This is a genomic window from Bacillus sp. CDB3 (assembly GCF_002081505.1).
GTDB classification, from domain to species: domain Bacteria; phylum Bacillota; class Bacilli; order Bacillales; family Bacillaceae_G; genus Bacillus_A; species Bacillus_A cereus_AT.
This window is the reverse complement of record NZ_ALBR01000073.1, coordinates 1-57,671: the sequence shown is the minus strand read 5'-3', so window position 1 is coordinate 57,671 and position 57,671 is coordinate 1. Positions and strand designations below refer to the sequence as shown.

Here is a 57,671-nt window from a genome sequence, read left to right as displayed (position 1 = left end):
TAATAAACTTGTATTGTATGCAAACATTTTGCAAAAAATTGGTGTTATTAATGAAAAGGAAAAAAGTGAAATCCTTCATACGATAGGTAAAAAAGCCCTTTGAGTAAAGGGTTTTTAATTTTTTATCTATGGAAATTATAAACTTAATGTAATATTCCCATTGACAATGATAATGAGATTCATTATCATTTATTATGTTAATAATTGATAAGGATTATCAATTAAAATATATATAAGACAAGGGGATATTATTTTGAAAAAAAGTTATATTAAGGCTCTAGTAGTAGCAACAACATTAGCTATTCCATTTGCTGCGTATTCTACTCCAGCGTTAGCAGCAATAAAAATTGAAACAAACCAGTCGGTAGTAGCAACCAGTGATCGCACGTATGATACTGAGATTAAAATATATAAGGATCAAAAAGATGAGCCATCTATGGTTTCTCAGTACATAAAAAATCCTAAAGTAGCAATTGAAGACGGGAAAAAAATTGTTACTGTAACAATACAAGATAGCGATTATTTTCAATATCTTAGAATAGAAGATAGAAATCAACCTGGTGTATTTCATGATGTGAAAGTTCTGTCAGAAGACAAAAGAAAAAATGGAACGAAAGTAGTCCAATTTGAAATTGGCGAATTTGAGCAGAAGCACAATATGCAAATGCATATACTTATTCCGGCTATTGGATATGATCACAAATATCAAGTTCAATTTGAAATTAAAGATCCAACTTTAGGTGATAAAGAGACAGAGAAACCAGATGATAACTCTAATTCAGGCAATAAGGGAACGGATAATCCAGTTGATAGTCAAAACATGATAACAGATAAGAAACTAAGAGAACTTGTTAATAAGAAAGTATTTAATAGAAAAGATTTAAATACACCAATTACGAAAGCAGAACTATTACAAGTAAAGGACTTGTTTTTAAATACGAATGAGATTCTCGATTATAGTGGATTGAAATACATGCCGAATTTAAAATCTTTAACAATTGCAAATGCGAAGATAAAAGATCCGTCGTTCTTTACGAGCCTAAAGCAATTGAAACATTTGGCTTTACGCGCTAATGAAATTGTAGATGTAACACCACTTGTGAAGATGGATAATTTAGATTCTCTTGATTTAAGTAATAATAAAATTACAAACGTTGCACCATTAACGGAAATGAAGAATGTAACAAGTTTATATTTAGCAGGAAATCAAATTGAAGATATAACAGAATTAGCGAAAATGGAACAACTAGATTACTTGAATTTAGCAAATAATAAAATTGCGAATGTTGCTCCGATAAGTAAGCTAAAAAATGTAACATACTTATCTTTAGCAGGAAATCAAATTCAAGATATTAAACCGCTTTATATGTTACCGTTAAAAGATTTAGTATTAACGCGTAATAAAGTTAAAGATTTATCAGGTATTGATCAATTGAATCAATTACAAGAGTTATGGATAGGAAAAAATGAAATAACAGATGCTACTCCTCTAAGTAAGATGACACAGTTGAAAGTTTTAAACTTACCTAACAATGAGTTAAAAGATATTACTCCATTATCAAGTCTAGTAAACTTACAAAAACTTGATTTAGAGGCAAATTATATTTCAGACTTAACACCAGTTAGCAATTTGAAAAAGTTAGTATTTCTAAGTTTTGTGGCAAATGAAATCCGCGATGTGAGACCAGTTGTGGAATTAAGTAAGACAGCATATATTAATGTTCAAAATCAAAAAGTATTTCTAGAGGAAGCAGAAGTAAATAAAGAAGTAAAAGTACCTATATACGAAAAAGACGGAGAGGTATCCACAAAAATCCGTCTGAAGAGTGATGGTGGTACGTATAGTAATGGTATAGTGAAATGGAGTACACCAGGTGAGAAAATATATGAATTTGGAGTGAAAGATCCATTTGCGGATACAGGAATCTTCTTTACAGGATCTGTAATTCAAAATGTAGTAGAAAGTAAAGGGGATAACACTTCTAAAGAAGACAATACCTCTAAAGAAGATGAAAAAGTAGAAGTAGTAGAATTTAAAGATGTACCAAAAGGACATTGGTCAGAAGAGGCAATTAGTTATTTAGCGAAAGAAAATATTTTTAAAGGATATGGAAATGGACAATTTGGATTTGGGGATAATATTACCCGTGGACAAGTTGCATCTTTAGTACAAAGGTACTTGAAATTAGAAAATAAAGTAGAGCAGAAAGAGAGATTTACAGATACGAAAGGGCATATGTTCGAGCAAGATATTGCTACAGTTGCACAAGCTGGAATTATGCAAGGAGATGGTACAGGGAAGTTTCGTCCAGAAGGAGTATTAACTAGGTACGAGATGTCAGTAGTATTACAAAAAGTATTTCAGTTAAAAGCAAATGAACGTAATTTGGAGAACTTTAAAGACGTACCAACTGGTCATTGGGCAGAAGGATATGTGAAAGCTTTAGAGGATAATAACATATCAAAAGGTGATGGGAATGGGAACTTTTTAGGGGATAATTTCGTAACACGTGAACAATATGCACAATTTTTGTATAACGCAATAAAAAAATAATAAATGAGAAAAATACGTTATTCTTTAATAAGAAGAATAACGTATTTTTTATATGTACAAAATCAAGTAAGAAATAGACAGGAGTGCTTATAGGGGATATGTCTATTTTTCCGATAGGTGCTGAAACCATATTGACAAAAAGGCATTCTCGTGTGATAATTCAATTAAATTTTTAGAATAATCAAAAAACATTCCTTTTACATAGAAAGGATTTGAACATTATATTAATATTACGCCGGGGGTGACGAAATGTTATTTTTCTGAAGAAATGGAACGAATTAAAAGATGTGAAGGCAGAACTGGCACTTCGCGATTGGTTTTATGGTACAAAAATTAGTTTATCGATGTGTACGTCAAAAGAGCCATTAACATTTTTGGTAAATGTAGAGGGAAGAGATAAAGGAGTATTTTCTGAAGAAGACTTTATTGTAGTAAATTGCATGTGTGAGCCAGTATTTGAAAACGAAGAAAAACCAGCTTCAGAGTCGTTTATGCATGCGGATATTTATAAAAAAAGCAGTGCAGAGTGCATTTTACAAGTACAGACTGTAGATAGTCATTTAATGTCAGAGCTATATGGGAAAGAAGGAGAAGTAACATTCGAAAAACGCAGCGTGGAACGTGTTTTTGGCAAAGAAGGCATTACAGAAATGACAATTCCAATTGTAGAAGATGAAAAAAAATTCGCTGATTTATTGGAAAGTAATGTTCCGAATTTTACTGAAGGTGGAGGAGTAGTCCTTGTTCATAATTACGGAATGATCGTGTGGGGAAAATCACCAGAAGAAGCGAAAAAATGGTTGGAAGGTATAGAATATTTAATGAACTATCACGTAAAGCTTTTAATGATAAAAGGGGCAAAAAGTTCTGTTATATAAAGGTGTATTCACAGTGGTTACCATTCTATAAAAATGAAAGCGTTTTAAAAGTAAATTTCACTCATAAAATATAGGTCTCCTTATTATATATAGATTACATGTTGACATGTAAGGAGGAACATATTTTGCGAGTTAAATACCATTTTCTGCCGAAACAGCAGGTGACATTTTGCAAGACGAATGATTCTGGTGAAAAGGCTTTGCAAATTATGAATGAAACGGGATTTCGGGCGATCCCAGTATTAGCAGAAGATGAGAAGGAATTCACGGGGATTATTTATAAAGTAGATCTTTTAGAGAAGAAGTGTAATAGCGGATTAGAGCATGTAAGTACAGGAGATGTGCTGGAAGATCAAAATTCGTTTATTTTTGAAAAGGATTCTTTTTTTAGAGCTTTTTACGTGATTCGTCGTCTCCCGTTTTTAGCGGTTTTAAATGAATATAATGAATTTGTCGGTATTTTAACACATTCTAATGTATTTGATGTTATTGAAGATTCGTTCGGTATGCGGACGGGTGGTTATATATTAACAATTGCAACACAAGATTGTAAGGGAACAATTAAAGAGCTGGGGACATTGTTAAAGGCATACAATATAGGTGGACTGTTTACGCTTGATAATGGTGATCAATATATTCGCCGTATTATCGTAAATATATCAGATGAGTTAAATGAAAAAAGATTAAAGCAATTAATTGAAAAGATAGAGAAAAAGGGATTTAGGGTGAGTCATGTAGATCATATTTAAGTTAAAAAGGAAAGGTACCTATCTGCTATATGTAGATAGGTACCTTTTTTAGTACGAGAAATGAATCTTATTTTGAAACAGGAGGTGGAGATAATACTAAATCAGATAAAAAAATGAAGTCTGCATGTTCGCGAACTTTAGGAATAGAAGTTTCAATAACACGTGATGTAATTTCACCTGGAGGACCAACGTGCCCGATAGCTACCATGATTGGTTTTTCTTGAATTTTTTTGATGAGTAATTGGGCTTGTCTTGAAATATGACTTGCCGTATATACATCATCAAAAAATAATTGATTTTCAATGATAGGTACCCCTAATTCTTTACCGATTTTTGGGACAACACTATTAGGATTCGTTTTACTATCTAAATAAAATAAACCGTGTTTTTTACAGGCAGAAAGTATAAGACGTACAATCCTTTCATCGGCGGTTACTTTTGATCCCATATGATTGTTCATTCCTATTGCATGAGGTATTTCTTGAATTGCTTGTTCGAGTCGGTTGTTTATTTCTTCATCGCTTAAATCTGTTGTAATCGCTTTTGGTCCGAGCCACTCTTTTTTTCCTCTAATTGGTTCCATGGGCATATGTATAATAACTTCATGCCCTTTTTTATGGGCAGCTATTGCATCTTGTTTAGTAGAAGGAAGAAATGGCATAACAGCAATAGTAAGTGGAATAGGAAGTGATAACATTCTATCAGTTCCTTTCATATTATTGCCGAAATCATCGATGACAATAGCAACTTTATTCGTATGAGCGTTTGCTTGAATAGGAAATAGGAAGAAGGGTATGAACAGGGTGAAGACGAGAAATGTAATAGTATATTTGTGCATTTGAATATTTCCTTTCTATTTTATCCCGCTATTTGCGGGCAGTAAGACACCCACCTCAAAATTCGGCTGGAGCAAAGAAGTTAGGTGGGAGATCCACTGTCCGTAAATGCCCGATTGGTGAGGGCTAATAATCAGTGGGGGGAGCAATCCCCCCACTGATTAAAGTTTCACTTTATCAATCATCATTATGTTTTGCGTTTTCACATAAATTAAACAAAAAATGTCGAAGAAAAGTACATTAAAAATAGAGAACCCACTGTTTACTGAGCATTTACAAAAAAGAAGATGAAAAAAATGTCTATTATTGCGAATGTATTTACAAAGATAGAATAATTTGTAATAATTCTCAAAGTGAGGGTAAAGATTTGTAAATTACAGGGGGAAAATGTTAAATTTTCTGATTCTTCAAATAGGATTAAATGTTTAAAGCACTAAAGTAGAAGAGACGTTTAGAGCATGGAAGAATAATAAGGGGGATATGAATGTTTACTGTAAAAAGGAAGTACACATTAGAAAAGCTTTCGCATGATATTCATATGAAACGTGAAGAAATGATTCATTTAGGATTAACAAGTGGGTTAAACAGTATGGAGACAATTCAAGTTAGTCAAGAATTGGACAAGCTTATATTACAGTATCAGCGTTATAAAGAAAAACAAACACCGAGATGGTGGTCAATTATAAAGGCACCTATTTTTCAAATAGGGTATGAAGGGAAATCGAGTAATTTTTGGCGAATGCTTGTGGCTGGTTTTATGAAATAAGTATAATTATCCTTTTGGGATAAGGATAATTATACTTTGTGTAAAGGAATTTCGATATGAACTGTCGTTCCTTCGCTTTCTTTACTATCAATAAAAATGTGCCCATTGTACATCTCTACAATTCGTTTACATATGACAAGTCCAAGACCTGTTCCAGTATCTTTATTAGTAAAGAACGGATGAAAGAGGTGTTTTTGAATATGTTTTGGAATTCCTTTTCCGGTATCAATAATTTGCAATTGTGCATGTTTTTCGTTGTTTGTTACTACAATGGTTAATGTATCCCCAGAGTTCATAGCTTCAATTGCATTTTTGGTAATATTTAAAACCACTTGTTTCATATGGTCTTTTGAGCAACATATATGAACAGGGTGGTCTGGCAAATGTAAATGGAATATAATACTATGCAAATTCGCCTCAGATTGAATAATTACTGCTACCTCATTAAGAATCGTTCTTACATCATATGTTTGCTCAATGATGGCAGTTGGCTTTCCAAGAATAAGAAATTCGCTTACAATCTCATTAATACGTTCAATTTCTTGTTCAATTACTGAAAAGTAGAACTGATCCTGTTCATCTCTATATTTCTCTTTTAATAGAGCAACGAGTCCTTTAATTCCAGTAAGGGGATTACGGATTTCGTGAGCTGTACTAGCCGCAAAAGTTCCAACCAATTCAATCTTCTGTAGTTCATTTTGTTGTCTTTCTAGTTTTGTTTGCCGTTTTAATAACATATATTGAGCGAGTAAAAATAAAATAGACATTAAAAATAAAGTAGCTATACATTCTATTGAAACTAACTGGTATAAGGTTTGTTGATGAATAGGTAACGGAGAAACAGAGACCTTCCAGTTTAATCTTTGGAGTGGGGTAGTAAGCATATTAGAATGCTCATCACTTGTTTCATTATTATCATCGGTTAGAAAAACTACATCATGTTTATCAGTTACTTCGAAATGATATTGTGGTTTAATAGCATTTAAAGAGGATGAAATGTAGTCAAAGCGTAAACTAGCTAACAATAACCCAGAGAGTTCCTTTTGTTTATTAAATATTGGCGAGGCAATCATAATAGCTTGATGTCCAAGGACGCGATCTGTAATGACAGATGATACAGTTGTTTTCTTAGTTTGTAATGCGTCTTGAATATACTTACGGTCTGAGACATCTACAGGCCTTGATTCACCTTCTGATGCGATTGTAATGATTCCTTCTGGTGTAGCGTAATATAGACCAGAAAATCGTGCATCGTTTCCATCTGTATCATGTACAATTTGTTTAATTCCATTTATGTTACCAGTCTCGGTACCTACGACTTTTGCGAGCATTTCTAAGGCAGAAATCGCTTCACCAAGGTGATGGTCTAAATAGTCTCTATATAAAAAGAGAACAGTATGAGCAGATAATTTGTTTCCCTGTTTCATTTGATAAGTGTGATACGAAAAAAATGCGGCACCAATCCCTATCGTTGGCAGTATAACAAGCAGTATGTAAAAAACTATGCTTTGTAATTTGAATTTCAAATTTGGTACTCCTTCTTTTTTATTATCATTATATATAAACTATGTTAAAATTGTCATGTTTTTATTCAAGAATCATTTGCATTATATTAGGGAGAGGAAAAGGGATGAGTGAATATTCATTCGGAAATTGTAATGAAGTACTACATTGCTTTTCTTTTTGTTGTGGAGAATTTAAGTGAAGGGTTGAAATGGTATGACATCAAATAATGAGCGAGCAGATATTTCTCAATCTTTAAAAGTATTTATTGCATTATCCCGTGTACATCGTTCTGTTATGGATACTACAAATAAATCCATACAAAGTAACGGATTAAATCCAACTGAGTTTGCTGTATTAGAACTACTATATCATAAAGGAGGCCAACCACTTCAGCAAATTGGTGAGCGTATTTTAATAGCTAGTGGCAGCATTACATACGTTGTAGATAAGCTAGAGAAAAAAGGACTAGTAAAGAGAATCCCGTGCCCGAATGATAGACGTGTTATTTATGCACAATTAACGGAGTCTGGAGAGAGCTTTATTGCTTCTATTTTTCCTGGGCATGAGCAAGTTATACATCAGTCTTTCGAAATGTTAACGAAAGATGAAAAGGATGAATTACTGGATCTATTAAAAAAGATTGGAAAGTATGAAAAATAACAATATGTTCCAAATGAGCTTTGGATAAAGAAATCCAAGGCTTTTTTGTTTACATGTAATCATGACAGTATCTGCTGTATTTTGCTGAAAAATAAGAGGATATTTGTAAGTAAGCATTGAATTATAGTAATGATGCATATAATGGAGAGGGGGCGCGTTCATGTCATTTAAAGACTATGAATATAAACGGCCAAATATTGAAGAATTAAAAGAGAAGTTTACTGTTGCTTTAGAAAAGTTCGATAATGCAAAAACGGTTGAAGAACAAAAACAAGTAATTAATTCAATCAATGAAATTCGCAATGATTTTGGTACAATGGGGAATCTTTGTTACATTCGTCATTCTGTTGATACGACAGATTCTTTTTATAAAGAAGAGCAAGATTTCTTTGATGAATACTCCCCGGTTGTACAAGGCTACGGAACAAAATATTATAAGGCGTTAATGAATTCTCCATTCCGTGAAGAATTAGAAGCGTATTATGGAAAGCAATTATTTGCTTTAGCTGAATGTGATTTAAAAACATATTCAGATGAAGTAGTGAAAGATTTGCAATTAGAGAATAAATTGTCTTCACAATATACACAGTTGTTAGCATCTGCAAAAATTGACTTTGCAGGAGAAGAAAGAACATTATCACAACTTATTCCGTTTATGCAAGGAAAAGAAAGAAGCGAACGTAAAGCAGCAAGTGAAGCATATTACGGATTTTTAGCTGGGAATGAGGAAGAGTTAGACCGTATTTATGATGAGCTTGTTAAAGTGAGAACAACAATTGCAAAAACACTTGGTTTTAAAAACTTTGTTGAATTAGGATATGCGAGAATGTATCGTACAGATTATAATGCTGAAATGGTTGCGAACTATCGCCAGCAAGTATTAGATTATATCGTTCCGGTTGCAACAGAGTTAAGAAATAGACAAAAAGCACGCATTGGTGTAGAAAAGCTCGCTTATTATGATGAAAACTTTGAGTTTGCTACAGGTAACCCAACTCCAAAAGGTGATGCGGATTGGATTATTAATCACGGGAAAACGATGTATAAAGAATTATCAGCTGAAACAGATGAATTTTTTAATTTCATGCTAGATAATGATTTATTAGATTTAGTTGCGAAAAAAGGAAAAGCTGGTGGTGGATATTGTACATATATTGAGAATTATAAAGCGCCATTCATTTTCTCAAACTTTAATGGAACGTCTGGTGACATTGATGTACTAACACATGAAGCTGGTCATGCTTTCCAAGTATATGAAAGTCGTAAGTATGAAATTCCAGAATACAATTGGCCAACATATGAAGCGTGTGAAATCCATTCAATGAGTATGGAATTCTTTACATGGCCATGGATGAAGTTATTCTTTGAAGAAGATGCGGAAAAATATTATTTCTCACACTTAAGTTCAGCACTTCTATTTTTACCGTACGGTGTATCTGTAGACGAATATCAACATTATGTATATGAGAATCCAGAAGCATCGCCAGCAGAACGTAAGTCAGCATGGCGTAACATAGAGAAGAAATATTTACCACATCGTGATTATGAAGATAATGATTATTTAGAGCGCGGTGGTTTCTGGCAACGTCAAGGTCACATTTATAGCTCACCGTTCTATTATATTGACTACACGTTAGCTCAAATTTGTGCGCTGCAATTTTGGAAACGTGCAAGAGATAATAGACAAGAGGCTTGGGAAGATTATGTGAATCTTTGTCAGCAAGGTGGAAGTAAATCATTCTTAGAATTAGTAGAAGTTGCAAATTTAACATCGCCATTTGCTGAAGGTTGTGTAAAAAGTGTAATTACAGAAATTGAAGCGTGGTTACGTGCTGTTGACGACACAAAATTGTAAAAAACATGCGCTTTTTTTCACATGTTTAACATCGACATAATAGAAAAATGATGAGATAATAAAAGAAAATTCAGAATTATTAAGAGGTGTTTCTAATAAGGAGCACCTCTTTTCACCAACAAAAGGGGGGAAAGCATTATGCTTCAATCTAATATGGATATTAGTTTAGAAACTTTAGTCCACTCATTACAGTCTACACGAAGCACGCTGTTATCAGAAATTGAAATGTTAAATGATACTGAGGTGAATGTAAAGCCACGTCGTGATAAATGGAGTATTATTCAAATTTTGCATCATTTACATTTAGTTGAACAGTCTGTCACATCTGCCCTTGTATATGCTTTGCAAAAAAAAGAAAGAAAGCTTGCTCCATTTAAAGACCTCCAACTTACGCTTGATCGCACATATAAACGGGAAGCTCCTCAACAAATGAAACCAACAGAAACATTAATGAAAAAACTGCAAGGAATTCAATTACTAGAACATTCACGACAAGAATTATTACATGCACTTCATAGTGTGATAGATGAAAAAGAATTATTTGAAAATGGATTGAAACATCCTATTTTTAATGATTTGAATTTATACCAATGGGTTCAATTTCTGGATTTGCACGAACAAAGGCATCTTACACAGCTAAAAGAAGCAAAACATGCAATTTTACAGCGATAAAGTGAAACTTTAATCATTGGGTGGCATTCCGCATTGATTATTATTCTTTACCAATCGGGATACGCTCAAATAGTGGGAAAAAGGAAAAGAAGCGGTGAACCGCTTCTTTTCCTTTTTTACTCATGCATAGTTTTCTTTCTCATTTTGGAATACTACATGGAGAAGAGAAAAGGAGTTGAAAAGTATGTCAAAGAAAAAGAGAGAAGAAGAGCGCGCTTGGAAAGCTCGGAAAGAGAATCAAAAACCACATGGAAAAGTGAAAGCTTTTGCAGAATTAGTTGAAGGAACAGAAAAAACGTGATGAATTTCATCACGTTTTTTGTATGATTGGGAAAGTTAATAAAAATGTTGTACCTGTTCCTTTTTCACTAATAATATCAATCTTTCCATTCATTGCTTGAATGACACTGAAGACGACCATCATCCCGAGTCCGGTCCCTTTTTCTTTCGTCGAGTAGAAGGGTGACCCGAGGCGTTTTACTTGTTCTGGATCCATACCAACGCCTGTATCTTTTATATACAATTGTATATGTTTATGGTCTGGAACTAATGTAAGAATAAGGTCACCACCGTTAGGCATAGCCTCAATGCAGTTTTTTAAAATATTTAATAAGCATTGGTTCAGCTTTTGCCTTTCACCAGCTATAAAGAAAGATGTACTTTGTTTTATGTAATGCATACGAACATTTGTTAAATTGGCGAGAGGTGTAATTAAAGATAACGCATGAAGTAACTCATCCTCTACTTGTAATTGTTGTTCTTTTTCAATACTCGGTTTTGCAAAAGTTAAGTAGTCTGTAAGAACATGATTTGCTTGTTCGATCCCATTAATGGCTATGTCGATATATAATTTTCGTTCCTTCTCAGAACATGTATCTGACTGTAAAAGTTGCAAAAATCCTTTCGTTGAAGTTAAAGGATTACGAATTTCATGAGAGATGGAAGCCGCCATTTCGCCGATTAAATGAAATTTCTCAGCGTTCATAAGTTCATTTTGGAGACGAACTTGCGTTTGTAATATGTGTAGTAAATATAAAATAAGGATCGTGCCAATCATCGTACATAGTTCGTACACAATGATATGTGGTATATAATCTGCATCATTTGTAACACTTGCAAGGAAAAATGGTATCCAACCAAATCCATAAGTAAGACTGTAAAAAATAGCAAGTGTTATTTTTATATGATTAGAACTTCGATTAAAAAGTTTGTATGTTAATAGTAGAACAATAAATAGGAGAATAGAAGCGATAAAGGATGGAAACGCACCTATTCCTCCTAATAAAAAGCGATAAATGTTTAATACAGCTAAAATAGAACCACCAGCAATAGGCCCTCCCGTTAACGTACCGACAATTAATACGATATGTCGCATGTCGAACTGAAAACCGTTATTTGTTTTTGCTGCAAAAGTGATACATAGTATGGTAGCGAGGCAACACAATACAATAAATATAGCTGAATTCAATTTAGGAGATCGTTTCCCTTTCTGATTCCAAAACAAATGATATACGAGCATTGTAACGAGAATAGATAATATATTTAAAAAGAGATAAATAATAAAGAGTTCCAGTGGGATGCCTCCTCTCTTCTAACATTAAATTAATCATACTATAAAATGAAAGAAATGAAATGCGAAATAGCGGAAAAATCAGAAATTTTTTATGGTAGTATACAATATGTTACAATAAGCTTTGTCAATGAAAGAAGAAATTCCATGCACTGCATGGGAGAGGTTCGCGAACTCCCTCTATAAAAAACTATGGAAACAACAATATCCTTAGGTATTGTTTTGTTTTTTTATTGTGACAGTTCAAGAACGTTCTTTCTTCTTATTCGTAGTAGAGAAGGAGAATGAGTGAAATGAAAAAAGAAAAAGCAGTTGTTGTTTTTAGTGGTGGACAAGATAGTACAACATGTTTATTTTGGGCGATGCAACAGTTCGCAGAAGTGGAAGCTGTAACGTTTAACTACAATCAACGTCATAAGTTAGAAATTGATTGTGCAGCAGAAATTGCGAAAGAGCTAGGTATTAAACATACGATACTAGATATGAGTCTATTAAATCAACTTGCTCCAAATGCGTTAACGAGAACGGATATGGAGATTACACATGAAGACGGTGAATTGCCATCGACATTTGTAGATGGACGAAATTTACTATTCTTATCATTTGCTGCTGTATTAGCAAAACAAGTTGGAGCACGTCATATTGTAACGGGTGTATGTGAAACTGATTTTAGTGGTTATCCAGATTGCCGTGACGTGTTTGTGAAATCGTTAAACGTTACTTTAAATTTATCCATGGATTATCCGTTTGTTATTCATACACCGCTTATGTGGATTGATAAAGCAGAGACGTGGAAATTATCTGATGAACTTGGAGCATTCGAGTTTGTTCGAGAAAAAACATTAACATGTTATAACGGAATCATTGGTGATGGTTGCGGTGAATGTCCAGCATGTCAACTTCGTAAAGCAGGATTAGATACGTACTTACAAGAACGCGAAGGAGCGAACAACTAATGGATAACTTTTTTGGGTTTCGCATCGTAGAAAATTTACAAAAAATGGACAAGGATATTCAGCGTGAACAACTTCAATATCATAATAAAAGAGTAATGGTCAGCAAGGAATTTACATTTGATGCAGCACACCATTTACACTGTTATGAAGGGAAATGTAAAAATTTACATGGCCACACATATAAAGTTGTATTTGGAATTAGTGGATATGTAAATGAAATAGGCCTTGCAATTGACTTTGGAGATATAAAAGAAATTTGGAAAAATGAAATAGAAATTTATTTAGATCATCGTTATTTAAATGAAACATTACCAGCAATGAATACGACTGCTGAAAATATGGTAGTTTGGATTTATGAAAAGATGGCAGAAGCATTGACAAAAGATAATCGTGCGAGTGAATACAAAGGAGCGCGTGTTGAATTTGTTCGTTTGTTTGAGACACCGACTAGTTATGCGGAAGTGAGACGGGAGTGGATGCTCGATGAGTAAAATCCCCGTCTTAGAAATATTTGGTCCGACCATTCAAGGTGAAGGGATGGTTGTAGGACAAAAGACAATGTTTATCCGTACAGCGGGCTGTGATTATAGCTGTGCTTGGTGTGATTCGGCTTTTACGTGGGATGGATCGGCGAAAGATCAAATTAGACAAATGCCAGCGGAAGACATTTGGAATGAGCTTGTTGAAATTGGAGGAGAAAATTTCTCTCATGTCACGATTTCGGGTGGGAATCCTGTTTTATTGAAAAATATTGAGTCGCTTCTTTCTATATTAAAAGAGAATGGGATGCGAACGGCGATCGAAACACAAGGGAGTAAATGGCAGGATTGGTTACTTCAAATTGATGAGGTAACGATTTCGCCAAAACCGCCAAGTTCAACAATGAAAACAGATTTTCAAAAGTTAGATGCTGTAATTCAGAAACTAGCAGGAAAAGATATTAGTTTAAAAGTAGTAGTATTCGATGATCAAGATTTTGAATATGCAGTTAAGATGCATGGACGTTATCCAGATGTACCATTTTTCTTACAAGTAGGGAACGATGATACGAAAACGGTGGATGATGCAATGCTTATTAAAAAATTATTAGATAAGTATGAATGGCTTATTGAAAAAGCTGTTAACTGTAAAGAGATGAATGACGTGAAAGTATTGCCGCAGCTTCATGCGTTAATATGGGGAAATAAACGAGGCGTATAACGAGAAGGGATGTTTAAAATGGCAGGAAGATTAGATGAAGATTTAAAAGATGTAACATTATTAGGAAATCAAAATACAAAATATTTATTTGAATATAGCCCAGAAATTTTAGAGGTATTTGATAATAACCATCCAAACCGTGATTACTTTGTAAAATTCAACTGTCCTGAATTTACAAGTTTATGTCCGAAAACAGGACAACCTGATTTTGCAACCATTTATATTAGCTACATTCCAGAACAAAGAATGGTAGAGAGTAAATCTTTAAAGTTATATTTATTTAGCTTCCGCAATCATGGGGACTTCCACGAAGATTGCATGAACGTAATTATGAATGATTTAATTAAATTAATGGATCCACGTTACATTGAAGTATGGGGCAAATTTACACCACGTGGTGGGATTTCAATCGATCCTTACTGTAATTACGGTCGCCCAGGAACTAAGTATGAGAAAATGGCAGACTACCGTATGATGAACCACGATCTATATCCAGAAACAGTTGATAATCGTTAATATATATAGAAAGAAAGGATCTGTATGATATACAGATCCTTTCTTTCTATTATATTATGCATGTTGATTAATGACAGTATAGTTTTTATGGCTTACAACTGTAAGAGGTTCCATATCTAGTTCTCTAAAATTCTCCATAATTGTTAAATCAACAATAACGGAATTTTGATTTACTTTTTGAACACGGCCTTGCATTCCACCTTTAAATTCAATGATATCTCCAGTTTCTGCGATCTGCATAAGCAACTCTCCTTGTTACAGTTTTCCCCAAAAAAGAATAATTTGGGCTTTTTTTATTTCCTCTTATTTTGAACTATATTTACTAATTTGTAAATGTTTCCAGAGTAAAAATTCAAAAAATATTCACTTTTTGTAAGAAAATATGTGAAAAAATATTGTTAGGAGAGGAATGATGAAAATGCATACATCTTTATATGGGAGTATAATAAAAAAGATGTAATGACCTACTAAAGTAGGAGAAATTAGGGGCGGTAAAATGATGTTTGAAATTGTGGGGAGCTTTATAGCGATTTTATTATTTTTATTTTCTTATATACAGTTGAAGAAAATGCGTCAACATGAAACAACTACATATTTTGATGGACTGGATGGTGTGCATGCATCGATAACGCATGATAGTAGTGGGGATATGTAATGATATATGACTTTCTTTTTATGCATGGTATGATGGCAATAAGAAATAGTACATAATATAGTTCGTAAGTGATGAATGGGGAGTGGAAAGAATGCGAATTTCTTTTATTCGTCATGGTCGTTTGGACAGTACTATAGAGCCAATGACAATTATTTCATTTCGTGAATGGATGAAGCAATATGATTTAGGAACTACGGTAAAAGAAGCTCATATACCGATTGAAACAATTGAGGCGATTACAACAGCGAAATTGGTCGTAACGAGTGATCAGAGGTGCGCTGTGCAATCAGCAACCGAATTAACGGATTCTTTATCTTTTGTGCAAAATCCTCTTTTTAGGGAAGCTGAAATTCCGACAGGTTTTTATGCTCCAAAATGGTTGAAATGTAAACCTAATGTATGGATGTTTATTGGACGTACACTATGGATAGCTGCTTATAGTAAGGATGTTGAGTCTTATAAGGAAGTACGAGAAAGAGCAAGGCAAGCTGCTAATATGTTACACCGCTATGCGCTCGTACACGGACATATTGCTCTTGTAGGTCATAGTTATTTTAATGTGATGATTGGGACTGAACTGAGGGTAATGGGGTGGTCAGGTTCGCCTATTTTCCATAGGAAGCCATGGGGATGTACAACGTATACATTTCGTGAGGCGATGGATGGAAATGTATTAAATACGAATTTAACATAAAAGAGGCTGTCCCTTTGGCAGCCTCTTTCTTTACATAACAAGCAAAAAGAATTGTCCTTTTAAGATATAGAAACTAATGACCGTAATGGTTTTATTAGATGGGCATACGGTTCACCAACAAGCATAACGATGTTATCTTTTTTGTAACCAAGTTTTTCATATAGTGAAAAAGCGCGTCTGTTATCTAAATTAACAAGTAAGGCGATTTTTTCATGACCTTTTTCAGTTGCATGAAGTTCAGCTGCATCGATTAATTTAGAGCCAATGCCACGTCCACTGTACATATTTGAAACTGACAACGTGTCAATATAATACTCATCAAGTTCAGCTTCTTTTTCTAACGTAATGGATTCGTCGTCATGTAGTTCTCTTAAGTGGTGTACGATTGGTGCATCAAGTTGTTCAGCGTCACTACCGTGATAAACGACAATAACCCCAACTACCTTTCCATCTTGTTCAGCCACTAAACAGTTTTCATAGCTCAATCGATTATTTTCTTTTGCGAACCATGTTTCAAGTCCTAGTATCACTTTTGCTTCAACTGTGCTACCTGTGATTTTTTCAGCAATTTCGTGCAGAGCGTTATACAGTAAAGGTGCTACTCCTATCGCATCTGTCTTTTTTGCTTTCCGAATCATAGTATCCCTCCTAGTTCTATGCATATATTGTAGCATAAAATAAAATAACAAACAGTGGATTGGAACTTTGTTATACAGAGCGTCAAAAAGTTTGATATAGAGAAGTAGCTATGTTAGTATATGATATTTAGTGCGAATATAATAAAGTGATATAGCTATAAAAATAATGAAAGTGAATTAAATAATAGTAACGGGATAATTTTACCGTTGTCGACCTATAGAAGATGCGATAAAATAAACTATTGCAGAGAGGTGAAATACATGGATAAACAATTAGCAAATGCAATTTTGGATCAGCTGAAAAATGGTGAAATAAAGGAGTATGTTGCGACGAAAGATGTATTTTATACGTTCAGGGAAGTTGTTGTAAGTCGAGAAGATTTTAAACATATTATCGGGAACGCACAGCGCGGTGGACAGGTAATTTATACATATTCAGAAACACCACGTTCATAAATAGAAGATAAAGGAGAGGAGAATTATGGGAGATTTTAAACAAGGCATATTACCACATTGGGATTATATGTGGAAAGATAGAGCTGGGAATAGGTTTATGGGAATGGTTATGTATCCAGAGAAACGAAAATGTTCAGCAAAAATGCTTCAGAAAATAAAAAGAGCATATGAGCAAGCTGTAGAAATTAAAGTAACTGTACAAGTTCAACATACATATCAGTACGTAGAAGGAATGATTGTATACTTTGATGAAGAAGCTCCTGTATGTACAATGCTCGATAAAGATGAGAATCCACATCATATATTTATAAAAGATATTTTGCGTATTGAGCACCCGGAATAATTTTTTTCATAAATAAATTGAAGTTCCATAATAATAATCTTTTTCTATAATAGTTATCTTTTAGTATGTAACGAGGAACGAAAGAGTATGTATAATATTTAATAAAGTAAAATTGATAAATGTAATCGTTTTTTAGAACAGATTATCGTTTAATGTCTGTTCTTTTTTGCGTGATGCTGGAGAAATATAATCCTCCAGCATTTACTGTTTTATGACAAAAAATATTGTTAACTTTTTTAAAATGAGGTTAAATGCGTTGACAACTTTTTTGAAAAGCACTTTATTGACATGAGTTTTAGAATGTTGTTTCATAGTCTTTGTATTGAAAAAAAACGGTGATCATGTCGAAAAGTAAAAGTTAAAAAAATAAAGATTTTATACATATATCTTGTGTCTTATTTTGAAACGTAATACAATATATAGAGAAAACAAGAAACGACATACAGAGAATATATATTGGAGAGGGAGGGTCGGAAATGTTAGTTGCATATGATTCTATGACAGGAAACGTGAAGCGTTTCATCCACAAATTAAATATGCCGGCCGTTCAAATTGATGAAGCTCTAGTATTAGATGAAGACTTTATTCTTATTACGTATACAACAGGTTTTGGCAATGTACCGGAACGTGTTTTAGACTTTTTAGAACGCAATAATGAAAAATTAAAAGGCGTATCTGCAAGCGGCAATCGTAATTGGGGAGACATGTTCGGTGCAAGTGCTGACAAAATTTCTACTAAATATGAAGTGCCTATTGTATCAAAATTTGAGTTATCTGGAACAAATAATGATGTAGAATATTTTAAAGAAAGGGTGCGGGAGATTGCGACACATTGAACTGAATAATGAAATCACGCAAATGCAGGACGGTTTTTATCAGCTTCATAAAGATAAAGAGGCGTTAGAAGTCTTTATGGAAGAAGCTAGAGAGAATACCGTTCATTTTAATAGCGTGGCAGAGCGAATGGAGTATATGAAAGAACATGATTACTATTACAACGTTCTGGACGAGTATAGCTTGGAGGAAGTAGAGGGAGTATATAACATCGCTTATGGTGAAAACTTCGAGTTCCAATCTTATATGGCAGCATCTAAGTTCTATAAAGATTATGCGTTAAAAACGAATGATCAAAAACAATACTTAGAAAGCTATGAAGATCGTGTAGCAATTGTGTCATTATACTTAGGACGCGGTGATGTTGCGAAGGCAAAACACTTCGCAAGCATGATTGTAAAACAAAACTACCAACCAGCGACACCAACCTTTTTAAATGCGGGAAGAAGCAGAAGAGGAGAAATGGTGTCTTGTTTCTTGTTAGAGATGGACGATAGCTTAAATTCAATTGGCTTTAACATTAATACTGCAATGCAATTATCGAAAATCGGTGGTGGAGTAGCTTTAAACTTATCTAAGCTACGCGCACGTGGTGAGCAAATTAAAGGTATTGATAACGCCGCAAGTGGTGTAGTACCTGTTATGAAATTGCTTGAAGATTCGTTTTCATATGCGAATCAACTTGGCCAACGAAAAGGTGCCGGCGCTGTATACTTAAACATTTTCCATTGGGATATTATTGAATTCCTTGATACAAAAAAAATAAATGCCGATGAGAAGAGCCGTATTCAGTCTCTATCAATCGGAATTATCGTTCCAAGTAAGTTCTTTGAACTTGCTGAGAAAAACGAACCTTTCCATGTTTTCGCGCCTTATACAGTATTTAAAGAGTACGGAAAACATTTAGATGATATAGATATTGATGAAATGTACGATGAATTAATGAGCAATCCGAAAGTGAAGAAGAAGCCACTAGATATTAGTGCACGTGATATGCTGATTAAAATCGCTATGATCCAGCTTGAGTCTGGTTATCCATACTTAATGTTTAAATCAAATGCAAATAACCAGCATCCATTGAAGGATATTGGAACTGTGAAGATGTCGAACTTGTGTTAAATATGTAGCACCTTCTAGTAGAAATGCTAGTCGAACACTCCGTTAAACGGGGAAAGCCTCAAGTTTGAGGTAACCTACCGTGCTAAATCTTATCTTAGAATGAAAATATAAAAATTCAGAATGTATCTTATTATTTTGTATAGCAGAGTTATCGGACAACATAAAGTAATAAGAGACTTTCTGAAAGATTAAGATAAGTAAAAGCCTAACGACTATCCCATTTGGGAGTAGAGCGCAAGCGATTGGCGTTCGAAAAGCGGAGCACCTAACCAGGTAATGCTGTAGGTGATGATATAGTCTGTCCTGTATGGTGACATACAGCAGTTGCATGAGCAACGGACTGAGTAGTAGCGAACTCGGTTGAACATTCGAGACAGAAATCTTCCAGCTTCAAGAAACTTCTGAAATAAATGATTACGGTACAGATGACATTATCCGTCGTGATATTAACTGTAACTTAGGATCGTTAAATATCGTAAATGTAATGGAAAATAAAGAAATTCGTGAAGCAGTTCATGCGGGGATGGAAGCTTTAACAGCTGTTTCTGATATGACGATCATTCCGAATGCGCCAACTGTGAAAAAAGCAAATGATGAGCTTCATTCAGTTGGACTTGGAGCAATGAATTTACACGGATATTTATCAAAAAATAAAATCGCATATGAAAGTGCAGAAGCGAAAGAGTTCGCTCGTACATTCTTTATGATGTTAAATTACTACTCGATTGAGAAAAGTATGGAAATAGCTAAAGAAAAAGGCGAAACATTTAAAGACTTCGATAAGTCTGATTATGCGAACGGCACATACTTTGAAAAGTATGAAACGACAGATTACAGCCCAGTAACTGAAAAAGTTCAGCAATTATTTGAAGGAATTCATATTCCAACAAAAGAAGATTGGACAAGTTTAAAAGAGCAAGTGAAGAAGAATGGATTATATAATTCATATCGTCTTGCAATCGCTCCGACACAATCGATTAGTTACGTTCAAAATGCAACTTCAAGCGTAATGCCGATCGTAAGTCAAATTGAATCAAGAACGTATGCGAATGCGACAACATATTATCCAATGCCGTATTTATCAAAAGATACATTCTGGTACTATAAATCTTCTTACGATATGAATCAGTTTAAATTAATTGATTTAATCGCAGAAATTCAAGAACATATTGACCAAGGAATTAGTACCATTCTTTATGTTAATAGTGATATTTCAACACGTGAGTTAGCACGTTACTACATTTATGCACATAAAAAAGGCTTGAAGAGTCTTTATTATACGAGAACACGTAAATTAAGCGTAGAAGAGTGCGTGGCTTGTACCGTTTAATATAAAAAGTGAGACATTATGAGCAGGGTTTTTCTGAACCCTGCTCATGCTTAGTTATCAATTTTTTTATGTTTATTTAGAGAAGGGGCGATTTAATGCGTGCGGTAAACTGGAACAAAAAAGAAGATGATTTTAGTTTAATGTTTTGGAAGCAAAACATCGCTCAGTTTTGGACAGAAGAAGAAATCGCAGTGTCTTCTGACAAAAATACTTGGGCACAATTATCAAAAGAAGAGCAAATTGCTTATAAGCGTGTATTAGGTGGTTTAACACTTTTAGATACGAAACAAGGTGGCGAAGGGATGCCTCTTGTGCTTGTTCATCTTGAAAATTTACAAGCGAAAAGTGTATTAGCTTTCATGGGCGCTATGGAAGAAGTACATGCGAAGAGTTACAGTCATATTTTCACAACGTTAGCTACTGAAGAAGAAATTGATGATATTTTTGAATGGGTAGATAACCATCCATTACTTGAGAAAAAAGCTGGTATTGTTACTAATTACTATCGTCGTTTATTAAAGCCTGAAGTAACGAAAAAAGAGTTATACATGGCAATGGTAGCAAGTGTGTTCTTAGAAAGTTACTTATTCTATAGTGGATTCTTCTATCCACTTTATTTAGCAGGTCAAGGGAAATTGACGGCAAGTGGTGAGATTATTAACCTAATAATTCGTGATGAGTCCATTCACGGCGTATTTGTCGGTATTTTAGCACAACAAATCTTCGCAGAGCTTTCTGCAGAGGATCAACAAGAAGTGCAAAAAGAAACGCAAGAGTTATTAATGGAACTATATGAAATTGAAATGGCATATACAGAAGAAATTTACACTTCTATCGGTCTTGTAGAGGATGTAAATCGTTTCGTTCGTTACAATGCGAATAAAGGACTTATGAACTTAGGGCTTGATCCGAAGTTTGAAGAAGAAGAAATTAACCCAATCGTTTTAAATGGTTTACGTACAGATACGAAAAACCATGATTTCTTCTCTGTAAAAGGAAATGGTTACGTAAAAGCAACGAATGTTGAAAAGTTATCAGACGATGACTTCGCATTCAATTTTTAATATAGTGTTATAGAAAAAGCTGTCTTTATAGAGAAGACAGCTTTTTTGCTATGAATGGTTTACATAATGTTATTATTTCATGAAAATGTTTTAATTTTGTAAAAGCCCAGTTTATGAGGAAGTGGGGATAAAGAAAATACACGGGTTAAAGTTTTATTTTCATATTTAGTAGTATGAGAGATTGAATAACTTATGTAAAAATGAATAAAAAATAAGAAGAAATGAGAAGAAATGAGAAGAAATGAGAAGAAATCAGGTCCAACTACACCTATACGTTCTTTTTAATATTGAATTTTCAAAGTCTAGAAATTTTGGCTTAAAAATTGCATGAATATTTAAAAAGCAACAAAAAGGGAGGTAATATTCGGTGTGATATATAGTCATTTGAAAACGCTTCCTTTTAACTGTCGATTTTTAAATGGAAATTAGATAGAGAAAGTAGGAGGAATGATAGGTGGGAAAAGTAGTTGGTTTAAAACGTTCATTAGGGCTTTGGTCAATTGTTATGCTAGGGGTCGGGTATATGACACCGATGGTAGGGTTTGATACATTTGGAATTGTTTCTGAAAAAACAGGCGGTCATGTTCCAGGAGCTTATCTTATTGCATTAGCAGGGATGTTGTTTACCGCTGCAAGCTACGGCAAAATGGTAAAGGTTTTTCCTACCGCAGGATCAGCTTATACGTATACACAGAAGACAATTAGTGCAAGGCTTGGATTTCTTGTTGGATGGTCCGCGTTATTGGATTATTTGTTTCTACCGATGGTGAACGCACTATTAACGAGAATTTATTTGTCAGCATTTTTTCCAAGTGTTCCTAGTTGGATATGGGTCATAGGTTTTATTCTACTGGTTACACTTATAAATATTATTAGCGTGAATGTTACTGCTAACTTCAATACTTTTTTAGTAATATTTCAAGTGCTAGTAATGGCGGTGTTTGTTTTTCTAGTTATAAAAGGTTTATTAGCGGGAGAGGGAACAGGAGAAGTTTTTTCCATTCAGCCGTTTTTTCAATCGGATATACAAATATCACCGTTAGTTGCAGGTGCGACAATTCTTTGTTTTTCATTTTTAGGTTTTGATGCAGTAACTACATTTTCGGAAGAGACACCAAACGCAAAGAAGACAATTCCACGAGCTATTTTTCTTACTGCTTTAATTGGTGGAGTTTTATTCATTACAACTACGTATTTTACACAATCTTTCTTTCCTGATACATCTGTATTTAAAGATAAAGAATCAGCGTCTCCAGAAATTGCGCTATATGTTGGAGGAAAACTATTTCAAGCTTTCTTTTTAGTAGGAACGCTTATGGGGACACTTGCGTCTGGTTTAGCTTCTCATACAAGTGTATCCAGATTATTGTACGTTATGGGGCGAGATAATGTAATTCCGAAGAAAATATTCGGATACATTCATCCCCGCTGGAGAACGCCAGTATATAACATTGTTATTGTAGGAATTATTTCGCTCTCCGCTATATTCATTGATTTAGAAACGGCAGCATCTCTTATTAATTTTGGAGCGCTTATTGCATTTACATTTGTTAATTTATCTGTAATTTCCTACTATGTAATTAAGAAAAAAAGATATAAAACGATAAAAGACTGTTTGAATTTCTTAGTGATGCCTATTTTAGGTGCTGGTACTGTGGCAGTACTATGGTTTAACCTCAATATTCATTCACTTATTCTAGGGATTTGCTGGGCTGCTATTGGAATTGGGTACCTTCTATATGTTACAAATATGTTCCGTTCAGCTCCTCCGCAAATGCATTTTGAAGAAGCACAGGAAATATAAAAAGAAAAAGACATCGGATAAGTTCCGATGTCTTTTTTTTATATTTGATAATCATGCAGCATTGCATAAGTCATTCAAAGATTCATAAGTAAAGGGGATGACACGATATGATTAACGTAGTATTTTCACTTGGCACGATTATTGCTTTGTACAATTAGTAAAATATAAAGAGAGGTGTTATCGTGCCGATTCAATCAGAAAAACATACAAATACAGTTGAAGTTGAAAATCCTTTAGAGGAATTTCAATCTATATTAAAAGAGGCGCTTCATTTTTTAAGTTATCCAGACGAAGTATTCGAATTTCTGAAAAAACCGATGCGTTTTTTAGAAGTAAGCATTCCTGTTCGCATGGATGATGGAACAACAAAAGTATTTCAAGGGTATCGCGCTCAGCATAACGACGCAGCAGGGCCAACAAAAGGTGGTATTAGATTTCATCCAGATGTTACGGCAGAAGAAGTAAAAGCACTTGCTGGCTGGATGAGCTTGAAATGTGGAGTGACAGGACTGCCATATGGAGGCGCAAAGGGTGGGATTATTTGTAATCCACAGGAGTTGAGTTTTAGAGAACTAGAGTTACTGAGTCGTGGGTATGTAAGAGCAGTAAGTCAAATTGTGGGACCGACGAAAGATATTCCAGCACCTGATATGTATACAAATGCGCAAATTATGGCTTGGATGCTAGATGAATATGATCATATTAGGGAGTTTGACTCTCCAGGCTTTATAACCGGGAAGCCATTAATGCTAGGAGGATCACAAGGGCGGGAAACAGCAACTTCTAAAGGTGTATTGTATACACTTCAGTTAGTAAGTGAGTTAAAACAAATTCCGCTACAAAATATGCGAGTTATTATTCAAGGGTTTGGGAATGTTGGAGGTTATTTGGCGAAATATTTATATGATATTGGTGTGAAAGTAGTCGGGGTATCAGATGCTATAGGAGGAATTTATAATTCAGGCGGTCTAGATGTTCCTTATTTACTAGAAAACAGAGATTCTTTCGGGGTAGTATCGAATCTCTTTAGTGAAACAATTTCTAATCAGGAGTTGTTAGAAAAAGAATGTGATGTACTCATTCCGGCGGCAATTGGAGGAGTCATTACAAAACATAATGCAGGAAAGCTTGGATGTAAGATTATCATTGAGGCTGCAAATGGACCAACAACAAAAGAGGCGATAACTATGTTAGAAGAAAAGGGAATTTTGGTTGTTCCAGATATTTTAGCAAACTCTGGTGGCGTGATTGTTTCATATTTTGAATGGTGTCAAAATAACCAAGGATATTACTGGACGGAGCAATATGTTGATCAATGTTTAAAGGAGAAAATTACATCTAGTTTTTCTAACGTACTTGATACTTCTAAACGCTTTGGAGTAAATATGAAAATTGCTGCTTATATGGAAGGGGTTCGCAAGATTGTAGAAGCATCGCGCCTAAGAGGTTGGTTGCATTTTTAACCTAAAGGGAGGGCTAAAATGAAACTTGATATTTTATTAGAAGAAGTGGAGAGACAACAAATCGGTTATTACTGTATTGTGTCGAATAGTCATCGTTACGATATAGCTGTTACGTATTCGCAACAGTTTCTTGGAAAAGCAATGGTTACCTCAATTCAAAATGGGAGAATGGTTTTATTAAGCCAAGAAGATATTGGAGAGGAACAATATTGGGCAACAAGGCTAGGAATTGAGGTAGAGGACATAGAAGAGTTTCAAAGCTTTTTCTATATGATTCTTCAGTCACAAAGGTTAGAAGAACAATATTAATAGAATAAAAGAAAGGGATGATTGATTATGTATTATGATATTATTACGAGTCCATGTTATGGAATAATTGAAAAAGTGTCTATCGATAAGGATTCTCGAATTTATGAATGGGAGCCATTATTCTCTATTAAAGATATGAATGGTAAACTGGAAGTAATTAAGATGGGATGTAGTGGAGAAGTTCAATCTTTAGAAGTAGAAGCGGGAGATAAAGTAATTCCAGGTATGGTATTAGCTTATATTCAAGAAGATCTTTTCGTTAGTGGTAGTGATTAATGATAGAACTATGAGGAAGATGGAGGCACTCATCTTCCTTTTTTTATTAAATAAAGAAAGAAATGTTTTATTTTCAGATTAATTAAAAAAATCTGCATTTAATGATACAATACAAATTAAATAGTTCAAAGGAGGAATAGCAGCATGTTTTCCATCGCTCATACAAAAATTAGACCCATAGTTTCTCTACCTATCGATCAATCTGAAAAGGAATGGAATATAGATGTTAAAAATATAAAAGAATCGTTTCTATTTTTAAAAAGAGGAGAGAAATTATTTGCATACGTTCATGTGAAGGATCTGCTATCAAATAGTAAGGAATTAACTTCTAAGCTATTACTTTCAAATGCTGTTTCACTAGATACAATATGTCATCTTAGTAAAGATATTTCTTTAACAGCTCTTTTTCAAATTATTGGGGCGCCAATTGCTATAGTGAAAAATGAAATGGATGAGCTAACAGGATATATAAGAAGAGAGGATGTTTTTGCAGAACTATTTAAACAAGAAAATCAGAGTGTTGATATATTGAAAATTATTTTAACGTCTATTCCAATGGGGATTTTTGTAGTAGATCGTGAAAAGAAAATTGTAAATTGCAATGAGTCTGGTTTGAAGATGATTAAATCGACTCCTGAAAGAGTTATGAATGTACCAGCAGAACTGATTTTTAATGGAGAACACATTAATAACGTATTCACAACGGGAAAAACGATCTTGAATCAATTACAAATCACAAATGAAATGGGTGTATTAGTTGACTATAGTCCGATTCCAAACTTTGATCAAAGTATTGAAGGAATGGTTATTATTGTGCAAGATTTGCCGATGGTCGAGGACATGGCGATGGAAATTGAATATATAAAGGATTTAAATAAAGATTTACATGCAATCTTGTCCAGTATTTATGATGAAATATTAGTTGTTAATCATAAAGGGGAATTAATTCGTTATAGTGAAACTGTTATCAATGATTTTTGGGGGAGTAATTTGAAGGACTTGTTAGGGAAAAATCTTTTAGAACTAGAAAAGAAAGGGTTATTTAGTCCATCGGTTACGCGATTAGTGTTGGAAAAACAAAAAAAGGTATCAGTTGTACAAGAAACAAAAAGCGGAAGAAAAATATTAGCAGTTGGAAACCCTGTATTTAATGAAAACGGAGAGCTTCATCGTATTATTATTGCCTCAAGGGATATTACCGAAGCAACGAGATTGAAGACGGAATTACATGAAATAAAGAAGATATCAGAGCAATATAAGAAGGAGTTAGATGACTTTAAAAATAAAGATCGTTTTCTTAAGAAGCTTATTTACTGTAGTCCCAAAATGGAACAAATTATTAACCAAGCTAAAAAAATAGCAGATTTTTCTTCTAATGTTCTTATTTCTGGAGAATCTGGTGTCGGAAAAGAAGTAATTGCCCAGGCAATTCATCAACTTGGAAACCGATCTTCAAAGCCATTTTTAAAATTAAATTGTGGTGCAATTCCAGAAACGTTGTTAGAAAGTGAACTATTTGGTTATACGAAAGGTGCTTTTACAGGAGCCGATAAAAATGGAAAAGAAGGATATTTTAAGCGAGCTGATCAAGGGGTTTTATTTTTAGATGAAATTGGAGAAATGCCTTTACATTTGCAAGTGAAATTGCTTAGAGTCCTGCAGGAACAAGAAGTAATTCCTATTGGAAGTACAACACCTACGAAAATAAATGTACAAATTATTGCTGCTACAAATAAGAGTCTTGAAAAGATGGTCGAATCTGGAACATTTCGTGAAGATTTATTTTATCGCCTCAATGTAATTCCGCTGCGAGTTCCTTCTTTACGAGAGCGAATGGAAGATGTTCCGGTACTTGCCTTTCATTTCTTACAACAGTTAAATGAAAAATATAATAAAAATTATCATTTAACTCCAGATGCACTTAACTTACTAGAGTTCTATTCATGGCCAGGAAATGTCCGTGAATTACAAAATATGATTGAACGTTTAGTTGTATCAGCAGATGATCCAGTAATTGAAGCGGAGTTTGTTAGTAAGTTTTTAACACCCGGTTATGACTTTAATAAATCAAAACCAGTTATTACAAGAGTATTACCATTACAAGAAGCGCTACATTCTGTAGAAGAACAATTGATTTTGCTTGCAATGAAGCAGTATAAAACAACGACTAAGGCTGCAAAAGTTCTTGGAATCAGCCAATCTTCAGTGAGTCGTAAATATCAAAAAATTGTTAGTGAAAAAGGGATAGCGGCTGATATCATCTCTTATTCCTAAAAAAGGAGAAGGTCACATAGACTTCTCCTTTTTGTGTGCGCTCAGCATGTACATATTCTCTAGGATTCAAGTCCCGAGTGGTGAAGGCGGTAGCGGAAATGATTAAAGTTTCACTTTATGCAAAATGGAATAGTGTATGCGGAAATGCATAAAATGTTTGTTATTTTTAAGAAAATAGTCAGTTTATCCCGCTATTTGTGGGCAGTAAAACCCCCACCTCAAAATTCAGGTGGAGCAAAGAAGTTAGGTGGGAGCCCTGCTGCCTGTAAACGCCCGATTGGTGAGGGCTGATAATCAGTGGGGAGGAACAAAACCCCCACTGATTAAAGTTTCACTTTATGTATGATTCTGTTGAATTTTAAATATTGGCATGAAATTTGCTTATAAATATATAAACGATCGATAAAGGGGGATTCAATATAGTGCTAGATTTAAAAATGTATGTAAACGGTGAATGGAGAGACTCTAGTAATCAAGAAAAAAGAACGATTATTAACCCTGCTAATGGCAAGGGTATAGCATATGCACCTGAGGGAACGATTGAGGATGCAAAATACGCAATAGAAGTGGCAAGAGCGGCTTTTGATAGCGGAATTTGGTCAGAAACATCTACTGCTGAAAGGGCATCATATTTATTTAAAATAGCAGATGAAATTGATAAAAATATGGAAGAATTAGTATACCTTGAAACAATGGATAATGGAAAAACATACCGTGAGGCAGAAGGAGATATTGGAGATGCAGCGGCTTGTTTTCGCTATTATGCCGGATTGATTACAAAGCCAGATGGTCAAACATATCATGTAGCCGATCCGATGCAAGCGATGGTTGTAAGAGAGCCAGTTGGTGTTTGTGGATTAATTGTTCCATGGAATTATCCGCTATTGATGAGTGTATGGAAAATTGCACCTGCTTTAGCAGCTGGAAATACAATTGTGTTTAAACCTTCTGAAGTGACACCAATAACTGCAACAAAGCTATTCGAAATCCTTGAAAAAGTAGGGCTACCAAAAGGTGTTGCCAATATGGTAATGGGGGCCGGTCCAATAGTAGGGAATGAAATTGCAGCGAGTCATAAAGTGGATATGGTTTCCTTTACAGGTGGAACAAAAACAGGTAAGCACATTATGAGAACAGCAGCAGATAATATGAAAAAGATTTCGTTAGAACTTGGAGGGAAATCTCCAAATATTATTTTTGCAGATGCAGATTTTGAGACTGCTATTGATTATGCTCTATTCGGTATTTATGCAGGTAGCGGACAAGTGTGTTCAGCAGGATCGAGAATCCTTGTAGAGGAAAGCGTTTATGATAGATTTGTTAATAGTTTTGTAGAGAGAGCGCAGCAAATTAACGTTGGGCCTGGTGATCATCCTGAATCAGAAATGGGGCCACTTGTAAGTCAAGAACATATGGAAAAAGTATTACGTTATATTGAAATTGGAAAAGACGAAGGTGCAAACGTTGCTTGCGGAGGTAGACGAATAATGGAGGATGGAAAAGGTGATGGTTTCTTTATTGAACCAACAGTCTTTGTCAATGTAAAACCTGATATGCGCATTGTCCAGGAAGAAATCTTCGGTCCTGTTGTAGTAATTCAAAAGTTTAAAACTGAACAGGAAGCAATTGAGTTAGCAAACGGTACGGATTATGGCTTAGCTGGAGGGGTATTTACGGTTGATGGTGCAAAAGCAATGCGCGTAATTCGCAAGCTTCGCGCAGGCATTACGTGGATTAATAGCTATCATCCAACATACAATGAGGCGCCTTGGGGCGGATATAAGCAAAGTGGTATAGGTCGTAGTCTAGGAACGTTTGGTTTAGAAGAATTTCAAGAAATTAAGCAGATTAATATAAATCTAGAAGTAGAACCTATTGGTTGGTTTGCAAATAAAAAAAATGTAGAGGTGAATTAGATGGAAACGAACGTGAAAAATAAATTGAATGAGAAAGAATCAAATGTAAATGAGTATATTACGAAAGTACTACAGTTAATTGAAAAAGAAAAAGTATCTGAAGAAGAGGCAAATTGGATTCAAAAAGAAACAGTAGACGGATTTAGAGAGCATGTGAATCCTGGTTTTCTTGCTTATAGAAAAACAGTAACAAAAGATGGACAATTTGCAGCAGTAGAATGGTCTGATGAAGGATCTTGTTTTATGGATATTAATGGTAAAAAATACATTGACTGTTTAGGTGGATTCGGAATTTATAATGTTGGTCACCGTAATCCGAAAGTAGTAAAAGCTGTAACAGATCAATTAAAGCGTCAAGCATTGCACAGTCAGGATTTACTAGATCCACTTCGAGCAATTCTTGCAAAGATTTTAGCGGATATTACACCTGGTGATTTGAAATATGCTTTCTTCACAAATAGTGGAACAGAAAGCGTAGAGGCAGCATTAAAACTAGCAAAAATGTATAGTGAACGAACAACTTTCATTTCTACAACTCGTGCTTTCCATGGTAAGAGCCTTGGTGCTTTATCTGGGACGGCAAAAGGAATGTTCCGTAAGCCATTTTTACCATTAATTCCGGGTTTCCGTCATGTTCCATTTGGCGATATTGATATGATGAGAAAAACATTTGAGACATGTGCATTAGTGGGAGAAGATGTTGCAGCAGTTATTTTAGAGCCAATTCAAGGGGAGGGCGGCATTATTTTACCTCCAGAAAATTATTTGAAACAAGTGCGAGAGCTTTGTGATGAGTTTGGATCACTCCTTATTTTTGATGAAGTGCAAACTGGAATGGGCCGTACAGGAAAAATGTTTGCAGCAGATTTATATGATGTTGTGCCGGATATTATTTGTCTTGCGAAAGCGTTTGGTGGAGGTGTAATGCCAGCGGGAGCTATTGTTGCGAAAGAGAAAGTATTCCAAAGTTGGTTTGAAAATCCATTTATGCATACAACAACGTTTGGCGGGAATCCTCTTGCATGTGCTGCTGCAATTGCAACAATCCATGTATTATTGGAAGAGAAATTACCGGAACGAGCGATGGAAGTTGGGGAGTATTTCTTAAATGGATTGAAACAAGCAGCAGAAGGGCACGAAGATAAAATCTTTGAAATTCGTGGTCAAGGTTTAATGATTGGGATTGAATTCCATAAAGACGAGATTGGTTATGAAGTGTCAAAGGCGATGTTTGATCAAGGTATTCTTGTTGCGGGAACATTAATTAACTCAAAAACAATTCGTATTGAACCATCTCTTACAATTAGTTATGAAGAAGTAGATACAGTTATTAATACGTTTAAATCTGTGCTAAATCAAGTAAAAGTAAAATGAATTTAAATTCAAACGAGTAATATATTTATATGTTATTACAAAAAGGCAGTGTAACGAAAAGTTACACTGCCTTTTTATTACATTTTTAATTGGAAGTATTTACATGACGCTTGTCTTGGTGTACTATTTAACTAACACACTAAGACAGGAGGGGAGAAATGAAAATCGAATTTTCTCCAAATACACCAATTTACATTCAAGTAATGGAATACGTAAAAAAGGAAATTGTAACAGGACATTTATTGTCTGGTGATAAAATTCCCTCTGTACGTGAATTAGCGAGTGAATTGCAAATAAATCCAAATACGATTCAGCGTACATTTCAAGAATTAGAGCGAGATGGAGTTGTTGTAACACGTAGAGGAATGGGGCGATATGTAACGAATGAAGGGGAGAAAATTATGGAGCTGCGAAAAGATATGGCGAGAGAATTACTTCATTCTTTTATAGATGGAATGGACAATTTAGGTTTTTCAGAAGAAGAAATTCTTACAATCCTTCGTTCTTCATTACATGAGAAAAGGGAGGAGAGCGAATGACAGAGTTATTAAAAATAGAAAACTTATGGAAGCGGTACGGATTAAAAGCGGTGATTCGTGAGTTAAATATAGAGATTACAGAAGGAAAAATCGTTGGGCTTGTTGGAGATAACGGAAGCGGGAAAACGACGTTATTAAAAATGATTGCAGGCCTGCAGCATCCTTCAGAAGGTAGTATAGCAATTAACGGTAAAAAAGTAGGATTAGAGACGAAAGAAATCGTTTCATTTATGTCTGATAAGCCAGTTTTTGATGATTGGATGACTGTAAAAGATGCTTTATTTTTCTATCGAGATTTTTATAAAGACTTCGATATTCAAAAAGCAGTAGATACGATTGCGGAATTTAAAATACCGTTAGAAGAAAAAATTACAGCATTATCAAAAGGGATGGTGGAAAAGCTTCAAATTATTTTAACGTTTTCTCGAAAAGCGAAGTTATATGTACTGGATGAACCACTTGGCGGGATTGATCTTGTTTCTAGAGAGCACGTATTAGATCTCATTCTACAATTTTATAGAGAAGATTGTACAATACTAATCTCAACTCATTTAATAAATGAAGTTGAAAATATTTTTGATGAGGTAATCTTTTTAAAAGATGGAGAAATTGTATTGTATGAAAATGTAGAAGAGTTACGTTTTCAGAGAGGGAAAGCTGTCACGGAGGTGTTTAAGGAGGTGTTTAGTAGATGAAGTCGAGCTTAATATATATGTACAATGTAAATAAAAAGCAAATTATTATTGCATTGTTATCATTTATATTCGTTGTAGCTGTAGCTTTCGTAAGTTTGGGAAATTATATTAAGCAAGAATCAGGAGAGGTAAGGCAAGCAATTATAGTTGGTGTGGTTATGGTAGTATATATAACCTTTTTAGCATTGATATTTATTCAGGCGGTGTCTGCATTTGGAAAAATGACTGAAAGCACATTATTCCGGTTAACAACGATATCAGGTGGGAAAATTGTTTTAGCAATATTGTTATATGCTGCAATTGGTTTATTTATTTTTGAAGTAATAGGTTCTATTTTTTTATATAGTATTTCTATGAAAATAATAAAAGGTACAGAGCTCTATGAAATATTATTTACCCAAAGTGTATTAAATCCATTAAAGCACCTATTTAGTACTATTATATATATATTTAATTTTTCTAGTATATTGCTTGTTTTGCTTTTTGTAGTAGCTAGCGTTAAAGTGTTTTCTTTGAAAAAGAAGAAGTTAGAATATCCAATTGTATTTTTCTTATTTTTAATAGTAACAAAAGTATTGGGCACTATATACGGAATGTTGGGCGGTCTTGCTCCTACAGCGTCTTTAATAACAAAGTTAGTGTATATAGATGAATCATCAGGAGCAAATGTGCTGCTCTATCAAGAAAAACTTATGAATATATATAGTATTTGTTTTTCTGTCGGAGTATTTATTTTACTTGTTTATATAACAGGTCGCATAATCGACAAAAAACTAGAAGGCTAAAGGAGGAATCAGCATTGGGAAACGTAGTAGTAAAATTAGAAAATGTTCGAAAAAGAATTGGTGGAACGGAAATTATTCGCGGTTTATCATTTGAAGTTCAAGAAGGAGAAGTGTACGGTTTCCTTGGACCAAATGGAAGTGGTAAGACGACGACGATCCGGATGATGACAGGTCTTATATCAATGACAGAAGGCGATATTACAATTTGTGGTCATAGCATTCGTACGGAGCGTGAAAAGGCGTTAGAGCAAATTGGAGCGATTGTAGAAAACCCTGAACTATATGATTATATGACAGGAATGCAAAACTTAAAGCAGTTTGCAAACATGGCAATTACCCCAATTAGTAAAGAGCGCATCGCTGAAATTGTAAAGCTTGTTGAATTAGAGCATGCCATTCATAAAAAGGTAAAAACATACTCACTTGGTATGAAACAGCGTTTAGGAATTGCACAGGCGTTACTTCATCAGCCGAAAATATTAATTTTAGATGAACCGACAAATGGATTAGATCCAGCTGGTATTCGCCAAATTCGTGATTATTTACAACGATTAGCGAAAGAAGAAAATATTGCGGTCATTGTATCAAGTCATTTATTAAGTGAGATTGAATTAATGTGTGATCGCGTTGTTATTATAAAGCAAGGTGAGTTTGTACAAGAGTATAACTTACATGAACAAGCGAAAGATGATGAAACAGTTGTAGTTGTATTTGAAGTAGATCAAGTTCAGAAAGCGAACGAAATTATTAAAGGGAAAGTACAAGGAAATGTAATTGTGACAGCTATAATGAAAGAAGAGATTCCGCAAATTGTAAAACAGTTAGTGCATGCTGATGTACTTGTGTACGGTGTGACAGTTCAAAATAAAACGTTAGAGGATGAGTTCTTAGCGATTACAGGGGGAGTGAAAGCGTAATGTTTAAATTAATTCAAAATGAATTTTTGAAGTTACATGCGAAAAAAGGTATGTACATTTTAATAGGTGTAATTGCAGCATTGGAGATTTTGGGAGTTTTAGGGATGCTGAAATGGGGAGGAGGAAATGAGTTTAAAGGATCATATTTCGATTTTATAAGTTCAGAGATTGGTTTAATTATCTTATTTGCAACAATTTTTGGAATCACGATTGCTTCTCGTACAATTACTGATGAGTTTCAAAAAGGTACAATTAAGCAGTTATTAATCCGTCCGAGAAAACGAAGTACAGTTTTGTTCTCTAAATATATTACAGTGTTACTTACTATATTATTTATCATATTTGCTAGCACGTTAATCGCAATGATTATTGGCGGAATTGTAATGGATGGCAGTAAAACTGAATTAACATTAGGAATTGTATTAAAAACAATGGTATATCAACTTTTATCACCATTTTTCTTTGCAACGCTTGCATTTTTCTTAGCAAACGTATTTAGAAATTCTGTATTACCATTAATTATTACGATGTTCCTATTTTTCTTACAAGGAGTAATTAATATGGTACTAATGATGTTTGCAAAAGGTGTAGCGAAATTTGTTGTGTTCTTCCATTTAAATTTAAGTGTTTACGATAGCAATAAATTAGTTAGTGGTGGAATGGAACCACCATTTACAGAATTTACGTTTACAACTTCATTATTACTTGTAGTTGCATACTTTGCTGTATTACTGGTAGCATCAAGTGTATTATTCCAAAAACGTGACGTATTATAATAGAGAAAATCCCCGTGTTAACGGGGATTTTTATTACATAACGTTCTCCTAGATTTTAACTGGAAGAACAGTAATACGGTATTTTAAATAAAATGTACTATATATTTTAAGAGATATGTTGTTTGAAATCATTTGAGAAAAATAGGAAGATTTTCAACTATATTCATATTATAATTTAGTTCTCCGACCATTTATTTTTACTATCTCTGGAGGTGTTCAATATGCAATATGCATTTTCACGTATAAGGCTACGTAGTTTTTTTGGATGGATGATTATAGGGATATTCCTAACGATGATTCCATTAAGTTTATCAGGTGCTTCTGACAATACGATAGAGTTCATGTCACAAATATCAATATTTTTCGTATTTCCACTATTGTGGCTATATTTAAAAACAAGTAAAAATAATGTTGTTTTTAAGAGTTTTTTTGATAAGCCCAGCCGTTTACATTGGGGGTTAATTATATTAGCAATGATAATGGGAATGATTTTTTCAGTCGGTATATCCCAAATTCAATTCTATATATTAGCACATACTTTACCTAATTTCTTAATTACTATGTTAGAAGACGGAAATGTTATTAATACGAGTAACATATATATGACGATATTTACTTTCATATCAGCGTGTGTATTAGCACCTATTATGGAAGAAGTTATATTTAGGGGCTTCTTTTTACAGCGAATGGCTTATAAATGGGGGATTAAACGAGCGGTTATTATATCCTCTCTGATTTTTGGACTAGGACATTTTGATGTTATCGGTGCTTTCATGTTCGGTGTTATTATGTGCCTTCTATACATAAAGACAAAAAATATATGGACGAATATTGCTGTGCACGCTCTTAATAATTTGATTGCGACAAGTATGCAATTTGTAAGTGGAGATGGAAGTGACGCAATCTCGATTACGGAATTACAAGCACAAAGTAATTTATGGATCGGTATTGGTCTTGTGATTGTCGGGTTACTTTGGTTAATCCCTTACATTTGGAAACAATGGCGTACAGTAAAAGAAGTTGGTGTGCCACCGATTCGTTTCATAAATGAAGAAAAAGTAGTGAATACATCAGAAGAAAATGAAATATATAGCCAAGTGATAGTAACAGATAGATTGATGGCTGTAGAACTACCTGATGAAGCTGTAAATAAGCTTCGATTAGAAGAAAATGATTATGTAACAGTTTCTGTAGAAGAAGATAAAATTGTTATAAGGAGAGCACATAATAGATAATTAAAAAGTAGCTCTTTAGGAGCTACTTTTTAATTTGTAATAACTTCCACACGGAAGTTATTACCGTTTTTCACATATTTAATATCTGTAACGGTCCGAACAGTTTTTAGAAGTTCAACCTTTTCACCAATTCGAGGGATGGTTGGAACATTGTCCCAAATACCAAGTAAGTCATCTAATTGTGCCGTTTTTTCATAAAACCAGATTTTCAATGTAGTGCCCCTTTCTCGAACTTTATGTATTTTAATACATAATATATCATTTTTATTCTTATTGTAAGGGGTTTTTTATCTTTTTGTGAATAAAAATGAATTATTCTTCTGGGAAGATATGTTCTATGTCTGGGGTAAGAGCTACTTCTGATAATACGATATGAGAAACTGTCGTTGCATATGAAGAAACATCATTGATAAATTCTTCAAGTTCAACGAGTGAAGGAACAGAAATTTTTACAATGTAGCATAAGCTTCCTGTTACTCGGTAACAAAAACTTGCAGATGGATAAGACTGAATAAACTGTTGCATACGTGTTGTATCACCATTTTTTAAAGTGATTTCTAAAATACAATCTAAAACAAGTCCTGCTTTTTTATAATCAATATCGATTGTGTATTTTTGAATCACTCCTTCACTTTCGAGTTTACGGACACGTTCTGCAGTAGATGGAGCGGATAAGTTTACTCGCTTTGCCAATTCTCGCATCGAAAGGCGACTATCATTATATAATTCATTTAAAATTTTTCGATCAACACGGTCTAGTTGCATTTGTAAATAAACCTCCAGTAAAATGATATTTTTTGTAAAGTAAAAATATAAATTAAGATTCATATGAAATGTAAAGTGAACTTTATTTATTTTACAATAAAACAGAAGGAAATAGGAGGGGAAATGATGGAGAGGATTTCATTATCAAATGTAGGAGATACAAAGTTTCAAAAGTTATTAGGTCATAATCCGGATATATTACATTCGTGGAGTGCGTTAGAGGATACAATGTACAATAAAGGAACTCTTTCAGCAGAGTTGAAGGAGCAAGTGAGACGAACATTAGCGTATGGGAATGAATGTCCGTACTGTATGGCAAAGGGAAGACCTGATGGTATGCAAAAGGTAGAAGAAATTAGTGTAGCAGTTACTTTTACGCATACATTTGTTAATGACCGAAAGGCGATAGATGATAATATGTTTCATATATTAAAACAATATTGGACTGAAAAAGAAATTGTAGAGCTTTGTGCCTATATTTGTTTTATTACCGCGTCGCAGCAACTGGGTTCTCTGTTTCAATTACAGCCCAATTAAATAGGGGGATAGTATGCTTAATCAAGTAGCACTTATAATCATTGATGTACAAGAAGCATTCAACTTGCCGTACTGGGGCATGAGGAATAACCTTTTTGCGGAAGGGAATATGAAAAGTTTGTTAGAAGAGTGGAAAAAAAGGAAACTACCAGTTTTTCATATTCAACATGTAAATAAAGAAGATGTTCAGTCGATGTTTTATCAATATGCGGAAACGGTAAACTTTAAAGAAGAAGTGCAACCAATGCCAAATGAAATAATTATCCAGAAATCCGTTAATAGCGCGTTCATTGGGACAAATTTAGAAGAACAATTAAGAGAGCAAAAATGTAATACGGTAGTGATTGTAGGATTAACAACAAATCATTGTGTGGAGACTACAACACGGATGGCAGGTAATTTAGGATTTACAACGTATTTAGTGAGCGATGCGACGGCTACTTTTAATCGTATAGGTCCAGACGAAATAGAGTATAGTGCAGAGGACATTCACAATATGACGCTTGTAAACTTACATGATGAATTTGCTAAGATTGTTACGACTGAAGAAGTCTTAAAATTATTTTAAAAAAATAATTACGGAATTATGTAGAAAAAAATAAGAATATTTCGTATAATCTAAGTATAATCATTTTAAAAATAGGGGTGGCATCATATGAAGAAAATTCCAGTAAAGAAAATAGAAGAAGTACTAGTTTTAGCAGGGGATAATAAACAAAAACAAAAGGAATTTTATGAATTGCTCTTAACAACTGATTTTTATGTTGCTGGTTCATTAGAAGCAGCGGACGGGGCAACAGAAGGCACACTTCGTTTACGTCATTTCCAAGGAGAAGATAGATGGATCGTTCCATTCTTTACACAAGTGGAATTTGTAAAAGATGTGTTGCCAGAAGGGACACCCCTTATTACGATACGTGGAAAAGAATTATTTGGTAGCATCGAGAAAGATGCGACAGCTGTATTAAATGTTGGAACAGATATGAGTAAAACATTTATTCCAGAAGAAATTGCAGATATAGCATCAGGACGAATCTTTAATTATTATAAGTAAAAGGAAAAGCTTAGCAGCTTTTCCTTTTCAGAGTGTTGGGAAACCCTTTAGGGTTCCCAACACTCTGAAATCTTTTTGATTTTAGCAAATGAAAACAACATAAAATAATAGAATTTAGAAAAATAGCCCTCCACCAGACCCTTTTTGGTCAGATGGAGGGCTATTTTTTTCATATTTTGACAAGCTGAGGTGAGATAAGCCTGCATTTGGACAGACTTCAGCCCCCGAAACCGAGCATATCGATAGCCATGGAGTTCTTTGGCGTCCGCAAAGCTTCGCTCTATAGTTGAACAGCGTACTTTATACAACTTTTTCCCTGTAACTGTTAGCTTGTTTTTTCTAGCGATATCTTTATATTTCTCCCATACATGATGAGTGATAACTTTTTGTTTCTGTTTCTTTGAAAAGCACACCTCACGTAGCGGACAAACAGCGCAGTCTTCTGGATTCGATTTATATTGACGATATCCTTCGCGATCCGTTGTCGCATACTCTAAAATACATCCCATCGGACAAGCAAATGCATTCATTTCTTCTACATATTTAAATTGGCTTTTCGGTACTTCTTTATTTCGCTTTCCAAATCGGCGATACCCCATCACCATAAATATATTTCTTTCTGATAATTTCTTACAGATATAACCTGTAAAATAGCCTGCATCAAGAGCTACAGCTTCCACCTTAAATCCGAATTTATTAATTTGAGCTTGTAGACGTGCTAAATACGGCTCGGAATCTGCCATATTTCCAGCCGTTATATAGGTATCTGTAATGATATTGTACTTCGCATCAGTTGTACGATGATCTAAGAAATGAAAACCGTTCGGTTTTCCATCTCTCATTAAAAATCCACTATCTGGATCCGTAGTGCTTATACGAGTTTTTTTAGTAGGGGTATCACTTTCCTTTCTAGGTTTTAATTCTTTTTTCCGTGTACCTCACGATCTTCGATTACCGCAGCTTCTAGTTCATCTATATAAAACTTTGCCTTTTCTTTTTTATATTTATGTACAAATTTATTTTTATTAGCATTGGCCTTAATATGTGTAGAATCTGTCATCAGTGCACGTCCTCCCACCATCCGGTTCTCCGTCGCTTGCCTCACAATCTCATCAAAAATTTCTTCGAAAATATTTGTATGAATAAAACGGGTACGGCGATTCCAACTGATTGTAGAATGATCTGGAATAGTATCTGATAGAGAAAACCCTAAAAACCAACGGTAGGCGATATTCGTTTTAATCTCCTTTTCCAATTGACGCTCAGAACGAATACCATAAAAATATCCAATAAACATCATTTTGAATAAAACGATAGGATGGATTGACGGACGTCCATTGTTTTCACAGTAATAAGGGCGTAACTTCTCCTCAATAAAATCAAAACGAATTGTCGCTTCAATCGCACGAAGGAAATGATCTTGTGGAACTAACTCTTCTACAGAAACAGATACACGTTCATCGCGATGATTTTTTAAAGCACCCATCATAAGAAATCTCTCCTTTTCCTCTTTTTTATCAGTGTTGACACATAAAAAGAGGTTCAGACACAAAAACAGGCTGTGGAGAAGACTTTCTCCACAGCCTGAAAAGGAAAAGCTTAGCAGCTTTTCCTTTTTAATTTGAACATGGAGTGGCTATACCAGAAGAAATAGAAACAGTTTTGTTATTTGTATTTATTGTTGCTGTAGCTCCGAGGGGAATACCAATATTTGGGCTTATATGTCCGATTGGTAAACCGAATAGCACAGGTATATTATATGGTGTGAAATATTCATATAATATTGTTTGCAATGATTGGGATGGTTTAGAAGGGGTGCAGTCGTGACAACTTGTGAAAATAACGCCACTGCATTCATTAAACTGTCCAGATAAAAGTAGTTGATTTAACATCCGGTCAATGCGATAAGGTTCTTCACCAATATCTTCAAGCAATAAAAGTTTATTTGCCGTAGTTATCTCATAGGGCGAGCCAATTATACTTGTTAACACAGTTAAATTCCCTCCAACTAATGTGCCTGTAACTGTACATGGAGAGGTAGGTACGATACATTCTGATGCATATAAGATAGATGAATACGGATGGAAGAGTTGATTGAAAGAAGATAAAGAGAAAGAATCTATACCTTTTCCTAATTCTTCAATCATTGGACCATGAAAAGTAACCAGCTCCGCATAACGTGAAAAGGCAGTATGCAAAGCCGTAATATCGCTATATCCCCAAAAAATCTTTGGATTCTGTTGAATGATTTCATATTGAATGTAAGGGAGAAGGCGAGCGCTTCCGTAACCACCCCGTGCACAGAAAATCGCTTTGACCTTAGTATTTGCAAATGCTTCATGTATATCATCAAGACGAACTTGATCACTTCCAGCTAAATAGCCATACTTCTCATAAACACTCTTTCCAATTAATACGGATAATCCCATCTCTTGTAGTACTTTCACACCTTTTAAAACATTTTCGGGCGTTGGTGGGCCTGATGGGGCGATAACCATTACAGTGTCACCGTGTTTTAATGCATTTGGATAAATCATTGTATTCCCTCCTTCTCTTTCAATATATTCGAGCGGTGAGGGTTCAATCCTTGCAAAAGCAGGGGAAAACATGCCACATAAAGAAGGTATAAGGAGAGTAGGAGGGAAAATGATGTTTACAAGCCGAGTTACAGAAATATTACAAGTGAAGAATCCTATCATTCAAGCTGGGATGGCAGGTGCTATTACAACGCCAGAGCTCGTTGCAGCTGTAAGTAATGGAGGAGGATTAGGTACGCTTGGAGCTGGCTATATGAGCCCAGAACAAATTCGTGAAGCTATTTATAAGATAAGGGAGTTAACAGATAAACCATTTGGTGTTAATTTACTTTTAACAAAAGAGGTAAAGATAGAAAAAGAAAAGGTAAAAGAGGCGAACGTATTACTTGAATCGGTGAATAGAGAACTAGGTATAGAGGGAGAACAGGCGCTAAAGCTGCCGAAAAGCTATGCAGCGCAATTACAAGTATTATTAGAGGAAAAAGTACCGGTCGTTAGCTTTGCATTTCAAACGTTAGAAAAAGAAGAAATAGATGAATTAAAAAGAAGAGGAATAAAAGTTGTCGGTACAGCTACCCATGTAGCAGAAGCGAAAGTACTCGCCGAGTTAGGCGTAGATATTATCGTCGGGCAAGGTAGTGAGGCAGGAGGGCATAGAGGAACGTTTATTGGGAAAGAACGTGATGCTATGATTGGTACGTTTGCGTTAATTCCGCAATTAGTAGCAGAAGTACCTCATATCCCGATTGTCGCAGCAGGTGGTGTAATGAATGGGCAAGGGCTTGTTGCGGCATTTGCATTAGGGGCAGAAGCTGTTCAAATGGGATCAGCCTTTTTAACGAGTGAAGAAAGTATTACGCATGATGTGTATAAAGAAGCGATTTTACATAGTACAGATACAAGTACAACTGTAACCCGTGCGTTTTCCGGGAAATATGCACGGGGTATTCGTAATGAATTTATTGAGAAGCATGAGGGAAGAGAAGAGAATTTACCGATGTATCCAGTGCAAAACGTATTAACTTCTAAAATACGCCAAGAAGCAGCGAAGCAAAATAAGGAAGAGTATATGTCGCTTTGGGCGGGACAAGCATCATCATTAGCACGAACGGAATCAGCTCAGCACGTAGTGAAACGTGTCATGAATGAAGCGGAGAATGTAATCGAACAATTACAAAATGTATATAGAAAAAGACCACTTGAATAATTCAAGCGGTCTTTTCGTTAGTTTGCTTTATAAAATTGTTGGATAGCTTCGTCGATGTAAACCCAGCCTTTCCAACCTAAGTGCATATGATCTTTTAAGAAGTACTTATCATATTCATGATTTGAGAAGTCAGCAATTGGATAGCCAGCTTTCTTAATTTGCTCATGAACTTTATTGTAGTATAATTCGCGTTTTTCTTTCGGGAAGCCAGCGTAATCATACCAAGGACCTTTTACAGGAACAGAAATGAAGAGTGGTTTTGCACCAGATTGTTTTAATAAATCAAGTACAATTTGTAAATCTTCATACTCTGGTGATTGGTCATAAGCATCATTTTTTAAGTAACCTTCACGTTGCTTTAATTTCTTCTTAATTTTGCTATTGAAGTAATCATCTTCGATACCGTATTCGTTAGAGCCTGATTCTACTGCACCTGTTTGATCAGCATGCTTACGAGCTTCTTCCCAGTTCATTTGTTTCAATGATGGATCAAGCGTTTCTTTATGCGGCTTAATATCAAACATTGCTGTAAATAAATCTTTACGATCTAAAATGTTACGATAAATATAAGCGAAAGGCTTAGCAGCAAGTGCTTTTACTTTATACTTTGTATCATCGTAGGCGATACCTTCAAGCGAAATTTTTAGTAAAGTTTCTTTTTTAACAATCTCAAAGTTTAATAAACGCTTCGCAATTTGTTTTTTCATTTCAGGTTTTAAATCATCGTTGAAAATGAAGTGGTAACCTTGTTGTTTTGAAAAGTTAGGTGCAAAGTGCGTTTCATCAATACCTTGTGGTACAAACCATTGCGGAGAAAGAACGAATATCATTTTTTTATCTTTCAATTGATCCATTGTCGATGCTAAGTTTAATACATGTACAAGGTCTTGTGTTCCGCCGCGTCCAAGCAGGAATGGTGTGAATCCTTCAGGCTTTACTTTGAAATAATTCGATGGATGGAAAGCATCCATACGTGCGAATTCCGATGAACCGTACATCGGAAGATATTTCGGGTCTGCTAACATCTTTTGCTGTAAAATCATACTTTGAATCTTTTCTTCTTTTAAAGAAGTCGCAGCTTGTTCTACTTTTTCATCACTTAAAAGTGGAAGTAGGAAGCGCGTTGGAATAAGTAAGAATACAGCAAAAAGGGCCAATGCTAAAAGCATCGGACCAAATTTTGCTTTGTTCATCGGATGTCTTCCAACTTCTTAATAACCATATTTGGTGTAGCCCACTCATCACGGTCAAAATCAGAAATAGAAACTTCAATATCTAAACGCTCTTGGAATTCAACTAATAAAGATACTACAGCGAAAGAATCAAGAATACCTTCTTCAAATAATTGAACATCTAAGTTTTCTTTCACAATATCGTTTTCACATACTTCTTCTAAAATATCTAATACTTGCTCTTTGAATTCTGCCATTTTTAAAATCTCCTTTATATCCGAATATATTATATGTGCAACTTCTTAATGGAATAAGAAGAGTGCATTAAAAGTATCTGTTAAGGTGTCCAGAGAAAATTAGGAAACCGAAACATACAACGTGGAACGTAATTACAATCGCAAGGACGCGTGTAAATTTATTATTTGGCCAAAACTTATGCTTCTTGTTTTTTCGTTCGAAAATATCGAATAAAATAAACAGTGCGGCATGATATAGACCGTAAATAATATACTGAGCAACAGCGCTTCCTTGGATGTGCCAAATTCCCATGATGAAAAAGTTTAAAAATGCACCGATATACGAAATTGTGTAGCGGTTTTTAATTAACTTTTTCTTCGTTGCAAAAAAGACGAAACGCATGTAAATAAAATCACGGAACCAGAATGATAAACTCATGTGCCAGCGGTTCCAGAAGTCTTTAATGTTACGACTAAGGAATGGCTTATTAAAGTTTTCTGGCGTTTTAATTCCCATCATATAACTTACACCAATTACAAATGAGCTATAACCAGCAAAATCGAAGAATAGATATAAGCTATAGCTATACATATAAATCATATTTGAAAAGATTGTATCGTGTTGAGCGAATGCTGGATCCATAAAATATTGCTTTATTAAGTAAGCAATAATAAATTTATACAAGAAACCTTGGAAAATACGATTTAGTCCTGTATATAGTAAGTTTTGATATTCTTCAGCGCTAGGTGGCTTTTGAATATCTTTTTGGAATCTTCGGTAACGATCGATAGGTCCTGTTGAAATCGCAGGGAAGAATAAAACGAATTCCCAGAAGTTAAAGAAAGAAAGTTCTTTAATTAAACCATCACGAACTTCAAATACCATTTGAACTGCTCTAAATGTTACGTAAGATATACCTAGAAAAACAACAAGTTTCAACTCAGGTAAAAATGATGCAAACGGTGCGATTTTTGCCAAAATAAGTGGCAAAATTGATAAAATAACAGCTATACAAAACGTGAATGTACTATTATTTTGTTTTCTTAAAAGTAAATAGCCTTTAATAAGGGCGTATTGCCAAATAATAAATGCAGCTAACATCATTGCTTGCTTCGGTTTATCAGAGAAGATAATAGCAATCATTACTAATGTTAAAACGGCATTATATTTACGCAACATTTTACCTTTTAATCCAGCTATGATAGTAGGTATTAATAAAATGCCCACTATAGCGAAAAAATAAAATGATCCATATGCGGTCATGCTGTAACCTCACTCAATAATTTTTTGCGATCTACCTTTCCATTTGGTGTCATTGGAATAGAAGATTGATACATGAATTTACGTGGAATCATGTAGTTTGGTAAACGCTCATTGAGTTCTTTTTTGATTGCAGATGTTAATTTGAATTCTTTTTCAAACGAATGCTCTCCAGGAACAACAACCGCTAATAAATAATCGTATTTTTCACCTTTTTTAATTGGAACAATAACTGCTCCTTCTACGTAAGAACACGCACGAAGATGATGCTCAATTTCTTCTAATTCCATTCGATAACCATGCAGCTTAATTTGGAAATCAAGACGACCATTATAGAATAGAAGACCATTTTCAACATAGCCAGCATCGCCTGTTTTATAGGCGCGCTCACCGTCAATTATAGTAAATGCTTTTTCTGTTAATTCAGGGCTTCCTAAATATCCAACGCTTACGCTTGGACCGACAATTACGATCTCACCTTTTTCACCATCAGGTGCGATTGTGCCATCTTCTTTCATAATAAGAAGGCGACAGTCTGATTTACAGTAGCCAACTGGAAGTGATTTGTATTGATCAAGCACTTCTGCTGTAACGTGAATACCCGTTACAGCGACAGTAGCTTCTGTTGGACCGTACGTATTCATAATTGTTGCTTTCGGGAAACGCTCAATTAATTTTCTAGCTACTTCATTTGGTAACACTTCACCGCAGAATAAGAATGTTTTCATGTTTGGTAGCATACTCTCAGAGAAAGATGCTTCCATTAAACACATTTCAGCGAAAGATGGTGTCGAAGTCCATACTTGAATATCCGATTGCTCTAAAGAAGCAAACAAGTCTTTTGGACGTGCAATCATATCTTTATCGATTGCCCAAAGTGTACCACCTGTTACTAATGATGGGTAAATATCCATTACAGATAAATCAAATGAGAAAGGTGCTTGGTTTAAGAATACTTGCCCTGTTTGTAAGTTGAAATCTTCTACAGCCCATTTTGTAAAGCTAACAAGGCAGTTATAAGTAATCTGAACCCCTTTCGGATTACCTGTACTTCCTGATGTGTAAATAATGTAGAAGTTCTCATCACCTTTTACCGCATGTTCAGGATTTGGAATGTTCCCTTTATGAGTAAAGAAAATATCTTTTAAGTTGTCTTCACTTACAATGCGAACTGGTAAATCAGTTACAGTTACTTCTGTTTCTGATAAAAGTAATTTCGCACCAGAATTTTCAGCGATACGTTGTACACGATCAGCTGGGATAGATAAATCTACAGGAATGTAAGCATGTCCAGCTTTTACACATCCTAAAAAGTTAATAATCATTTCAGGTTGCATATGGCCATACACCATAATTGGTGAACGATCATCTGGATACTCAGAAGAAATCCAATGTGCTAACGCATCAGAATCTTCCTTTAATTGTTTGTACGTAATTTTCGCATCTCGCCAAACAAAAGCGGTTTGATCAGGCGTTTCTGCAGCCCACTTTTCAATTTGTTCTAATAACTTCATAACGTTCCCACCCTAGAATTCATTGTAAATAAATGTACTTGTGTTTGTATCATGGAATCCATACAACCAAAGTAATGCAAATAAAATTGCAAGGTAATAAACCGTCTTTGCAACCCATTGTGTGAGTGGTCGAGACCATATCTCTTTTAATCTTTCCATGTCTTTCCCTCTCTTAATGAAATAATAGCTCTTTGTAGGTATCATGTCCTACATTATTGTGAAAAAAACAAAATTCCACATTTTAGGTAAAAATAAGACAAAAGGCTCTTTTCTGATATTAGCACTAAATACTAAAAAAGAAAATCCCTAACTTAGCAATTATATTACATTCAGCATGAATTTGTAATGGGTTTGACATGTAAATAGAAAGTAGATTGTGTGAATGTATAAAAGTGGCCTGGGAGAATGTATAGAAATGCAATATTTGTTTGTATCTTTAAATTTTTCATAGTTAATTTATGAATTGCTAAAGTTTCTTAAAAGGAGGAATTTCTGGTGAAGAGCGTGTGGAAGGATCTTATTTCAGAAGAAAACATTATTAAATGGAGACGGCATTTTCATAAATATCCAGAATTATCATTTCATGAAAAAGAAACTTCGCAATTTATATATGATACATTATGTTCATTTTCTTATTTTGAAGTAACAAGACCGACTAAGTATAGTGTACTAGCAATTAAAAGGAGCGTGCAAAAAGGAAAAGTAGTTGCTATTCGAGCGGATATAGACGCATTACCAATTCAAGAAGAGACACTAAAGTCCTATGCATCGGTCAATAAAGGTATCATGCACGCATGTGGGCATGATGCACATGCTGCTATTTTGTTAAGTGTCGCAGAGACGATAGCAAATATAAAGGAAGAGTTTGTAGGCGAAATTCGTCTGTTTTTTCAGCATGCAGAAGAAGTATATCCTGGCGGTGGACAAGAAATGGTTGAGGCAGGTGTTATGGATGGTGTTGATTATGTAATAGGTTTACATGTTATGTCTGGATTGGAAAGCGGAAAGATTGGAATTGTGTATGGGCCGATGATGGCAGCACCAGACGTGTTTACAGTTGAAATTAACGGAAAAGGAGGGCATGCGGCGCGGCCGGAAGAAACGGTAGATCCTATTGCTATTGGAGCACAAATTGTTACAAACTTACAGCATATCGTATCAAGAAATACAAGTGCTTTTATGCAAAGGGTAGTTTCAGTTACACAATTTCATGGGGGAATGGCGGATAATATTATTCCAAATGGAGCAACTTTAATGGGAACTGTTCGATCTTTTAATCAAACATTAAGAGAGGAAGCAAAAGAGAAAGTTGAGCAAATTGTGAAAGGAATTACAGAAGCTCATGGAGGGGATTATACATATACGTATCGTTACGGATATGATCCAGTTATTAATAATGAGTACATTACGAAAATAGTAGAAGAAAGTGCGATGAAATTGTTCGGAAATCAGCGTATTGTGCATCTTGAACCTTCTATGGGAGGAGAAGATTTTTCAGCATATTTAAGAAAAGCACCTGGTTGTTTCATTAAAATAGGGACGGGAAATAAAAGTATCAATACTTGTTATCCTCATCACCATCCGAAATTTGATGTGGATGAATCAGCCCTAATTTATGGAGTTGAACTATTTTTAGAGACAACTATAAGGTTACTAGAAACGTATAAAGAATAAAAAAAGGCAACTGCGCTCTATCGCAGTTGCTTCTATTTCTTTCCGTCAGAGAGGGCTGAGAAAGAACTATGCTCATTTATAGTATATGAATAGCTAACGGACAAGCTTGTACATTTTAACTATTTTTTTAAAAATAGTTATTGACTTTGATTATCAATTTCAATTAATCTAAGTGTGTAGATGAAATTGATAATTATTATCAGTTAGATAGATGAGGAATTTTAATGAGAAAAACATTTCACCTTTTACGAAGGGGATTAGAAAATAAAAATAAAGATGTCGATAAGCATATTGAGTGGCAACGAAATGTAATTCGTTCTGAATATGTAGGCGAGAAGAATACAAGTCAAACAGAAAAAGCGATACATAGTAAAGGGAGAGATTCAGTTGAGTAAGTTAATAATGATTTATGCAAGTATGAGTGGAAATACAGAGGAAATGGCCGATCATATTGCGGGTGCGATTCGTGAAACAGAAAATGAGATTGAAGTCATTGATATTATGGATACACCAGAAGCTTCTATATTAGAACAATATGACGGTATTATTTTAGGAGCTTATACTTGGGGAGACGGTGACCTTCCTGATGATTTCTTAGATTTTTATGATGCAATGGATGCGATTAACTTAACTGGTAAAAAAGCAGCAGCATTCGGTTCTTGTGACTCGGCTTATCCGAAATACGGTGTAGCGGTTGATATTTTAATAGAAAAGCTGCAGGAGCGCGGGGCAGCAGTTGTGTTAGAAGGACTAAAAGTAGAATTGACGCCAGAAGATGAAGATGTAGAGAAATGTTTACAGTTTGGAGCTGAATTTGTAAAACACCTTTCTTAATGGCAGAAGGGAGATGAAGAGCAATTGCATGAGAGAATCTCAATTAAAACGATGACAGATTATCATTTATATGATTTTATGCGTTGTCCACATAAATTTTATTTCCGTCATATAAAAAGAAGAGAACCATCTTCATTTGAATGGCAACAAATAGCACAAATGATTGTGAATCAAATTATTAAGGAGTATTACACACTACCAGCGGGCCAACAAACGAAAATTTTACTTTTAATATTAATAGAGAAATATTGGAAAAAAGTAAGGGTTAATATGTTTGCTTCCAAAGCAGAGTACTATATTGTTTTAGCGAAGTTAACAGATCACTTATTACAGTTTGTTGAACGAGATGAGAGTCAGGCACCGCCGTTATTTTTATATGAGAAGTTTCAAACATATATGGAAGAGTTAGGTGTTCATATTTCATTGACATTTGAAGTTGGTGAGTGGGGCAAACAATCATTTGTAATTAAAAAGTATGTTGTCGACGCGAATGAAGAAATGCTTGCTCTTTGTCAGAAGCTAATGACTGTGTTTAGTTATAAAGCTTTCGGCATTCTTCCAGGAAGAATAGAAGTTATTAATTTAATAGAAGGAACTAAGTATGAGTACATTCCAAAACAAGAAGATATTATAACTGGAATGGATGATTTATTTAGAATGAAAGAAATGCTGCAACAACCTGAGCACTACACAGAGCGAAATTTTCGTTCTGAGTGCATGAGCTGTGCCTTTCGTAGTGAATGCCAAGTGGAAGAGGCAAAAGAGGAAATGTTGCAGAAGAAAAATATCGTACATTAAAGGATGCATTTTGCATCCTTTTTATTATTGACATGAAAAGCTTTTCATCATTTACGGTATATTTGTAGCAGATTTTAATAAAGTGAAACTTTAATCAGTGGGGGTCTTACTGCCCGGCAAATAGCGGGATAAAGGGAGGAATAATCAATGAAAGATGAAACGAAAGTATTTCAATGGTTAAAAGAACAGAATGCTCCTTTTGGAATTCAACTGCAAATTTTACAGGCGTTTCAATTGTATAAAGTTATTGTTGAAATGGATAAAAAGTTAATGATGTATGAAGAGAGAGAATATAGGGAGAGAATTTAATCTCGTCCCTGTAATATTGCTTTCAATTGTTCTTTACTCTTGTTTAATTCTATTTCGTTATTTGTCTCAATGTTATAAATAAGGTTATGTAGTAAAGGGCTGTATTGATAAAAGGTAGTGATGCGGTGAATGAGTAATGGATCGTGGTGAGAAACAAGTACACTGTATTGTTCATATACAGATGTAGTAAACTCATGACCGAAATCATAATATAGTCCAGCAAAATCAAAAGCGGGATCGCCAATTTGGGCATCTCCAAAATCGATAACACCTGAAATGGTTTTGCTTTGGTTGTTAAATAAAATGTGATGATGTGTAAAGTCAGCATGAATGATTGTATTTTGAAAGGTAGATTTAGCTATATTGGCAAAGAAATTTTCGAATAAACTATTTAAGGCTGATTTCTGTAATGAAGTAAAACTGTTAGTAAGATATTGATTTAATTTTGTTTGTAGCTCTGTCCAGTAGGTAAGTGTTTTTTCGATAGGGAATCCTAGCGTTTCAACACGTTTTAAAGGAATACTATGTAAAGTCGCAAGGAAAGTGGCTAATTGTGTAATAATTACTTCAAGTTCTTTTTTCTCTAACTTGGCAACTATTTCAGTTTTTAACGGTTTACCATGAATGAGAGGATAATAGCTACAAAATGGAACAGTATCACAATCATTCTTATACAATAGGTGATACTTAGGAATTTCGATTCTTTGTAATGAATGAGAAAGAATGGTGCATAGTTCTTTTTCTAACGGAATTCGGTTTGCATATTCAAGTCTTCGCGGGAAACGAAAGAGTAAATCGTCATTTATAATAACCGCTATATTATCCCAGCCTTCTTCATTTTGCCTATATGAATGTATAGAAAGGTCAGGCAGGGCTTGTTTTATATATTGCTTGTAATAGTTCATAGTCACTCCTCATCTCTAAGTAAAAGTTAAATTATTCCACTTTATAATATCAGAATCTTCTTTCTTTGTGGTAATCTATAATTATAATTTGAAGGAATGTTGGTGTGTATTACGAAGAAAAGAATAGTAATCATTTTTATATGTATCGCTTTTGGTTTGTTTTAGTCATATAAAGAGACGGTTTTTGCTACCTTTAAATCGATAGATCAGTACGAGTTAAATCAGGAAATAAAGAACAAGGGTATAGAAATTTTAACTGATAAAGAAATGAAAATGATAGGAGAACACTTTGTGACAGCACAACTATCAGTGTTTGAGTTTGATAATAAAGAAGATGTGAAGATAAAAAGCGAAGAGCTATTTGTAAATAGAGGGCATGAACAATTAATGAAAAATTATTATCCAAATCGTTTTCGGAATTTAGAGTATAAATTTACAAACGAGGAGATACGTGAAGTGACAGATGAGAGTTTTTGCTATCATGCTGTAGCGTACGTTACTGGTACTGAAAATGATAAGAGAAGTGAAATGAAATTAAATTAAATTATGACATGAAAATTGTAAAGGTTAATAATATATTTATGGTGCTGGAGCAAAAGCAGTATGTACAATAAAAAACCCTCTAGTAGAAGAGGGACTTTAAAGATTTTCATTTTGTTGCCCAAGTTCTTTTTGAGCAATGTATAAGTTTCCTTGCTCCACTTGTTTTAGTGTATGAACAGAATCTCCTGCATATCCTTTTTCTGTTTTAACAGTTCTTTTTGAACGATCAGATTCTTGTTTCTTCATATAATAAGCCACCTTTCATTAAAAATAGACGAAAATAATGAGTACGAGTAATACAGCTGCGAAAATGGTAATGCCCATTAAAAAAGAGGTGTTTTTATATTTAGGTGGCTTATGTACATCTTGCCTGTATCCAGGTGAAATTTCAGGTGCGAATTCTTCATCGAATGATTGTTTCTTTTGTTTTTCGTCCATATGTACCCACCTTTCTTTTTCATTATGTTACACGTTACAAGAAAAAATATGCATGAAGAAAACAGCCGCTATAACATTAGCGACTGTTTTGTGTTGTATATTTTCTTTGTACTTGAAAGAGACGGATAAGTAGGAAGCTTGCACCAAATGCCAGACCGATAATAAGACCGATCCAATAACCTTTTGCGGCCCAGTCAGTATAAGTTGCTAATATGTAACCAAGAGGTAGGCCTATCACCCAATAAGCGATCAATGTCATAATTAAGGCAACATTTACGTCTTTATAACCACGCAACGCTCCTTGTACTGGAGTTGCAATCGCATCTGAAATTTGAAATAAAATCGCGAATATAAGAAATTCTTTTGCTAAATGATGAACTTTTGCATCTGTCGTATAAATAGAAGCAATTTCATCATCAAAGAAATAAAGAAGAATTGAATACAAAAGAGCGAATGCAAGGGCTAACCCAATCCCGATAAATCCATAGTGTTTTGCATTATTGTATCGTTTTGCACCAACTTCAAATCCAACTGCAATCGTCATTGCCATTGCTAAACTGAGCGGAGTCATATATAACAAGGAAGCAAAGTTCATAGCTGCTTGATGTGCTGCAATAGTTGTTGTACTAAAATTACTCATCATAAGTGTTACTGCAGCGAAAATACTCGTTTCAAAAAAGATAGCAAATCCGATAGGGACGCCAAGTTTTAAAAATGTATTCCAACTTGCAAGAGAAGGGCGGTATAACTGTTTAAAGATATTAAATGATGCGAAAGGCTCTTTCGTCCGAATAATAATGACTGTAATAATTAAAATGCACCAATATGTTGCTGTAGAAGCGATTGCCGCACCGACACCGCCGAGTTTAGGGAAACCGAAGTTCCCAAAAATTAATAAGTAATTTAATACGACGTTAATTGGTAATGATAGTAATGTAATAATCATCGTTGTTCGAGTTTTTCCTAATGCATCAATAAATCCACGTAAGACAGTGTAAGTAAATAAAGGGATAATTCCAATTGCGATAATACTTAAAAATTGTGCAGCAATACGTTCTACAGGTTCTTCTAAGTGCATGCCGTTTAAAATAGGTGAAACAACGAAGAAACCGATAAGGATGACAACGAAACTAGCACAAATTGCTAAATAAACTGCTTGTATAACAACGTGGGGAACATCCTCTTTTTTCTTTGATCCAATCAGTTGTGCAACAATAGGAGTAGTAGCCATTAAAATTCCTGTTAATCCCGTACTAACTGGAAGCCATATACTCGTTCCGATAGCAACACCTGCTAAATCAGTAGGACTTGCATGTCCTGACATCGTCGTATCAAAAAAGCTCATCGCAAATAATGACATTTGCGTTACAAAAATCGGGAAAAAGAGTAAGACAAATTGCTTTAACTTTTGTGAGAATGAAGTAGTTTCTTTCATAAAATCCCCTTTCAACATAAAAAACAAACTCTTATTATCATACAATTTAATCAAAAAATAGAAAAGAAATACGCGTATACAACAAATGAAATCAATAAAAAAGGATGCACTTTGAAAAGGGATAAGGTATTATGATAAGGTGTGAAAAAATTACATATTCGTTATTAAGGAGGCACTACTTGTGGCTGATTGGTTAATTGGAATAATTATGGGTGCTGTTGAAGGTTTAACAGAGTTTTTACCAGTTTCATCAACAGGACATATGATTTTAACAGGTCATTTACTTGGATTTGACGATGAGAGAGCGAAAGTTTTCGAAGTTGTTATCCAATTGGGATCGATTTTAGCAGTTGTTGTTATATTTTGGAAGCGTTTATGGTCATTAGTCGGAATAGGGAAAGTAACAGATGGACCATCGTTAAATTTATTACATATTATTATCGGGATGATTCCTGCCGGAATTCTTGGTGTATTATTCCATAGTGCAATTAAAGAAGTTTTATTCGGTCCAGGACCGGTTGTTATTAGCTTAGTAGCTGGTGGTATTTTAATGATTGTTGCTGAGAAGTTTTCAAAACCAAGTACAGCGAGAACGTTAGATGAAATCACATATAAGCAAGCATTTACAATCGGGATGTTCCAATGTTTAGCACTTTGGCCAGGATTTTCTCGTTCTGGATCTACAATAAGTGGTGGTTTGCTAGCTCGTGTTTCACATACAGCGGCAGCGGAATATACGTTTATTTTAGCAGTGCCAATGATGGTAGCTGCAAGTGGATTAGATTTAATTAAAAGCTGGGATATTTTAAGCACGGCTGATATACCATTATTTGCAACTGGATTTATTACAGCATTTGTTGTTGCGATGCTTGCAATTGTTTCATTCTTAAAATTATTAGCTCGTGTAAAACTAACACCGTTCGCTTATTATCGTTTCATTTTAGCAGCGGTATTCTATTTCTTCCTTATGTAAGAATAAATTATCGGAAATACCCTATAGATTAGACGCTTGAAAAAGGTCTATTCTATAGGGTATTTCTTTTATAGCAGGAGAAAATAAAATTTTTGCTCTCATTTACTTGTATTTCACTATGTAAAATATGACATAATGATTTTGTTATATTAATATAAATAAAATTTATAGGGTATTTGAGAGGAGCAGTTTAGTGAGTTTTGCAATAGAAATAGTAATTCCAGCACCAATTGATGTTGTGTTTGATTATGTAAATAATGATGAGAAAATAATGGAATGGAGTACCTTTATGGTAGAAAATAGGTATCCTCCAAATGTAGATATAAACAATCCCCGTGAAGGTGATAAATATGTATCTGTGCAAAAGATGGGTAAGAAAATATATGAGTTTGAGGCGGAAATTTTAGAGTGTGAAGCACCTTATATCGTTTCAGTTGGATGTGAGATGAAGCAAGGTTATACAGCTGTAACTTATATGTTAGAAGAGGATGAAGAAGGTACATCGATTACTTTAATCGTAGAATTTGAACCGAAGAATTTTTTATATAAGATTATGTACAAGTTGACTGGGTGGATGACACGTGGAATATACATGGGTGAAATGGAACGTTTAGCAGAGTGCGTAGATGCTGCATATTCTCAGAAAAAAGGATTATAATTTTGTAAAATAAAAAACATGCCGAATTCGGCATGCTTTTTATTTTACTACTTTTTCAATCATGCTTTCCATTACATGTTCCCAAAGAGAAGTATCATCAGCTAAGGTAGCACGGAAATTAGCATACATTTCTTTTTGTTTTTCCTCGAATGTTGGATCTTCTTTTTCTGGCAATGTAGCACGCATAGAAGTTACTAATTCTTGCACTTTTGGAGCGCGTGGTCCAAAGACGGCTTGTTCATTTCCGTCTTTATCAATGAAAATAAAGATTGGAATCGCACGTGCTGTTCCATTTGTTAAATATTGATCCATTAATTCTAGGTTTTCATCACGAATTAATAATCGCATATCGATATTTGCAACTTCAGAAATTCGTTTCATAACAGGTACACATAAAAGAGCGTCGCCGCACCAGTCAGCTGTTAGTACGATAACGCGCCAGCCATCATTTTGACGTTCTTCTAAAACTGGAAGTAATTCATTTGGAATTAAAAAGTTACTGTAAATGTGTAGTAGCTCGTATTGGTTTACTTTCATTTCATTCACATATGTATCAAAGGACATGCCTTTATCAGCCCATTGCTGTAAGTTCATAAGTAACACCTCTTTAGTATGATTTGCTTTCATTGTACCAATTTTTATATAGAAAAGCTTGTATTCTTACTCTTTCTTATCGCTTAATAATTTATTTAGTATGAAAAGAAATAGTGCGACACATAGTTCAGCTGTATTTGACATTTGTATGCTCTCTATCCAGTCGTCGGCAGTATGAATGACGAACCAATCTAGTGTAATTTCAATAATGGAGAGAAGAGCAATTGAGAGCCAATTGGGCATACTTGTCATCATTGGATGTAGGAGCGCTTTAAAGAAAATGAATATAAAATATGTAATACCATCTAATAAAAGAATAAGTAAAAAAAAGAGTAGGAGAGCTGTTCTTGATGAATATTCTATACCTGTAATTTGAAAGATTCCTACATATACAAAGAATATAAATGCAAAGAATATAGTGAGAATAAGAATAACAACACTAATAATAATAGTCTTATCTATTAGACTGAGATTAGAAAGTTTGTCTTCTTCACTCATTATCCCAACTCCTTTTTCTGGAAAATTAATTTCATTGTACCATGAAATATCTGTTAAAAAACTACGGATTATGGGAAAATAAGGTGACAAAAAGTAAGATTTCATGTAAAATTATTAATAAGGTTTTTATTTAACTAAATGAAATAAAAGGGGCTGTCAAATTTGTCTCAAAATCGAGAGCAATTAATGGAAGAACTATCGACAAATGTTTTTGCTATGTTTCGCACGTTGCGTAATGATCTTGGAAAAATATTTGGTGGTTACATACCGTGGAATGAGTTCATCGTCCTTAGAATATTGAATCGCACGAATAAAGAGATGGTATCACGTGTAGCGAATGAGTTAAATGTGTCGAATAGTCATATTACAGCCGTTACAGAAAAATTAATTAATAAAGGTTTTGTCACTCGTTCACGTTCTACGTCAGATCGCCGAGTTGTATATTTAGAGATTACAGAACAAGGGAAAGATTTAGTGGCGAAAATGGAAGGTGAGAAAAAGAAATATTTACAAGAAAGATTCTCCGCACTTTCAGAAGACGAAATGAATGTAATGATATCTATTTCTAAAAAACTTATTTAAATAATTATAAGTAAGAAAACGCTTACGTAATGACGAAGAAGACCTTCCTTGTATAGGGAGGTCTTCTTTCGTGTATAAAAGATTATAAAAAAGAAAATATGTACCATACTACTAATAAAGGAAGGAGGGGGAAATATGACGAATCGTAATGGTAGTCAAGGAAGTGGAAATCAAGGTTCACCAAAATCAGGGCAATTCCAGCAGGAGTTCAGCACTGAATTTGAAACAGGTAATGATAACAAAGGAAAAGAATATCGTTCGAAAAAAGGAAGCAAGTCAAAAAAGGAGTGAATCATTTCACTCCTTTTTTGACTTAAGATGCTGCAGATTGATCCGTATTATATTTTTCTTCTGATTTTGAAACAATCATTGCGCAAATTGCATCGCCAGAAATATTTACAGCTGTTCTCGACATATCAAGAATACGGTCGATACCAATAATTAAAGCAATACATTCTACTGGTAGATTTACTTGATTTAAAACCATCGTAAGCATTACTAGTCCAACACCTGGTACACCTGCAGTACCGATACTAGCGAGTACTGCAGTTAATACGACCATAGCTAATTGCGGTAATGTAAGTTCAACCCCGTATACTTGAGCGATAAATACAGTCGCGACACCCTGCATAATGGCAGTACCATCCATATTAATCGTTGCACCTAGTGGTTGTACAAAAGAGCTTATCGCTTTTGGAACTCCAAGTTTTTCTTGTGCGGTTTTCATAGCAAATGGAAGAGATACATTAGAGCTAGATGTACTAAATCCAATTGCCATTACCGGTCCAAAATGTTTAAAGAAACGAATAATACTTTCTTTTGCCAATACCTTTAATAAGCCGCCGTATACGAAGACACCGTGAATAATGTTGTTTTTATAGATTTGTGAAACAGGCATTTCTGCTGAGAGATAGGGATAAGAAAATAAAAAAA

The 57,671-nt window shown here is 34.5% G+C and carries 66 protein-coding genes, 2 pseudogenes and 1 riboswitch; of the genes and pseudogenes, 47 read left to right on the top strand and 21 right to left on the bottom strand.

The genetic code is table 11. The features are described from left to right. Positions 1-253: 253 nt before the first annotated feature. The 3 genes from CDB3_RS17660 (at position 254) to cbpA (ending at position 4,181) form a co-directional block, all read left to right on the top strand. Positions 254-2,554 carry an NEAT domain-containing leucine-rich repeat protein gene (locus CDB3_RS17660; RefSeq protein ID WP_128855395.1) on the top strand — a complete coding sequence of 767 codons (2,301 nt, stop codon included), beginning with the start codon at positions 254-256 and terminating at the stop codon, positions 2,552-2,554. 254 nt (positions 2,555-2,808) lie between these two features. Further along, positions 2,809-3,432 carry a class II aldolase/adducin family protein gene (locus tag CDB3_RS17655; RefSeq protein WP_128855394.1) on the top strand — a complete coding sequence of 208 codons (624 nt, stop codon included), beginning with the start codon at positions 2,809-2,811 and terminating at the stop codon, positions 3,430-3,432. Between the two features lie 125 nt (positions 3,433-3,557). Then, complete coding sequence (cbpA, locus tag CDB3_RS17650) at positions 3,558-4,181, top strand: cyclic di-AMP binding protein CbpA (RefSeq protein ID WP_128855393.1); 624 nt, start codon at positions 3,558-3,560, stop codon at positions 4,179-4,181. 67 nt (positions 4,182-4,248) lie between these two features. Here cbpA and CDB3_RS17645 read toward each other — a convergent pair whose 3' ends face one another. Continuing rightward, on the bottom strand, positions 4,249-5,019 hold the full coding sequence (locus tag CDB3_RS17645; RefSeq protein WP_097830165.1) for a divergent polysaccharide deacetylase family protein: 771 nt from the start codon (positions 5,017-5,019) through the stop codon (positions 4,249-4,251). Between the two features lie 482 nt (positions 5,020-5,501). Between CDB3_RS17645 and CDB3_RS17640 the strand changes: the two genes are divergently transcribed. Further along, positions 5,502-5,783, top strand: a complete 282-nt coding sequence (locus tag CDB3_RS17640; protein ID WP_128855392.1) for an aspartyl-phosphate phosphatase Spo0E family protein — start codon at positions 5,502-5,504, stop codon at positions 5,781-5,783. Positions 5,784-5,812: 29 nt separating this feature from the next. On the opposite strand, the gene CDB3_RS17635 is transcribed toward CDB3_RS17640, so the two are convergent. Next, on the bottom strand, positions 5,813-7,309 hold the full coding sequence (locus CDB3_RS17635; RefSeq protein ID WP_128855391.1) for an ATP-binding protein: 1,497 nt from the start codon (positions 7,307-7,309) through the stop codon (positions 5,813-5,815). Positions 7,310-7,502: 193 nt separating this feature from the next. On the opposite strand from CDB3_RS17635, the gene CDB3_RS17630 reads away from it, so the two are divergent. The 4 genes from CDB3_RS17630 (at position 7,503) to CDB3_RS32430 (ending at position 10,777) form a co-directional block, all read left to right on the top strand. Then, complete coding sequence (locus tag CDB3_RS17630; protein WP_071744767.1) at positions 7,503-7,949, top strand: MarR family winged helix-turn-helix transcriptional regulator; 447 nt, start codon at positions 7,503-7,505, stop codon at positions 7,947-7,949. 160 nt (positions 7,950-8,109) lie between these two features. Beyond that, positions 8,110-9,804: a M3 family oligoendopeptidase gene (locus tag CDB3_RS17625; RefSeq protein ID WP_128855390.1), complete on the top strand. Its 1,695-nt coding sequence runs from the start codon at positions 8,110-8,112 to the stop codon at positions 9,802-9,804. A gap of 138 nt (positions 9,805-9,942) precedes the next feature. Next, complete coding sequence (locus CDB3_RS17620) at positions 9,943-10,476, top strand: DinB family protein (protein ID WP_128855389.1); 534 nt, start codon at positions 9,943-9,945, stop codon at positions 10,474-10,476. Positions 10,477-10,660: 184 nt separating this feature from the next. Then, entirely contained in the window at positions 10,661-10,777 is a 117-nt protein-coding gene (locus tag CDB3_RS32430) for a DUF6254 family protein (RefSeq protein WP_000038354.1), read from the top strand. A gap of 9 nt (positions 10,778-10,786) precedes the next feature. On the opposite strand, the gene CDB3_RS17610 is transcribed toward CDB3_RS32430, so the two are convergent. Further along, on the bottom strand, positions 10,787-11,995 hold the full coding sequence (locus CDB3_RS17610) for an ATP-binding protein (protein WP_128855387.1): 1,209 nt from the start codon (positions 11,993-11,995) through the stop codon (positions 10,787-10,789). 207 nt (positions 11,996-12,202) lie between these two features. After that, a riboswitch (PreQ1 riboswitch) is annotated at positions 12,203-12,246 on the top strand. Positions 12,247-12,339: 93 nt separating this feature from the next. Between CDB3_RS17610 and queC the strand changes: the two genes are divergently transcribed. Genes queC through queF form a run of 4 tightly spaced genes read left to right on the top strand, consistent with a single transcriptional unit; the run spans position 12,340 to position 14,718 of the window. Next, on the top strand, positions 12,340-13,002 hold the full coding sequence (gene queC / locus CDB3_RS17605) for a 7-cyano-7-deazaguanine synthase QueC (RefSeq protein WP_128855386.1): 663 nt from the start codon (positions 12,340-12,342) through the stop codon (positions 13,000-13,002). Beyond that, entirely contained in the window at positions 13,002-13,493 is a 492-nt protein-coding gene (gene queD, locus CDB3_RS17600) for a 6-carboxytetrahydropterin synthase QueD (protein ID WP_128855385.1), read from the top strand. Before queC ends, queD begins: the two co-directional genes overlap by 1 nt. Continuing rightward, complete coding sequence (gene queE, locus CDB3_RS17595) at positions 13,486-14,202, top strand: 7-carboxy-7-deazaguanine synthase QueE (protein ID WP_128855384.1); 717 nt, start codon at positions 13,486-13,488, stop codon at positions 14,200-14,202. The genes queD and queE overlap by 8 nt, the downstream gene beginning before the upstream one ends. 18 nt (positions 14,203-14,220) lie before the next feature. Then, positions 14,221-14,718 carry a preQ(1) synthase gene (queF, locus tag CDB3_RS17590; RefSeq protein WP_000918893.1) on the top strand — a complete coding sequence of 166 codons (498 nt, stop codon included), beginning with the start codon at positions 14,221-14,223 and terminating at the stop codon, positions 14,716-14,718. 54 nt (positions 14,719-14,772) lie between these two features. Here queF and CDB3_RS17585 read toward each other — a convergent pair whose 3' ends face one another. After that, a complete protein-coding gene (locus tag CDB3_RS17585; RefSeq protein WP_001165083.1) occupies positions 14,773-14,958 on the bottom strand; it encodes a YkvS family protein in 186 nt (61 codons plus the stop codon). Between the two features lie 256 nt (positions 14,959-15,214). On the opposite strand from CDB3_RS17585, the gene CDB3_RS31735 reads away from it, so the two are divergent. Then, positions 15,215-15,373, top strand: a complete 159-nt coding sequence (locus CDB3_RS31735) for a hypothetical protein (protein ID WP_000971078.1) — start codon at positions 15,215-15,217, stop codon at positions 15,371-15,373. A 91-nt stretch (positions 15,374-15,464) separates the two neighbouring features. After that, on the top strand, positions 15,465-16,067 hold the full coding sequence (locus CDB3_RS17580; RefSeq protein WP_128855383.1) for a histidine phosphatase family protein: 603 nt from the start codon (positions 15,465-15,467) through the stop codon (positions 16,065-16,067). Positions 16,068-16,126: 59 nt separating this feature from the next. Here the strand turns inward: CDB3_RS17580 and CDB3_RS17575 are convergent, their stop codons facing one another. After that, complete coding sequence (locus CDB3_RS17575) at positions 16,127-16,705, bottom strand: GNAT family N-acetyltransferase (RefSeq protein ID WP_128855382.1); 579 nt, start codon at positions 16,703-16,705, stop codon at positions 16,127-16,129. A 261-nt stretch (positions 16,706-16,966) separates the two neighbouring features. Between CDB3_RS17575 and CDB3_RS17570 the strand changes: the two genes are divergently transcribed. From CDB3_RS17570 to CDB3_RS17475, 19 genes and pseudogenes are all read left to right on the top strand, one after another. Beyond that, positions 16,967-17,161, top strand: coding sequence for a hypothetical protein (locus tag CDB3_RS17570; protein ID WP_000360788.1), 195 nt, complete (start codon positions 16,967-16,969; stop codon positions 17,159-17,161). Positions 17,162-17,186: 25 nt separating this feature from the next. Further along, the gene (locus CDB3_RS17565) at positions 17,187-17,504 is read left to right on the top strand and encodes a hypothetical protein (protein WP_071744777.1); all 318 of its coding nucleotides are present in this window, start codon (positions 17,187-17,189) and stop codon (positions 17,502-17,504) included. A 476-nt stretch (positions 17,505-17,980) separates the two neighbouring features. Then, positions 17,981-18,340, top strand: a complete 360-nt coding sequence (nrdI, locus tag CDB3_RS17555; RefSeq protein WP_000959445.1) for a class Ib ribonucleoside-diphosphate reductase assembly flavoprotein NrdI — start codon at positions 17,981-17,983, stop codon at positions 18,338-18,340. Then, positions 18,327-19,454 (top strand): annotated as a pseudogene (locus tag CDB3_RS17550) (ribonucleotide reductase N-terminal alpha domain-containing protein); the annotation flags it as partial. The gene nrdI and the pseudogene CDB3_RS17550, both read left to right, overlap by 14 nt. Before the next feature lie 382 nt (positions 19,455-19,836). Then, positions 19,837-20,787: a ribonucleotide reductase large subunit gene (locus tag CDB3_RS17545; RefSeq protein WP_306295567.1), complete on the top strand. Its 951-nt coding sequence runs from the start codon at positions 19,837-19,839 to the stop codon at positions 20,785-20,787. A 95-nt stretch (positions 20,788-20,882) separates the two neighbouring features. Then, on the top strand, positions 20,883-21,851 hold the full coding sequence (nrdF, locus tag CDB3_RS17540) for a class 1b ribonucleoside-diphosphate reductase subunit beta (RefSeq protein WP_128855381.1): 969 nt from the start codon (positions 20,883-20,885) through the stop codon (positions 21,849-21,851). A 454-nt stretch (positions 21,852-22,305) separates the two neighbouring features. Then, positions 22,306-23,655 carry an APC family permease gene (locus tag CDB3_RS17535; protein WP_128855380.1) on the top strand — a complete coding sequence of 450 codons (1,350 nt, stop codon included), beginning with the start codon at positions 22,306-22,308 and terminating at the stop codon, positions 23,653-23,655. A gap of 182 nt (positions 23,656-23,837) precedes the next feature. Then, positions 23,838-25,118, top strand: coding sequence for a Glu/Leu/Phe/Val family dehydrogenase (locus CDB3_RS17530; protein WP_128855379.1), 1,281 nt, complete (start codon positions 23,838-23,840; stop codon positions 25,116-25,118). An 18-nt stretch (positions 25,119-25,136) separates the two neighbouring features. Continuing rightward, the gene (locus CDB3_RS17525) at positions 25,137-25,427 is read left to right on the top strand and encodes an SAV0927 family protein (protein WP_000762559.1); all 291 of its coding nucleotides are present in this window, start codon (positions 25,137-25,139) and stop codon (positions 25,425-25,427) included. A gap of 27 nt (positions 25,428-25,454) precedes the next feature. Then, on the top strand, positions 25,455-25,703 hold the full coding sequence (locus tag CDB3_RS17520) for a biotin/lipoyl attachment domain-containing protein (protein ID WP_000291043.1): 249 nt from the start codon (positions 25,455-25,457) through the stop codon (positions 25,701-25,703). Between the two features lie 144 nt (positions 25,704-25,847). After that, positions 25,848-27,977 (top strand): sigma 54-interacting transcriptional regulator, encoded by a 2,130-nt coding sequence (locus CDB3_RS17515; protein ID WP_128855378.1) that lies wholly within the window; start codon positions 25,848-25,850, stop codon positions 27,975-27,977. Positions 27,978-28,399: 422 nt separating this feature from the next. Beyond that, positions 28,400-29,893: an aldehyde dehydrogenase family protein gene (locus CDB3_RS17510; protein WP_128855377.1), complete on the top strand. Its 1,494-nt coding sequence runs from the start codon at positions 28,400-28,402 to the stop codon at positions 29,891-29,893. Beyond that, positions 29,894-31,267, top strand: coding sequence for a putrescine aminotransferase (locus CDB3_RS17505; protein WP_128855376.1), 1,374 nt, complete (start codon positions 29,894-29,896; stop codon positions 31,265-31,267). A 158-nt stretch (positions 31,268-31,425) separates the two neighbouring features. After that, positions 31,426-31,806 (top strand): GntR family transcriptional regulator, encoded by a 381-nt coding sequence (locus tag CDB3_RS17500; protein ID WP_128855375.1) that lies wholly within the window; start codon positions 31,426-31,428, stop codon positions 31,804-31,806. Continuing rightward, entirely contained in the window at positions 31,803-32,501 is a 699-nt protein-coding gene (locus CDB3_RS17495) for an ABC transporter ATP-binding protein (protein ID WP_128855374.1), read from the top strand. The genes CDB3_RS17500 and CDB3_RS17495 overlap by 4 nt, the downstream gene beginning before the upstream one ends. After that, positions 32,498-33,286: an ABC transporter permease gene (locus CDB3_RS17490; RefSeq protein WP_128855373.1), complete on the top strand. Its 789-nt coding sequence runs from the start codon at positions 32,498-32,500 to the stop codon at positions 33,284-33,286. Before CDB3_RS17495 ends, CDB3_RS17490 begins: the two co-directional genes overlap by 4 nt. A gap of 14 nt (positions 33,287-33,300) precedes the next feature. Beyond that, the gene (locus tag CDB3_RS17485) at positions 33,301-34,203 is read left to right on the top strand and encodes an ABC transporter ATP-binding protein (protein WP_128855372.1); all 903 of its coding nucleotides are present in this window, start codon (positions 33,301-33,303) and stop codon (positions 34,201-34,203) included. Beyond that, complete coding sequence (locus CDB3_RS17480; RefSeq protein ID WP_128855371.1) at positions 34,203-34,979, top strand: ABC transporter permease; 777 nt, start codon at positions 34,203-34,205, stop codon at positions 34,977-34,979. Before CDB3_RS17485 ends, CDB3_RS17480 begins: the two co-directional genes overlap by 1 nt. Before the next feature lie 221 nt (positions 34,980-35,200). Then, entirely contained in the window at positions 35,201-36,214 is a 1,014-nt protein-coding gene (locus CDB3_RS17475) for a CPBP family intramembrane glutamic endopeptidase (RefSeq protein WP_128855370.1), read from the top strand. A gap of 29 nt (positions 36,215-36,243) precedes the next feature. Here the strand turns inward: CDB3_RS17475 and CDB3_RS17470 are convergent, their stop codons facing one another. Together CDB3_RS17470 and CDB3_RS17465 are read right to left on the bottom strand one after the other, a co-directional pair. Continuing rightward, complete coding sequence (locus CDB3_RS17470; RefSeq protein ID WP_128855369.1) at positions 36,244-36,426, bottom strand: DUF3913 family protein; 183 nt, start codon at positions 36,424-36,426, stop codon at positions 36,244-36,246. Between the two features lie 100 nt (positions 36,427-36,526). Next, complete coding sequence (locus CDB3_RS17465; RefSeq protein WP_001175497.1) at positions 36,527-36,979, bottom strand: Lrp/AsnC family transcriptional regulator; 453 nt, start codon at positions 36,977-36,979, stop codon at positions 36,527-36,529. Positions 36,980-37,042: 63 nt separating this feature from the next. On the opposite strand from CDB3_RS17465, the gene CDB3_RS17460 reads away from it, so the two are divergent. The 3 genes from CDB3_RS17460 to CDB3_RS17450 all read left to right on the top strand — a co-directional run bounded on the left by CDB3_RS17460 (position 37,043) and on the right by CDB3_RS17450 (position 38,570). After that, entirely contained in the window at positions 37,043-37,516 is a 474-nt protein-coding gene (locus tag CDB3_RS17460; protein ID WP_128855368.1) for a carboxymuconolactone decarboxylase family protein, read from the top strand. A gap of 13 nt (positions 37,517-37,529) precedes the next feature. After that, positions 37,530-38,084 (top strand): cysteine hydrolase family protein, encoded by a 555-nt coding sequence (locus tag CDB3_RS17455; protein WP_128855367.1) that lies wholly within the window; start codon positions 37,530-37,532, stop codon positions 38,082-38,084. 87 nt (positions 38,085-38,171) lie between these two features. After that, complete coding sequence (locus CDB3_RS17450; protein ID WP_128855366.1) at positions 38,172-38,570, top strand: SseB family protein; 399 nt, start codon at positions 38,172-38,174, stop codon at positions 38,568-38,570. 47 nt (positions 38,571-38,617) lie between these two features. On the opposite strand, the gene CDB3_RS17445 is transcribed toward CDB3_RS17450, so the two are convergent. Further along, a protein-coding gene (locus CDB3_RS17445) for an IS1182 family transposase (RefSeq protein ID WP_372708522.1) occupies positions 38,618-40,059 on the bottom strand; the annotation gives its coding sequence in 2 pieces (ribosomal slippage) (positions 38,618-39,498 and positions 39,498-40,059; 1,443 coding nt in all). Between the two features lie 127 nt (positions 40,060-40,186). Then, complete coding sequence (locus tag CDB3_RS17440; protein WP_128855365.1) at positions 40,187-41,107, bottom strand: S66 peptidase family protein; 921 nt, start codon at positions 41,105-41,107, stop codon at positions 40,187-40,189. A 70-nt stretch (positions 41,108-41,177) separates the two neighbouring features. On the opposite strand from CDB3_RS17440, the gene CDB3_RS17435 reads away from it, so the two are divergent. After that, positions 41,178-42,314: an NAD(P)H-dependent flavin oxidoreductase gene (locus CDB3_RS17435; RefSeq protein WP_128855364.1), complete on the top strand. Its 1,137-nt coding sequence runs from the start codon at positions 41,178-41,180 to the stop codon at positions 42,312-42,314. A gap of 17 nt (positions 42,315-42,331) precedes the next feature. Here CDB3_RS17435 and dltD read toward each other — a convergent pair whose 3' ends face one another. The 5 genes from dltD to CDB3_RS17410 form a co-directional block, all read right to left on the bottom strand. After that, positions 42,332-43,507 carry a D-alanyl-lipoteichoic acid biosynthesis protein DltD gene (dltD, locus tag CDB3_RS17430; protein WP_097831821.1) on the bottom strand — a complete coding sequence of 392 codons (1,176 nt, stop codon included), beginning with the start codon at positions 43,505-43,507 and terminating at the stop codon, positions 42,332-42,334. Further along, positions 43,504-43,743, bottom strand: coding sequence for a D-alanine--poly(phosphoribitol) ligase subunit DltC (gene dltC, locus CDB3_RS17425; protein ID WP_000807309.1), 240 nt, complete (start codon positions 43,741-43,743; stop codon positions 43,504-43,506). The genes dltD and dltC overlap by 4 nt, the downstream gene beginning before the upstream one ends. A 67-nt stretch (positions 43,744-43,810) precedes the next feature. Next, entirely contained in the window at positions 43,811-44,986 is a 1,176-nt protein-coding gene (gene dltB, locus CDB3_RS17420) for a D-alanyl-lipoteichoic acid biosynthesis protein DltB (protein WP_128855363.1), read from the bottom strand. Further along, positions 44,983-46,497 carry a D-alanine--poly(phosphoribitol) ligase subunit DltA gene (dltA, locus tag CDB3_RS17415; protein WP_128855362.1) on the bottom strand — a complete coding sequence of 505 codons (1,515 nt, stop codon included), beginning with the start codon at positions 46,495-46,497 and terminating at the stop codon, positions 44,983-44,985. The genes dltB and dltA overlap by 4 nt, the downstream gene beginning before the upstream one ends. Positions 46,498-46,509: 12 nt before the next feature. Beyond that, complete coding sequence (locus CDB3_RS17410; RefSeq protein ID WP_000440293.1) at positions 46,510-46,656, bottom strand: teichoic acid D-Ala incorporation-associated protein DltX; 147 nt, start codon at positions 46,654-46,656, stop codon at positions 46,510-46,512. A gap of 336 nt (positions 46,657-46,992) precedes the next feature. On the opposite strand from CDB3_RS17410, the gene CDB3_RS17405 reads away from it, so the two are divergent. From CDB3_RS17405 to CDB3_RS31725, 5 genes are all read left to right on the top strand, one after another. Continuing rightward, positions 46,993-48,171, top strand: a complete 1,179-nt coding sequence (locus tag CDB3_RS17405) for an amidohydrolase (protein WP_128855361.1) — start codon at positions 46,993-46,995, stop codon at positions 48,169-48,171. A gap of 224 nt (positions 48,172-48,395) precedes the next feature. Then, entirely contained in the window at positions 48,396-48,566 is a 171-nt protein-coding gene (locus CDB3_RS31730) for a hypothetical protein (protein WP_179139721.1), read from the top strand. Then, a complete protein-coding gene (locus CDB3_RS17400) occupies positions 48,559-49,005 on the top strand; it encodes a flavodoxin (protein ID WP_097831816.1) in 447 nt (148 codons plus the stop codon). Before CDB3_RS31730 ends, CDB3_RS17400 begins: the two co-directional genes overlap by 8 nt. A 24-nt stretch (positions 49,006-49,029) precedes the next feature. Beyond that, positions 49,030-49,803 carry a hypothetical protein gene (locus tag CDB3_RS17395; protein WP_128855360.1) on the top strand — a complete coding sequence of 258 codons (774 nt, stop codon included), beginning with the start codon at positions 49,030-49,032 and terminating at the stop codon, positions 49,801-49,803. A 147-nt stretch (positions 49,804-49,950) separates the two neighbouring features. Further along, positions 49,951-50,112, top strand: coding sequence for a hypothetical protein (locus CDB3_RS31725; RefSeq protein WP_002149564.1), 162 nt, complete (start codon positions 49,951-49,953; stop codon positions 50,110-50,112). Here CDB3_RS31725 and CDB3_RS17390 read toward each other — a convergent pair. Then, entirely contained in the window at positions 50,109-51,017 is a 909-nt protein-coding gene (locus CDB3_RS17390) for an aminoglycoside phosphotransferase family protein (protein ID WP_128855359.1), read from the bottom strand. The genes CDB3_RS31725 and CDB3_RS17390 overlap by 4 nt on opposite strands. Positions 51,018-51,113: 96 nt before the next feature. Here CDB3_RS17390 and CDB3_RS17385 point away from each other — a divergent pair. Beyond that, positions 51,114-51,631: pseudogene (locus CDB3_RS17385) on the top strand (biotin transporter BioY). Between the two features lie 25 nt (positions 51,632-51,656). On the opposite strand, the gene CDB3_RS31720 reads toward CDB3_RS17385, so the two are convergent. The 3 genes from CDB3_RS31720 to CDB3_RS17375 all read right to left on the bottom strand — a co-directional run bounded on the left by CDB3_RS31720 (position 51,657) and on the right by CDB3_RS17375 (position 53,433). After that, the gene (locus tag CDB3_RS31720; protein WP_097831811.1) at positions 51,657-51,806 is read right to left on the bottom strand and encodes a hypothetical protein; all 150 of its coding nucleotides are present in this window, start codon (positions 51,804-51,806) and stop codon (positions 51,657-51,659) included. Between the two features lie 18 nt (positions 51,807-51,824). Continuing rightward, complete coding sequence (locus CDB3_RS17380) at positions 51,825-51,998, bottom strand: hypothetical protein (protein ID WP_000343684.1); 174 nt, start codon at positions 51,996-51,998, stop codon at positions 51,825-51,827. Positions 51,999-52,074: 76 nt separating this feature from the next. Then, positions 52,075-53,433, bottom strand: coding sequence for an MATE family efflux transporter (locus tag CDB3_RS17375; protein WP_128855358.1), 1,359 nt, complete (start codon positions 53,431-53,433; stop codon positions 52,075-52,077). A gap of 181 nt (positions 53,434-53,614) precedes the next feature. On the opposite strand from CDB3_RS17375, the gene uppP reads away from it, so the two are divergent. Continuing rightward, positions 53,615-54,406, top strand: coding sequence for a bacitracin resistance undecaprenyl-diphosphatase (uppP, locus tag CDB3_RS17370; RefSeq protein ID WP_071744808.1), 792 nt, complete (start codon positions 53,615-53,617; stop codon positions 54,404-54,406). 193 nt (positions 54,407-54,599) lie between these two features. Beyond that, on the top strand, positions 54,600-55,064 hold the full coding sequence (locus CDB3_RS17365; RefSeq protein ID WP_128855357.1) for an SRPBCC family protein: 465 nt from the start codon (positions 54,600-54,602) through the stop codon (positions 55,062-55,064). Between the two features lie 39 nt (positions 55,065-55,103). Here the strand turns inward: CDB3_RS17365 and CDB3_RS17360 are convergent, their stop codons facing one another. After that, entirely contained in the window at positions 55,104-55,691 is a 588-nt protein-coding gene (locus CDB3_RS17360; protein WP_128855356.1) for a thioredoxin family protein, read from the bottom strand. Between the two features lie 33 nt (positions 55,692-55,724). Beyond that, positions 55,725-56,156, bottom strand: coding sequence for a regulatory YrvL family protein (locus CDB3_RS17355; RefSeq protein ID WP_128855355.1), 432 nt, complete (start codon positions 56,154-56,156; stop codon positions 55,725-55,727). Positions 56,157-56,318: 162 nt separating this feature from the next. Here CDB3_RS17355 and CDB3_RS17350 point away from each other — a divergent pair, with 162 nt between their 5' ends. Together CDB3_RS17350 and CDB3_RS17345 are read left to right on the top strand one after the other, a co-directional pair. Further along, a complete protein-coding gene (locus CDB3_RS17350) occupies positions 56,319-56,738 on the top strand; it encodes a MarR family winged helix-turn-helix transcriptional regulator (RefSeq protein ID WP_128855354.1) in 420 nt (139 codons plus the stop codon). A gap of 135 nt (positions 56,739-56,873) precedes the next feature. Beyond that, entirely contained in the window at positions 56,874-57,029 is a 156-nt protein-coding gene (locus tag CDB3_RS17345) for a hypothetical protein (RefSeq protein WP_002011733.1), read from the top strand. A 22-nt stretch (positions 57,030-57,051) separates the two neighbouring features. On the opposite strand, the gene CDB3_RS17340 is transcribed toward CDB3_RS17345, so the two are convergent. Continuing rightward, on the bottom strand, positions 57,052-57,671 hold a 620-nt coding region (locus tag CDB3_RS17340; RefSeq protein ID WP_256869870.1), incomplete at its 5' end, for a dicarboxylate/amino acid:cation symporter.

Excerpts from the sequence above, each read along its gene's own strand:
- CDB3_RS17580 (WP_128855383.1), top strand. The coding sequence starts at position 15,465 with ATGCGAATTTCTTTTATTCGTCATGGTCGTTTGGACAGTACTATAGAG.
- queC (WP_128855386.1), top strand. The coding sequence starts at position 12,340 with ATGAAAAAAGAAAAAGCAGTTGTTGTTTTTAGTGGTGGACAAGATAGT.
- CDB3_RS17585 (WP_001165083.1), bottom strand. The coding sequence starts at position 14,958 with ATGCAGATCGCAGAAACTGGAGATATCATTGAATTTAAAGGTGGAATG.
- CDB3_RS17345 (WP_002011733.1), top strand. The coding sequence starts at position 56,874 with ATGACGAATCGTAATGGTAGTCAAGGAAGTGGAAATCAAGGTTCACCA.
- CDB3_RS17515 (WP_128855378.1), top strand. The coding sequence starts at position 25,848 with ATGTTTTCCATCGCTCATACAAAAATTAGACCCATAGTTTCTCTACCT.
- CDB3_RS17410 (WP_000440293.1), bottom strand. The coding sequence starts at position 46,656 with ATGGAAAGATTAAAAGAGATATGGTCTCGACCACTCACACAATGGGTT.
- CDB3_RS31720 (WP_097831811.1), bottom strand. The coding sequence starts at position 51,806 with ATGAAGAAACAAGAATCTGATCGTTCAAAAAGAACTGTTAAAACAGAA.
- CDB3_RS17565 (WP_071744777.1), top strand. The coding sequence starts at position 17,187 with ATGGGAGATTTTAAACAAGGCATATTACCACATTGGGATTATATGTGG.
- nrdF (WP_128855381.1), top strand. The coding sequence starts at position 20,883 with ATGCGTGCGGTAAACTGGAACAAAAAAGAAGATGATTTTAGTTTAATG.
- CDB3_RS17495 (WP_128855374.1), top strand. The coding sequence starts at position 31,803 with ATGACAGAGTTATTAAAAATAGAAAACTTATGGAAGCGGTACGGATTA.
- CDB3_RS17375 (WP_128855358.1), bottom strand. The coding sequence starts at position 53,433 with ATGAAAGAAACTACTTCATTCTCACAAAAGTTAAAGCAATTTGTCTTA.
- CDB3_RS17645 (WP_097830165.1), bottom strand. The coding sequence starts at position 5,019 with ATGCACAAATATACTATTACATTTCTCGTCTTCACCCTGTTCATACCC.
- dltC (WP_000807309.1), bottom strand. The coding sequence starts at position 43,743 with ATGGCAGAATTCAAAGAGCAAGTATTAGATATTTTAGAAGAAGTATGT.
- queE (WP_128855384.1), top strand. The coding sequence starts at position 13,486 with ATGAGTAAAATCCCCGTCTTAGAAATATTTGGTCCGACCATTCAAGGT.
- dltD (WP_097831821.1), bottom strand. The coding sequence starts at position 43,507 with ATGAACAAAGCAAAATTTGGTCCGATGCTTTTAGCATTGGCCCTTTTT.
- CDB3_RS31725 (WP_002149564.1), top strand. The coding sequence starts at position 49,951 with ATGAAAGATGAAACGAAAGTATTTCAATGGTTAAAAGAACAGAATGCT.
- CDB3_RS31735 (WP_000971078.1), top strand. The coding sequence starts at position 15,215 with ATGATGTTTGAAATTGTGGGGAGCTTTATAGCGATTTTATTATTTTTA.
- CDB3_RS17455 (WP_128855367.1), top strand. The coding sequence starts at position 37,530 with ATGCTTAATCAAGTAGCACTTATAATCATTGATGTACAAGAAGCATTC.
- CDB3_RS17450 (WP_128855366.1), top strand. The coding sequence starts at position 38,172 with ATGAAGAAAATTCCAGTAAAGAAAATAGAAGAAGTACTAGTTTTAGCA.
- CDB3_RS17575 (WP_128855382.1), bottom strand. The coding sequence starts at position 16,705 with ATGATTCGGAAAGCAAAAAAGACAGATGCGATAGGAGTAGCACCTTTA.
- CDB3_RS17505 (WP_128855376.1), top strand. The coding sequence starts at position 29,894 with ATGGAAACGAACGTGAAAAATAAATTGAATGAGAAAGAATCAAATGTA.
- nrdI (WP_000959445.1), top strand. The coding sequence starts at position 17,981 with ATGTTAGTTGCATATGATTCTATGACAGGAAACGTGAAGCGTTTCATC.
- CDB3_RS17355 (WP_128855355.1), bottom strand. The coding sequence starts at position 56,156 with ATGAGTGAAGAAGACAAACTTTCTAATCTCAGTCTAATAGATAAGACT.
- queD (WP_128855385.1), top strand. The coding sequence starts at position 13,002 with ATGGATAACTTTTTTGGGTTTCGCATCGTAGAAAATTTACAAAAAATG.
- CDB3_RS17640 (WP_128855392.1), top strand. The coding sequence starts at position 5,502 with ATGTTTACTGTAAAAAGGAAGTACACATTAGAAAAGCTTTCGCATGAT.
- CDB3_RS17490 (WP_128855373.1), top strand. The coding sequence starts at position 32,498 with ATGAAGTCGAGCTTAATATATATGTACAATGTAAATAAAAAGCAAATT.
- CDB3_RS17630 (WP_071744767.1), top strand. The coding sequence starts at position 7,503 with ATGACATCAAATAATGAGCGAGCAGATATTTCTCAATCTTTAAAAGTA.
- CDB3_RS17620 (WP_128855389.1), top strand. The coding sequence starts at position 9,943 with ATGCTTCAATCTAATATGGATATTAGTTTAGAAACTTTAGTCCACTCA.
- CDB3_RS17570 (WP_000360788.1), top strand. The coding sequence starts at position 16,967 with ATGGATAAACAATTAGCAAATGCAATTTTGGATCAGCTGAAAAATGGT.
- CDB3_RS17465 (WP_001175497.1), bottom strand. The coding sequence starts at position 36,979 with ATGCAACTAGACCGTGTTGATCGAAAAATTTTAAATGAATTATATAAT.
- CDB3_RS17625 (WP_128855390.1), top strand. The coding sequence starts at position 8,110 with ATGTCATTTAAAGACTATGAATATAAACGGCCAAATATTGAAGAATTA.
- CDB3_RS17440 (WP_128855365.1), bottom strand. The coding sequence starts at position 41,107 with ATGATTTATCCAAATGCATTAAAACACGGTGACACTGTAATGGTTATC.
- CDB3_RS32430 (WP_000038354.1), top strand. The coding sequence starts at position 10,661 with ATGTCAAAGAAAAAGAGAGAAGAAGAGCGCGCTTGGAAAGCTCGGAAA.
- CDB3_RS31730 (WP_179139721.1), top strand. The coding sequence starts at position 48,396 with ATGAGAAAAACATTTCACCTTTTACGAAGGGGATTAGAAAATAAAAAT.
- dltA (WP_128855362.1), bottom strand. The coding sequence starts at position 46,497 with ATGAAGTTATTAGAACAAATTGAAAAGTGGGCTGCAGAAACGCCTGAT.
- CDB3_RS17435 (WP_128855364.1), top strand. The coding sequence starts at position 41,178 with ATGCCACATAAAGAAGGTATAAGGAGAGTAGGAGGGAAAATGATGTTT.
- CDB3_RS17480 (WP_128855371.1), top strand. The coding sequence starts at position 34,203 with ATGTTTAAATTAATTCAAAATGAATTTTTGAAGTTACATGCGAAAAAA.
- CDB3_RS17500 (WP_128855375.1), top strand. The coding sequence starts at position 31,426 with ATGAAAATCGAATTTTCTCCAAATACACCAATTTACATTCAAGTAATG.
- CDB3_RS17475 (WP_128855370.1), top strand. The coding sequence starts at position 35,201 with ATGCAATATGCATTTTCACGTATAAGGCTACGTAGTTTTTTTGGATGG.
- CDB3_RS17390 (WP_128855359.1), bottom strand. The coding sequence starts at position 51,017 with ATGAACTATTACAAGCAATATATAAAACAAGCCCTGCCTGACCTTTCT.
- queF (WP_000918893.1), top strand. The coding sequence starts at position 14,221 with ATGGCAGGAAGATTAGATGAAGATTTAAAAGATGTAACATTATTAGGA.
- CDB3_RS17525 (WP_000762559.1), top strand. The coding sequence starts at position 25,137 with ATGAAACTTGATATTTTATTAGAAGAAGTGGAGAGACAACAAATCGGT.
- CDB3_RS17520 (WP_000291043.1), top strand. The coding sequence starts at position 25,455 with ATGTATTATGATATTATTACGAGTCCATGTTATGGAATAATTGAAAAA.
- dltB (WP_128855363.1), bottom strand. The coding sequence starts at position 44,986 with ATGACCGCATATGGATCATTTTATTTTTTCGCTATAGTGGGCATTTTA.
- CDB3_RS17360 (WP_128855356.1), bottom strand. The coding sequence starts at position 55,691 with ATGAAAGCAAATCATACTAAAGAGGTGTTACTTATGAACTTACAGCAA.
- CDB3_RS17380 (WP_000343684.1), bottom strand. The coding sequence starts at position 51,998 with ATGGACGAAAAACAAAAGAAACAATCATTCGATGAAGAATTCGCACCT.
- CDB3_RS17610 (WP_128855387.1), bottom strand. The coding sequence starts at position 11,995 with ATGCTCGTATATCATTTGTTTTGGAATCAGAAAGGGAAACGATCTCCT.
- CDB3_RS17460 (WP_128855368.1), top strand. The coding sequence starts at position 37,043 with ATGAAATGTAAAGTGAACTTTATTTATTTTACAATAAAACAGAAGGAA.